Raw genomic sequence first — 57171 nt, forward strand, 5'->3', positions numbered from 1 at the left:
CGCAGTTTCGTATGCTTTCATTAATCCAGTTAAAGCTGCAGTTCCTGAAACTTTAAAAGGTGCAGTAATTTGAATTTCTGCATCTTTTACACCTGCTGTAATCAAAGCGTTAGTGTACATTGCATCTGTTACCCAGTTAATGTTCTTTGATCGTACAATAAGACCAGATCCTGGTTTTGTGTATGTAATCATAGAAGAAGAAATTGCTCTCGTACCAATTTGTGCTTTTGGAACAATGCCTTCTAGAAATTTATGTTCTTCCGCATTAGATACAGTAATAATTGTAGCATCTTTCGGTGCTTTCATTTCTTTTAACAGATCTTGTTTTTGTTGTTCAGATAAGTTCTCTCCTAATGTAACAATTGATTCTCCCTCGATGATGTCTGCAAACGAAGCTGTTGGCATCATAAATACCGTTACAGCTAATAGCAGAGCTAGTAATTTCGTTTTCACGAAAAATCGCTCCCTTTCTCTTTCTAAAATTTTCGGGCAACAAAGTTATTATAGTATATATTTCTTATTTGTCACCTAGCTTTTTCCACATTTCAAAAAAGAAGTATCTAGATTGTCGGATTCTTTTTGTTTCTAGTCATGAATGTGGTAATATAGTGCTGAGATAGTTGAAAGGAGACATATACGTATGAAAACTTTAGGATACATATTAATGGAAAACGGTGAAAAAATCGACTTGGAATTTTTCCCAGAAGAAGCACCGAAAACAGTAGAAAACTTTAAAAAATTAGCAGAGCAAGGATTTTATGACGGTGTTACATTCCACCGTGTTATTCCTGGCTTCGTAAGCCAAGGTGGAGACCCAACAGGTACAGGTGCAGGTGGCCCAGGTTACTCTATTCCATGTGAAACTGATGGAAACCCTCATAGACACCTTGTAGGATCACTTTCTATGGCTCACGCTGGCCGTAACACAGGCGGTAGCCAATTCTTTATCGTTCATGAGCCACAGCCGCATTTAGATGGTGTTCATACTGTATTCGGTAAAGCAACAAGCGGTATTGAAACAGTATTAAAAATGCGTCAAGGCGATGTAATGAAAGAAGTTAAAGTTTGGGAAGAATAAGGTAAGGAAAAAGAGAGCTTTTGCTCTCTTTTTTATTTTTAATGAGATTGAGTACTACTTCTACAGCTCATCATACAAGTAGTATTGTTGCTAAAATATATTGCTTGTGAGAACAAACCTTTAACCAATTACATAGAATACATTACATTATATGTTTCAATAAATATTTTTTGTTATATTAATTTTGCTAGAATTGTGCTGCTTTAGAGTAACTATAAATGAAGTGCTGTTGAATGATATGTTTCTTTCCATTCCATATAAAATTTTCTTTTTTTAACTCTATTTATTAAAGGAATAGTGCTGAAACATAGATTTGACTTTCTTCTTTTCGCTTTGTATGATTATCAAGTTGTTTTAGACTCTTCTCACTCTGTTGAAAATATTGTAAAATGAATGTGATATGAAAAGAGTGATTGAGGGGATTACTAGTTTGTAACTTTTGTAAGAAGGGATAAGGGTTATGTTAATTCGTTTTAAAAAAAGTTATGAAAAAATTGCAATGGGGCTTCTTTCGTTTATGCCAACTGAAAAAGATGTGAAAACATTACAATTGACAATGAAAGAATATGAAGCAAAAGATGATTGGCAATTGTATTTGTGGAAAGAAAATGAAGATTTTGTTGGAATAATGGGGATTGTAAAAAAAGAGAATCAAGTATTAGAAATTCAGCATTTGAGTGTGAACCCGTCTCACCGTCATGTGGGGATTGGGACGAAGATGGTTCAAGAGTTAAAGAGTAAATTTCTTGAGTTTACAATTTGCGGAAATGAGCAAACAGCAAGTTTTTGCGAAAAATGTAAAGGGCTAGAACAAAATATACATTCGTGAAAGCAGAGATAAGTAGTTTATTATCTCTGCTTTCTTTTTTGTAATTGTTCGTTTCGTTCAGTAATGACCTCTGTGCGATCACGCAAAGTGTGCTTGTTTATAATATATTCACCTGGGATAGCATTCAAGTCTTTCCAAGAGAGGTTTTGTTTTTGACATAACTCTATGCACTGCTTCTCTAACGATGAATCTGATAAGGGTAAAAATAAAGGTACAAAACGTTCTTTTTTATGGATAGATTGCAATCTTTCATTGAGCAAGGAAAGAAGTTGTACTTGATTAATTCCTAAACGTTGTAAAGGCACACCGCTTTTTTCTAAAATTGTAATTGCGCTTTTCATCATTTTTGTAGAACCATTCCAATTAGCACGTCTTTGGTGGTATAAAGAAACTGCAATTTGAATGAGACCAACTAAGTAATGATCACGATTACCTCTTGGTTTTGTCTTCCAATACTCTTCTAGTATTTCGTGGCATTCAAAATAGTCATAATCTCCATGGAAATGAATTAAAAATTGTATGTATTCGGTAGGATACATGTTTTCTCGCTCCTATCTAACGGTTATACATATAAGTGTATCATAGAAATATGAACAATAAACGACTAGGAGGTTTCCCCCTAGCCGTTATTGTTCATATTAGCAGAAGCAAGCTGCTCCTACAATAATTAGTAAAATAAACAGTACAACAAGTAATGCGAACCCACCGCTAAAACCACAATCAACGTGACCCATAGTTTTTTGACCTCCTACATTGTTCTTACTACACTGTTATCATATGAAGTGGTGGGCATGATGACATAGGCATCGGTCTATTTTTAATTAAATTTCTTAAAAAGGTTGGATAGAACATGAGTATGCTCTATACTTATGTTGTTATAGAAAAAATGTGGTGGGATGCTTTGTGCAATATAATTTTAAAGTAGAGGCTTTTGAAGGGCCGTTAGATCTATTGTTACATTTAATACATCGTTATGAAATTGATATATATAATATTCCTGTAGCAGATATTACAGAGCAATATTTATCTTATGTGCATACGATGAAAGAACTTCAATTAGATGTTGCAAGTGAGTATTTAGTAATGGCTGCAACGTTATTACAAATTAAAAGTAAGATGTTGTTGCCGAAACATGAAGAAGATGTACTTGATAACGGTGATGATTTTATAGATGATCCTCGTCAAGAATTGATGGAGAGGTTAATTGAATATAAGAAATATAAGCAAGTTGCTACTGAGTTAAAAGAAAGAGAACAAGAAAGAGCACAGCTATATACACGTCCACCAATTGACTTTACATCGTTGCAACAAGAAGAGGAGACAAGCTTACCTCTTGATGTTACGTTATATGATATGCTAGCAGCATTTCAAAAATTAATGCGCCGTAAAAAGGCAAAAAAACCTGTAACAACACGTATTACTCGTCAAGAAATACCAATTGAACAGCGAATGACTGATATTTTAAAACAGTTAAAAATAAAGGGTGGTCGCCAAAGTTTTTATGATTTGTTTGTTGATGATGAACGTGAAATAATGGTTGTAACATTTTTAGCAGTTCTGGAACTTATGAAAAACCAACAAATCATAATTGAGCAAGAACATAATTTTGATGAAATTTTCGTATCAAGCTCTAATAAATCTGCATAGAGCCAGTATGTGAAAATGGGATAGCAACATTTTATCTCATGCTATGTTTTAATGTATCGTTTGGAACAAGAGAAAAAATATTGAACCGAACGCATTAATTGTGATTCGGTTTTTTGATGTGTATTTTTATGAGAAAATAGAAGGAAGGAGCTCGTGAAATGGATAGGAAAGAACAAAAGTCAATTATTGAAGGCCTTTTATTTGTTTCTGGTGATGAAGGGATTTATCCAGAACAAATAGCGAAAGTTCTTGAAATTGAAATGAATGAAGCAATTAATATTTTAGAAGAAATGCAACAAGAATGTGAAGGTGCAAACCGTGGTTTGCAAATTGTACAGTATGCAAAAGTATATCGTTTTGCTACAAAGAAAGAACATGCTTCATATTATCAAAAATTAATAGATACACCAACAGCTGCTTCACTCTCACAAGCTGCCCTCGAAACGTTAGCGATTGTTGCATATCGCCAACCAATCACAAGGACTGAAATGGAAGAGATTAGAGGAGTTAAAACTGATAAGGCGTTACAAACGTTGGTTTCACATTTACTTATAAAAGAAATGGGAAGAGCAGAAGGACCAGGGCGTCCTATTTTATACGGAACAACAAAAGAATTTTTAGACACATTTGGATTGAAAACATTAGATGATTTACCACCGCTTTCTGAAGAGAATGAACAAATGAATGAAGCAGATTTATTCTTCGGTTCCTTACAAGAGATATCGAAATAAAAGCTTAGCATTTTGCTAAGCTTTTTTTGTATATCAATTATTTACAGTGCCATACTAAATGAAAAAAGGAGACGAGTTATGAGAGGTATGCGGATTATTTTATTATTAGTTTCTGTTTTATTATGTTTTTCTTTAAATAGCGCATCAGCTAAAAGGTATATGATGTCCATTCATACTACGTCTCCTTTACATATGCATCGGCAACATCTTAGTAAAATGAAAGTGAGCTTTTTAAAAGTGGGGCAAGGTGACGCAACACTTATTATAATGCCAAATGGACAAACAATGTTAATTGATGGAGGACCTTATGAAGCAGGAGAGGTTATTATTCAGAAATTAATTGAGAAAGGGATTAATCATTTAGATGTAATTGTCAGTACGCATCCCGATATGGATCATATAGGGGGGTTAATTCCAATTGTAGAGCAAATGCCGGTATCGCTTATATTAGATAGCGGAAAAACATATAGTTCTCTTACTTATCATACGTATCGGAATAATATAAAAAAAAGAGGGATACCTTTCGTTTCAGTAAAGGAAGGACAATATATACCGCTGGATCCACATGTTTCTATACAAGTATTAAACAACGGGAAATCAAAAGATGAAAATAATGAATCCTCAATTGTTTTAAAGGTGCGATATGGAAAAGCGGATTTTTTATTAATGGGTGACGCGGATGTACGGACAGAACATGAAATATTAAAACAATTTGATGTCCATGCAGATGTGTTAAAAGTGGGGCATCATGGCTCATATACTTCAACAAGTGAAACGTTTATAAAAAAAGTGGAACCGCAGTTTGCTATTCTATCGTACGGGAGTAATAATCCGTATGGACATCCTCACCAAAGTGTAGTGAAACGCTTAAAAAGGCACGGTATAATGGTATATAGAACGAATAAACGTACAGTAGAAATGGAAACAGATGGTGAACATATTATGTTAGAATCTAGCGGATTAATGCCATTGTTGAAGTGATTTCTATATTAGGGGGCGATACTGTCCCTTTTTGGAAAAATGAATAATATATATTATAATTATAAGAGACGTAAGAAATTTCCTTTTCTGTTGAATAAAAAGGAAATTTCATTAGAATGTATAGACAACTACTCGTGCGTATATTAAGATGGAACTAGGCGAATAAGGTAATAATAACAAGTAGGTAATTCATGGGAAAGGATCGATGAAAATGAAAACGCAAATTGTCATCAATGCCAAAATTTACACAGGTCAAGAAATAGTGGAAAACGGATTTATTCGTTACGCAGAAACCATTAAAGAAATTGGTTTGATGGCTCAATATGTACCACAAGAAAATGAAACTGTTTTTGATGCTACAGGGAAGATTATAATTCCAGGTATGATCGATGTTCATATTCATGGTGGATACGATATTGATGCGATGGATGCAAATAGCGATGGGTTAGTAACTCTAGGTAAAGAAATGTTAAAAGAAGGGGTTACAACTTACTTCCCAACAACAATGACACAAGCTCCAGAGGCAATTGAAGCAGCGTTAACTGCTGCGAAAGAAGCAAAAGAAAAAGGAGCGCATTTCGAATATATTCATTTAGAAGGACCTTATGTTTCAAAGAAACGTGCAGGTGCACAGCCACTTGAACATATCGTTCCTGCAAATATTGAGCAATTTAAACAATGGCAAGAAGCAAGTGGGAACTTAATTAAATTAGTAACATATGCACCAGAAGAAGAGGGAGCATTAGAGTTTGAACAATATCTTGCTGAAACTGGTGTAGTTGGCACAATGGGGCATACAGATGCAATTGATGCGCAACTAAAAAATAGAAAGATTACACATGCGACACATTTATACAATCAAATGCGTGGATTACATCACCGTGAACCAGGAGTTGTGGGTCATGTGTTATTAAATCCAGATGTAATGGTTGAAGTAATTACAGATGGTATTCATATTCACCCTGATATGGTGAAATTAGCATATAAGTTAAAAGGACCGAAAAAAGTAAGTGTTATTACTGACGCAATGCGTGCAAAAGGTCTTGAAGATGGATTATATGAGCTTGGCGGACAGCCAGTACATGTAAAAGATGGTAGTGCTCGATTAGAAGATGGAACGTTAGCTGGTAGTATTCTAAAAATGGATCAAGCTTTCCGAAATGTAATTGAATTTACAGGTTGTTCAATCGAAGATGCAGTACTTATGACATCAGTTAACCAAGCAGAAGAGTTTGGATTAAATAATAAAGGTGCATTAGCGGTAGGAAAAGATGCAGACTTTGTTGTGATGAATGAAGATTTACATGTATATGATACGGTTCGTTTAGGAATTCATATGAAGGAAGGGAAGTAATTAAATGAATATTCTTGTTGTAAAAACTCCAGAAGAATTAGCAGAAGCAGGTTATAAATTAATTGAAGAAGTTGTAAAAACAAAAGAAAATCCAACATTAGGAATGGCTACAGGAAGCTCTCCATTAGGTATTTATGCAGAAATGCGAAAAAATAAACTTGATACAAGCCGTGTAACCACTGTAAACTTAGATGAGTACGTAAATTTACCACATGAAGATAAAAACAGCTATCACTATTTCATGCAAGAACAGTTGTTTGATCATCTTCCATTTAAACAAACTTATGTACCAAACGGGATGGCAAGTGATTTAGAGGAAGAGTGCAAACGTTACGAGAGCATTCTAGCTGCTAACCCAGTTGACCTACAGATTCTTGGAATCGGTGAAAACGGTCACATCGGATTTAATGAGCCAGGAACACCGTTTAATTCTCCAACAAACATTGTTGAATTAACAGAATCTACACGCCAAGCAAACCTTCGATTCTTCGAAAAAGAAGAAGATGTGCCAACTCATGCGATTACAATGGGAATTGGAAGCATTATGAAAGCGAAACAAGTTCTACTTGTTGCTATGGGTTCTAAAAAGGCAGAAGCTGTTAAAGAATTATTGCAAGGTGAATATAGTGAAGAGTGTCCGGCTACAGTTTTACAACGTCATCCGAATGTAACCGTAATCGCTGATCAAGAAGCTCTATCTTTATGCAGTGAGGCGATTGCTGATGAACATCGACAAGTATTCACCATTTCCGATCTATTATCAGATTCAAGAGTGGGTGAAACAGCTAATTGAGGACGGCGAATGGAAGCCGGGAGATAAAATCCCATCTGAGAATGAACTTTGTGATAAGTTCGAAGTGAGTCGAATGACAATCAGACAGGCGATTAATAATTTAGTGGAACAAGGCTATTTATATCGGAAGCGTGGAATTGGAACATTTGTCCAACTTCCGAAAGTGGAACAAAAATTGCAAGGAATGACGGGATTCACAGAAGACATGATTTCTCGTGGGATGAACCCAAGTAGTCAATTACTTAGTTTCCGCCTAGTTCCAGCTACTGCTAAAATAGCAGACCGGTTGAGAATACAGGAGGGGGAATCGGTTTATGAAGTGAGGCGTATTCGCTTAGCTGATGATGAACCGATTGCTTTTGAGACGACATATTTGTCGCCAGCTCTTGTAAAAGATATTAACGAAGAGATATTGCAACAATCTTTATATGAACATTTAGAGAAAAAACTGGGCTTTAAACTTGTTAGCGCTACTCAGTCAATTGAAGCTTCCGTTGCGACGGAAAATGAAGCTGAACATCTGCATATTCCTAAAAAGGCGCCTGTACTTGTAATGCGTCAATGGTCATATTCAGAAGGTGAGATACCGCTAGAGTACGTGAAATGTATTTATCGTGGAGATCGTTATAAATTTATTACGAATATCGCACGTAACAAATAGTATATTTCAGTTTGTGAAGTACAGTGGAATTGAAAATGATTAACATGTAAAGAAATAAAAATACGACTCATCCTTATAAGGAATGAGTCGTATTTTTATTATGAGCAATTACGTGGTTAACAGCATCTTTGACGTGATTTACTACATAGTGAGCGTGTTTTTTTACTGCATCATCTGCTTGCGACATAGCAAAACTGTGAGGAGTTAAAGAAAACATAGGAATGTCATTATAAGAATCCCCTATACAAGCAATTTCCTCAGGTTTTATTTGAAACTCATTTAATAAAACAGAAATGGCAGAGCCTTTACTAACATTCGGTGGCATTACATCTAAACATTGTTCTGCTGAGATGAAAGTACTAACTTTCCCGTGGAATTTTTCATCAATTTTTTTCTGAAGGAGTTGTAAGCTCTCCTTTGTTCCACCGACAGAAATTTTATTTGGGAAAATTGTATCATCAATCTTCTGTAGTAAGTTTGGTTCTTCAACAGAAGTCATAGTTACTTGTTGTTCAAGTTCTTGAATGAAAGGTGTTTTCTCTTCAATGTAATAATTATGCTCATCACTTACATAACGGAAATAAGGATCTTCATTCGTCATAGCTAACAAATCGGGAAGTATGCTGGAATCAAAAGTTGCAGATAATAGTTGTTTATTTTCATGTGTATATACAAAAACACCATTTACACTAATGCGATGAAAATTTGTATTTACAGCTTTCATTAAGTCTGCAATTTCATTATCAAGTCTTCCGGAAGCGAAGCAAAGAATAACATTTTGCTCGGCAAGGCTGCGCAGTGCCGCAACATCTTGTTCGTCAATAAGACCTCCGTGTTGCATCATTGTACCATCGATATCACTTACAAACATTTTAATCATGCTGTTATCTCCTTTCTATGTACAGTTGCTCTTACATTATACGCATCATATATAAACATGTCTAAAAAATGAATTTTTATTAAATGGCAGATGTTTTACATTGACGACAAAGAAGAATATTCTGTAACATAAAAGTAGGCTATTTAAGTACGAGGGTGGTGTTATATGAGTAATTATCTAGAAATTAAAAAAGTTTTAAATAATAATGTCATCATTGCTAGCCATCCGGAACACGAGGAAGTAGTAGTGATTGGTAAAGGAATTGGATTTGGGAAAAAAGCGAAAGATGTATTGGAGCAAGAACAAATCGAAAAGATGTTTGTCTTAAAAAATGAACGTGATCGTGAACAATACAAATTATTAGTGCCGCATATTAGTGAAAAATTAATTGAATTGATGAACGATATTATGCTGTACATTCAAGGAAAAGCGAAATCTCCACTAAATGAACATATTCATATTGCGTTAACAGATCATATTTCATTTGCGATTAAAAGGTTAAAACAAGGACTTACAATTGATAACCCTTTTTTAGTTGAAACAAAAATGCTCTATCCAGAGGAATATGAAATTGCGGAAGGTGTTGTAGAACTTTTAAATTCTCGTTTGCAAATTACATTGCCTGAAGGAGAAATTGGTTTTATTGCACTGCACATTTACAGTTCGCTTACAAATTCTGATTTATCTTCAGTTAATCAAAACTCCCGTCTCATTGCACAACTTGTATCTTTAATTGAGACAAACTTACAAATTACATTAGATCAAGAGAGCATTCATTATTTACGTCTTATTCGTCATCTTCAATATGCTATTGAGAGGGTGAAAAAAGGAGAAAAAGTAGAGGAATCGCAAAGTTTTGCTGATTTATTAAAGGCGGAGTATCCAGTTTGCTATAACTTGGCTTGGAAGCTAGTTAAGGTCATGCAAAAAGAGTTGCAACTACCTGTATATGAAGCTGAAAGTATTTATTTAACGATGCACTTGCAACGCTTAGTAAAGGCAGAGCATGTGTAAAAAGTCATATATTTTTGTCTAAAATGAAAACGTTAAAAAAAATGATTGAATCGCTTACAATAGTTATGTATAATAACTATTGCAAAGTTATACAAATTTCGACAAACACATTAAGGTGAGTAACGAAAACGTTTGCCTTAATTATAGTGAACTTATACGTAAACCTATTTTTGACACGTGTTACTGATTCGATCAGGCATGAGTGGAGAAAAGTAAGGAATGTAAGCTAGAGAAAGGGATATACTACCCTTTGTATAGCTATCGTTCTATCTTTTTTTCCTCATGTCTTTTTGGCGTTTGTCGGAAGGTATCAATATAGATAAGAGAGGAAGGGTTTCCATGTTTAAGAATATCTTTGGTGTTCTTCAAAAAGTCGGAAAAGCGTTAATGCTTCCAGTAGCGATTTTACCGGCGGCAGGTATTTTACTTGGATTTGGTAATGCATTTCAAAATCCACAGTTAACAAATGTTATTCCTGCTTTAAAAGCAGATTGGTTCGTAATGGTTGCAAAAATTATGGAACAATCTGGTGATATTATTTTCGCTAACCTTGCATTATTATTCGCAGTTGGGGTAGCAATTGGTTTAGCTGGTGGAGACGGAGTAGCTGGTTTAGCAGCATTCGTCGGCTACTTAATTATGAACAAAACGATGAGTGTGTTCTTAGAAGTAGATAAGCTAGTGAAAGTAACAAGTTCTGGAGCAGACCCAGTAAAAATTGGATTTGCAGATCCAGCGTATGCAAACGTATTAGGTATTCCAACGCTACAAACAGGGGTATTTGGTGGTATTATCGTCGGTATAGTAGCGGCATATTGCTATAATAAATACTTCAACATTGAATTACCATCATACTTAGGTTTCTTTGCAGGTAAGCGTTTCGTACCGATCGCAACTGCAACATTCTCTTTAATAGTAGGTATTATCATGTGCTTCGTTTGGCCATACATTCAAGGTGGCTTAAACACGTTCTCACATCAAATGATTGATGCAAATAGAACAATCGCAGCATTTATATTCGGTTTAATTGAACGTTCATTAATTCCATTTGGATTACATCACATTTTCTATTCACCGTTCTGGTTCGAATTCGGTCAGTATACAAATGCAGCTGGCGAATTAATCCGTGGTGACCAAAAAATCTTTATGGCACAGTTAAAAGACGGTGTAGAATTAACAGCAGGTACATTTACAACTGGTAAGTATCCGTTCATGATGTTCGGTCTTCCAGCAGCAGCTTTAGCAATGTACCATGAAGCACGTCCAGAAAATAAAAAATTAGCAGCAGGTATTTTAGGTTCTGCAGCATTAACATCTTTCTTAACAGGTATTACAGAGCCACTTGAATTTTCATTCTTATTCGTAGCGCCAGTATTATTCGGAATTCACGCTGTATTTGCTGGTCTATCATTTATGACAATGCAAATTTTAGGTGTTAAAATTGGTATGACATTCTCTGGTGGTTTAATTGACTTCCTATTATTCGGTGTACTACCAGGCCGTACAGCATGGTGGTGGGTAATTATTGTTGGTCTTGTACTAGCAGTTATTTACTACTTCGGATTCCGCTTTGCAATTCGTAAATGGAATCTAAAAACACCTGGTCGTGAAGTGGCAAATGCAAATGACGGCGCAGGAAAAGCAGAAGCAGGCGAACTTCCTCGTGAAGTATTAGTAGCACTTGGTGGTAAAGAAAACATTGCTTCTTTAGATGCTTGTATTACTCGTTTACGTGTTCAAGTTAACGAACAAAAGAATGTAAACAAAGACCGCTTAAAAGAACTTGGAGCAGCTGGTGTACTTGAAGTTGGAAATAACATTCAAGCTATTTTCGGACCGAAATCTGACACATTAAAATCACAAATTCATGATATTATGTCAGGTCGTACACCTCATGTTGAAAAAGAAGAACCTGTAAAAGTGGAAGAAACTCCTCAAAAAGTTGATGAAAATGAAACAATTGTATCACCAATCGAAGGGAAAATCTTACCAATTACAGAAGTGCCTGACCAAGTATTCTCAGGAAAAATGATGGGAGACGGATTTGCAATTGAGCCAACTGAAGGAACAGTAGTTTCTCCAGTGAACGGTGAGATTGTCAATGTATTCCCTACCAAACATGCGATTGGTATTCAATCTGAAGGCGGAAAAGAAATTTTAATTCACTTCGGTATTGATACTGTAAAATTAAATGGTGAAGGTTTTGAAGCGCTTGTAGCACAAGGCGACAAGGTGAAACAAGGCCAACCATTATTAAAAGTAGATCTTGCATTTGTAAAAGAAAATGCACCATCTATCATTACACCAATTGTCTTTACAAACTTACAACAAGGGCAACAAGTCGAATTGAAAAAAGATGGAAATGTTAAGAAGGGCGAAACCGCTATTATTGACATTCAGTAGGAATTTGACGCAAAATGTTTATAATTATAATAGGCGATGTGGTTGACCGAACATCGCCTATTATATACAATAGATGATGTAGTACTCACGTCTATACAACTAAAAAATACTGTAATTTAAAGGAGATAAATTATCATGGAAAAAATCTTTAAAGTAACTAGCGACTCAGGAATTCATGCTCGTCCAGCAACTCTACTTGTAAACACTGCAAGCAAATTCGGTTCTGACATTAACTTAGAGTATAACGGAAAGAACGTTAACTTAAAATCAATCATGGGCGTTATGTCTTTAGGCATTCAACAAAACGCAGAAATTAAAATCACTGCAAATGGTGATGATGCAGCTCAAGCACTAGCAGCTATCGAAGAAACTATGAAAAACGAAGGATTAGGAGAATAATGACTCTTAACATTCAAGGGATCGCTGCATCAAGTGGGATTGCTATTGCAAAGGCTTTCAGACTTGAAAATCCTGAATTTAACATCGAAAAGAAATCAATTACAAACGAAGCTGCAGAAATTGCACGCTTAGACGCTGCGCTTGAGAAAGCAAAAACTGAATTAGAAGCTATTAAGGACCACGCATTTGCTGAGCTAGGTGCTGACAAAGCTGCGATCTTTGAAGCACATTTATTAGTGTTAAATGATCCAGAACTAGTAAACCCAGTAAAAGATAAAGTAAATAGCGAAAAAGTAAATGCTGAATTTGCAATGGATGAAGTTGCATCAATGTTTATTTCTATGTTTGAAAACATGGATAACGAATATATGAAAGAACGTGCTGCGGACATTCGTGACGTAACAAAACGCATTCTTGCACATTTACTAGGAATTAACTTCTCAAATCCTGGTACAATTTCTGAAGAGGTAATCATCATTGCTGAAGATTTAACACCATCTGATACAGCTCAATTAAACCGTAAGTATGCAAAAGGTTTCACTACTGATATCGGTGGACGTACATCTCACTCTGCAATTATGGCTCGTTCTATGGAAATTCCAGCTGTTGTTGGTACGAAAGTTGTTATGGAGAAAATCCAAAACGGCGATATCGTTATCATTGACGGTTTAGATGGAGAAGTAATTGTAAACCCATCAGAAGAAACTCTTCGTTCGTTTGAAGAAAAGAAAGCGAAATTTGAAGAGCAAAAAGCTGAATGGGCTAAATTAAAAGACCAAGCTACTGTAACAAGTGACGGACATCACGTTGAGCTTGTTGCAAATATCGGAACACCAAATGATGTACAAGGTATTATCGATAATGGCGGAGAAGGCGTTGGCTTATACCGTACAGAATTCTTATACATGGGCCGTGACAATCTTCCAACAGAAGAAGAGCAGTTCGAAGCGTATAAAGCAGTTCTTGAAGGTGTAAAAGAAGGTCAACCAGTCGTTGTTCGTACACTTGACATCGGTGGAGATAAAGAGCTTCCATACTTACATTTACCAAAAGAAATGAACCCATTCTTAGGATACCGTGCAATTCGCTTATGTCTTGATGAGCAAGATGTGTTCCGTACACAACTTCGTGCATTACTTCGTGCTAGCGTATACGGTAACTTAAAAATTATGTTCCCAATGATTGCAACTCTTGATGAGTTCCGTCAAGCGAAAGCGATTTTATTAGAAGAGAAAGCGAAACTTGTAGAAGCGGGTACAACTGTTTCTGATTCTATTGAAGTTGGTATGATGGTTGAAATCCCAGCTTCAGCAGTATTAGCAGATCAATTCGCGAAAGAAGTTGACTTCTTCTCTATCGGAACAAATGATTTAATCCAATACACAATGGCTGCAGACCGTATGAACGAACAAGTATCATACTTATACCAACCATATAACCCATCTATTTTACGTCTTGTAAAAATGGTTATCGATGCTGCTCATAAAGAAGGCAAATGGGCTGGTATGTGTGGTGAGATGGCGGGCGATTCACTTGCTATCCCATTATTATTAGGATTAGGTTTAGATGAGTTCAGTATGAGTGCAACATCTATTCTTCCTGCAAGAACACAGCTAAGCAAGTTGTCAAAAGCAGAAATGGAAACATTAGCAGAAAAAGCATTAATGATGTCAACTGCTGAAGAAGTTGTTGAACTAGTTAAAAGCATATAATTAATAAAAAAACCTGAGTCGATTTGAAATCGGTCTCAGGTTTTTTCTATGAGAAAAGTAAACCTTATTTGCTTACTATCGAGGATAAGAGACAGAATTAGATAGCGATTGCAACGATATCAGTTGGGCATACACGTAAAATACCAGTAAAAGTATTTCGATTTTGATTGTTCTTATCGTCTTTATTGTTATCTTTGTTGTCTTTGTTATTACGAGCTAAAGCAGAGAAAAGAGCAACACCGTTAGCGAAACCTTCAAAAATAACATTGTTGAATGTGCCGTTACCTCTAATGCTTAAAAGAGAAAGTTCTGTTCCAACTGAAATGTTAGCAAGTACGTTACATACAGCTGGTTGTTGTGGTCTAACCTCTCTCTCTCTCTCTTTCTCGCGATGGTCGCGCTCTCTTTCATGATGATGACATTCTCTAAAGTTATCACAGCATCCAAATGATCCAAACATAATCCTCATCACCCCCTTCACACTTATAATCTATGTAAGTTCGGTAGTTAGTGACTGGACAGAGAGTGGAATTTTTTCTAGGGGATTTTCTCATTTTAAATGACTAGCTGGGTGTTTAGTATGGAATGATGTTTAAAATAGGGGGAATATAACAAAAAAATGTAAAAACCACCGAAATAAATGAAATGGGTAGCCTTTACACTTTTTTACTTTTATATAAAACGATGATATATACAGGAAGAGCTAGGAGTAGTGGTACAATGGATCGTGCAGTATGTTTTTCTGATTCTAATTGGAATGCTTCTTCTTTTGGAAATTGTAAAATGGAGATGTTTGCGGCATCACCAATAAAATATAGAAGCAGTACAGTTACTATGTAACATAAAAGTGCGATAAAGCTTCCGTATGAACTCAATGAAAATCCCTCTCTTGTTATCTATTTGTTATCATTGTATCACAATTGTAACAAAAATACACGGGTATATTTCAACACCTTAACAAAATTCGACACGAAACGTCACGTTTATTTATGAGAAGGGAATAGAATATACTTTTCCATAAGTATAAATGTCGAATGATTTGTAGTAATATTACAAAAGTATGACAGGGAATAAAAAAACGAAGGCAATGTAGTTGCCTTCGTTTTTTATTATTTTGCCCACTCGCTCACTTGCTCTACGCTCATGCGAGGTGCAGGGTGGCCTTTTAAAGTTGATTCACCAATTGTAATAAGCATAATTGGAACGTAACGAGATGAAACGTTAAATTCGTCTGTCAGTGCTTGTGGATTGAAGCCACCAATAGCACAAGTATCCCAACCAGTTGCTTTAGCTGCAAGCATAAGTTGCATTGCTGCTAAAGATGCATTTGAAAAGGCAGCATCTCTTGGGAATTGTTCACGAGCATATGCAGATTCAATATTTTTAGCTAAGCGTTCTTTTGCTTCTTCTTTCATAAATCCTTGTTCTACAATTGGACCATATACTGGCTCAACATTTTTATAAGCTTCTAAATCACCTAAAATAGCGACTACTGCAGAAGCATCAAGAATTTGTTGTTGGTTATAAGCTATTGGATGTAATCGTTTTTGTACATCTTCACCTTGAAAAACAAGGAATTTCCAGTGTTGTAAGTTCCAAGCGGAAGGTGCTTGTGCTGCTGCTTTTAAAATCTCATGTAATTCTGTAGATGAGATTTCTTTATTTGGGTTGAATGCACGTGTAGATGTGCGTTCATATAGAACGTTAAAAAAGTTGTCGTTTGTCATAATATATCCTCCAAATTGTATATAAAATTATCGGGAAAACGTAATGTATATTACTTACATTTTGTAAGTTATCGAATTTAAGAATATAATATCTTTATTTTAATTGTCAAGTTTTAAGAAATAAGCTAGGGCATTCATACAAACGATATAATTCCTATAATCATACACTAAAAAAGGAATTTATAGAGTGAAAAGGGAAGATAACATTCTCAATTAGCTTGTTAATATGTATTTCTCACAAATTAAAGTTTATTGGAGAACAGTCTTTTAAAAATATTTGTGAGGAATTCAGTAGAACAAGATATATGAAGTGAGTGAAGACTAGTGATGAACATACTACATTTTTTATTAGAGAATACGGTTTTCCAAAATGTGTTACAAGATCTGCAGTTAAATGTCCTTTATATAGAAAATGGATGTAAACATCAACAAACGATAGAAAATATCCATCCAAAATGTATGTTTATAGCAAATAGTTTTGAAGAGGGCGAACTATTATTTCAAAGAACGAAACCGCACATTATAATTATGTATGTAACAGATTATTCTCAAATAAAATATATAAAGAATATGTATACCTCGCAAAGTACATTCATTGTCATTTGGGATCAACAAATAACAAAAGAATTTACAGATGTACTTGCATTAGGAATACGTAATATTGTAATAGCCCCTGTAACTCCGCAAGCAGTGTTAGAAGAAGTGAATAAGAGTTTGTATCAACTTTCTTTGGTAAGGCAAGTTAGTTTACAACAGGAACTGCTTCAAACGATGTTTGATTTTCAAAATGATCTATTATTTATAGTAGAAGATGATGAAATTGTTGATTGTAATACAAATTTTTTAACGTTTTTCGGATATGAAAATTTGTTTGCCTATCGCGAGCAACATTTAGTATTTGCTGAACATTTTATTAGAGAAAATGGATACTACTCGACGACGCATGATATAACATGGCTAGACGATACTTTATCAAGCGGTAGAAGAATTAAGATGTCAAATTATGAAGGGGCAGTATCTACTTTTCTATTACGTGCGACACCATTGCCAGAAGATTTATCAAGATTTATTGTAAAGTGCACGGAAATTACAGAATTAGATGAAATCTATCAAGAACAAGAAAGACTTGCTATGATAGATTCATTGACAGAGATTTATAATCGTTTAAAGTTTCAACAAATACTAGAGGTAGAATGGGAAAAGGTAATACGTAATGATGAGAAAATAGCAATTATTTTATTTGATATAGATAATTTTAAAACAGTTAATGACACATATGGTCATGATTTTGGCGATTTGGCATTAATACAACTTGCAGAGCTTATGAAATCTAAAGTGGAGCAGCAACATGTATTTGCAAGATGGGGAGGGGAAGAATTCATTATATTAGTGACAAATACAGTAGAAAAGGAAGCATTTCAAGTTGCGGAATCATTACGATTCTTCATTGAAACAAAGCAATTCACTGGAATTTCGAAGTTAACAGCTAGCTTTGGAGTTGCGTTATATGAACAAGGAACTACAAGAGAAGAATTAATGCAACGAGCGGATATTGCATTATATGAAGCGAAAAAAAATGGAAAGAATCAAGTATGTGTGTATAGAAAAGAAAAAATGTGATTTTTCGCAACAAATTGTTGCGATTTTTTTTTATTGTTTGATAATAGAATAGGGGGACAATTTTTAGCGAAGGAATTATGGAGGATCAATATGATAAAAAAAGTAATGGTGGTGGCTTCACTGTCTGCTATAGTTGGCGGCGGAGTATACTATTTTCTTGTTAGCCCCAATATAAAGGAAAACACTGTATTAACAACTAAAGTGAATCCTACTATTGAATCGGAAGTACAAGGGAATATAGAAGAAAAAGAAGAGCAACAAATTGATTATGCTAGCATATCTCAAAAATTAGATCAATATTTAGTCGGAAAGCAATTCAATGGAACAGTTTTGGTAACAGATAAAGAGCATGTTATATTGAATAAAGGATATGGGTATGCTGATGTTCAAAATAAAATAGAAAATACGCCTCAAACAAAATATCGTATCGGTTCTATTACGAAAACAGTCGTTGCCACATCTATTTTACAGCTGCAAGAACAAGGGAAATTGAATATTCAAGATAATGTAAATAAATATATTCCTTCATTTCCGGAGAATAAAAATATTACGCTATATCATTTATTAACGCATACCTCTGGTTTACCTGAACACGCAAAAGGCAATATTAATGCGGCTTCCCGCTTACAATTAATTAATTGGATTGGACGTCAAAATTTAGAATTTCCTGCAGGAACAGGTTGGAGATATACAGATTATAATTATATGGTGCTTGCTTATATAATAGAACATATATCGAAAAAACCTTTAGGAGATTACATAAAAGAAAACATATTTGTAAAAGCAGATATGCATGAATCCGGTATGGGAAATATGGTACCTGGAGATAAAAATTTTACAAAGGGTTATGTGAAAAAAGATCAAGAGCTTGTACCAGCGCAGAAGTTAGGCATGGATTGGCTATATGGTTGTGGTGAGATGTATACGACAGTTGGAGATATGAAGAAATTAGACGAAGCAATTATAAATGGAAAACTTCTTTCTGAACAAAGTATACAAGCAATGTTTTCACCTTCAGCAGAACGGAAATATGCATTTAGTTTTTATATATATCCAGATTATTTTCATAATCATGGTGTATTATCTGGTTGGAACACTTTCAATAATTTTAATAAAGAAAAAGGAACTTTTGTTATTTTATTTTCAAATGTGAAAAATAGTATGGATGATGACTTTAATAAAGAGTTCCGAAAGATGGTAAATGATTTATTAGAACAAAGGGGATGAGAAAATGGAACATAAAACTTTATCAATAGGTTTCATTGGGATTGGCGTAATGGGAAAAAGTATGGTTTATCACTTAATGCAAGATGGTCATAAAGTATATGTATATAATAGAACGAAAGCAAAAACAGATTCTTTAGTGCAAGATGGTGCAAATTGGTGTAATACGCCAAAAGAGTTAGTGAAGCAAGTTGATATTGTAATGACAATGGTTGGATATCCACATGATGTAGAAGAAGTGTATTTTGGTATAGAAGGAATTATAGAACATGCAAAAGAAGGTACGATAGCAATTGACTTTACGACATCTACACCTACTTTAGCAAAACGGATTAATGAAGTTGCAAAAAGCAAAAATATATATACGTTAGATGCACCTGTCTCAGGAGGAGATGTTGGTGCGAAAGAGGCAAAACTCGCAATTATGGTAGGTGGGGAGAAAGAAATATATGATAGATGCTTACCTTTACTTAAAAAGTTAGGAACAAACATTCAATTACAAGGACCAGCTGGGAGTGGACAACATACAAAAATGTGCAATCAAATTGCGATTGCTTCCAATATGATTGGAGTATGTGAAGCTGTTGCTTACGCGAAGAAGGCTGGACTGAATCCAGATAAAGTGTTAGAGAGTATTTCAACAGGGGCAGCAGGTAGCTGGTCATTAAGTAATTTAGCTCCTCGAATGTTAAAAGGAGACTTTGAGCCAGGATTTTATGTAAAGCATTTTATGAAAGATATGAAAATTGCTTTAGAGGAAGCAGAAAAATTACAATTACCAGTCCCAGGCTTAAGTTTGGCGAAAGAATTGTATGAAGAGTTAATTAAGGATGGCGAAGAAAATAGTGGAACACAAGTACTATATAAAAAATATATAAGGGGGTAAACGAGGTGGACCTTCAAAAGTTTGATGAGATGATTGATACTGTACAGCGAGCTACTTGTATGCAAATTAATGAAAAACAAAAAGAAGCTTTTAAACAAAAATATGATTTTGAACCAGAATTTGAATATGGAAGAGATGAGAAGGGACATTATGTAATTCGAACCTCAAAAAAGATGTTAGAAGAAATGGAGTTTTATTTGGCATTGAAATATGATCGTGATGGAGTGGATCTTTATATGCAAGCTGAGATTGATGGTATATTTCATGTATCTATTAGCTATGGTGAAGATGCCCTACATCTACAAGAATTGTTTCAATTTCTAGAAGAAAATAAATAAAAGTCCTCATTTGAGGACTTTTATTTATTTAGTCATCTTTAATTTTTATAATTATAAGTTAGAAGCGCGGCGGCATCGTTCAACCGGGAACGGGATAATTTGTGCGATGTGATTAGGACCAAATTGTTTTGTACGAGCATGGCGTATTATATAAAAAGCACACAGAATTGAAACAGGAATAGCGCCGAATAAACCAAATAATAAAGCGCTTACACAAGATGCGACAAATCCTAAAACACCAATTTCTAACTCTTCCATAATAGCTCCTAAAATAACAGGAAATGCTCCACATGTAACTCCAAGTATAAGTGCGATAAGTAAGCTCATGATTATCCCCCTCTGTTTGCGATATTATTTTCCTTCTTAGTTAATTGTAGTATATCACACATAAAACAGAATTTTCAGAAAAAATTCAATAAATGTTCAAAAAATGTTCGAAAAATGCACTTGAAAAATCAAGGTGTTAAATTTGTGATGAAATGGTACTTTCAAGTAAATAAAAAATCAGGCTTATTTCAAAATGAAATAAGCCTGTTCCATAGGAGGATGTATATATGTAGAGTGAATAAAAGTTTGGAAAAGGGGGTCCAAGTCCTTTTATTCAACTAACTACCTTAATAGATTGGAACCCAGCCTTCAGTTGTCACAAAAATACGAATAGCTACAACTTGGCGATCATCTTGCAAGGTAAAATAATGTCTTGCATTTTCAGGAACAGATATTAAATCGCCTGGCTCAAGTTCAACATCAAAGAATTTCCCATCTTTACCTTCAATAGCGAAAATGCCATGACCACTGACGATAAAGCGAACTTCGTCATCTGTATGATGGTGTTCCTTTTGGAAATTAATTAATAATTCGTCAAGGTTAGGGGTGCTATTTGAAAGTGAAATTACATCATGTGCTTTATAACCACGGCGTGCTGAAACATCAGCGATTTCTTTTGAAAAAATAGCTAATATTTCAGCTTTGTTTTCATCTGTTAACGAATAATTTTCATTTAAATGAGTAGGAAGTTTAGAAATATTCCATTTCTCATATAAAACGCCTTCCTCTTGTAGAAATTTAGATACTTCCACTTCATTTTCAATACGAGTATTTACTTCATGAATACGAATTTGCGCCATTAGAAACGCCTCCTTGAATTGATAATAGTTTTATATGAAATTGGAATAAAAACTCATAAGCTTCTAATCTCTTCTTTGCATCAAAGCTATCTCGGCCCCATACGGTAATACCGTGGTTACGGATTAATACTGCACCCGAATCTCCTTGTATATGCTTTCGGAAGTTTTCTCCAAGTGTTGGGATATGGGCATGGTTTTCGATAATAGGAATGTGAATGGTTGCACCTTCTTCCCAAATATCGAGAGCTTTAATAATTTCTTGATTTTGAAGGGTGACTGCATCACTATATAAATTTGTGATGACATTATTATCGGTTGTATGAACATGAAGTACGCAACCGGCATTCGTATTGTTATAAATGTGTGTATGCAATATTGTTTCTGCTGAAGGGCGTAATTCAGTCTCTAAAACGGGAACTCCTACATGATCTACTAATAGAAAATCATCTGGAGTGGTTTTTGTTTTATCTTTACCGCTTGCCGTAATAAGAAAAGTAAGTGGTTCATGACTAACCTTTATAGAAATATTACCACTTGTTGCTGGGAACCAATTTCGTGTTGTTAACTCTTTTTTTATCTCGCTTAAGTCATACCATTGACGAAAAAGTTGTTTCATGCCTTCACCTCCAACAAAAGTTTTAATTCAGCTTGCACATCTTGAAATGTTTCAAACGGTGTATAAGCAATATGATTTTCTTCACACTTTGTAATAAGAAAATCGCGAGCGAATACTTTATCAGCTTGTTTCGCGGCTTGTAAATCAGTAATAGAATCTCCAATTACAATATGAAAGTCATCTGTATCACTTAATTTACGGATTAATGATGATTTACATAATCCGCAATGATTTTGACAATGATCATCACAAGAATGAGGCCATTTAACTGTAATAAACTCTGCTGAAAAGTCTGTTTCATTACAATAAATTTGCTCTTTTGGAATGATTCCTTGTAAGAGTGGATAGACGAAGAAATCCATTCCACCTGATATCACGTAAAAAGAAATGTTATTTTCCTTTACGAATTGTATAAACTCATGAAAACCACTACGGATTTCAGCAGTTTCTATTAAAAATTGAATAATATCATCGTGCAGATTAGTAGGTATTAATTGAAATAATTGAGAAACACCTTCTTGAATGGATAGTTCTTGTGATAAAATTTTATTCTTTACTTCTTCGGCTTCTGGTGGTGCGAATTTTTCCATAATGGACATAATGTTATCATTATTTGTAATCGTGCCATCGAAATCACAAAATACTTGAATACTCATAATTTCACCTCATAAGAGGGATTTCCCCATATTTGTAGTGCACTATGCAAATTTATGTCGTCTACTTCATGGAGTGGTTTATTTTGCAAAGTAGCATCAATTGCAGTACGGAAAGCTTTACCGCCGCCTTGCGCTCCATTTGGATGTCCGTGTATCCCGCCGCCAGCATTAATAACAACATCTTTACCGAAATCTCGTACAATAAAGGGAACGAAACCAGGATGAATACCAGCAGACGGAACAGAAAAGCTCTTCTTGAAAGATGCATCGTCTTCAGTTAAATATTTTGAGATAGCAAGAGCCTCCTCTTTTTCTAGCGCAACACTTCCGTATGGAGATGGGAATAATGAAAAGTCAGCCCCAGCATAACGTAGTAGCTTTCCAAGTAATAATGGAGATGAAACTCCATATAACTTGGATGCTGAATAAGCACCACTTACAGCAGGATGTGCCATAATAGGAACTGGGATTTCATCATCTTCTGCAAGTGATTGTAGTACATCTAGTCCGTAAGCAAATACGTTAAATAATAGAATATCAGCTCCAGCTTGCACTGCACGTTTAGCATTTTCTTTTAAATCAAAAGTTCGTCCTGTTAAATTTACGGCATATAACGTTTTATGTCCGTATGTTTCATATACGGATTGTAAAACTTCTTTTCCAGATACAATGCGTTTCGTAAGTGGTGTTAATGCATTTTCAAATAATATTTCATCATCTTTTACTATATCTACACCACCAATTGCTTGATCGCGTAATTGCGTTTTTAAATACCCAATGTTTCGTCCAATCATTCCTTTAAAAATACTCATTAAAAGGGGACGATCATGCACTTGTAAAAGATTTCGAATACCATCTATCCCGAATTTTGGACCAGGAAAATGTTTTTTTAACTCGTCTGAAAAAGTTAAGTCAATTAGTTTTACTTCGCCATCAAGTGATAGCTTTCCAAATGTAGTCGTTAAAATCGCTGGTAAATCTGGACTGAAGTTTAATAGCGGATATTCGATTTTAATAATTCCGCGTTTTACTTTTTTACGTAAATACGAATTGGTATGTTCATGTTCAGCTAATTCCTCAACATGAATGACGTTGCCTTTATGCTGCTTTAATTGTTCTTGCAATAAGTGTGGCAAATGAGTCCAAGAGCCAATTGTTAAACCGAGTGCAATTTGCTCAGCTTTTTTTTCTAAGTTATGTGAATCATCATGGATTAAATACGTCGCTATAATTCCGCTCATTGTTATAACCTCCTAGTTAAATAAAAAAACCTCTCAGCTAAGGAGAGGTTTTTTTACAACCAGCTCCTTATCTGTCAGCGTAATGCTGCGAGAATTAGCACCGTGTCTACAATTGTAGATCGGTTGCCGGGTTTCGTCGGGCTCGTCCCTCCACCTGCTCTTGATAAGAAGTATTTAGAAATGTTTAAATTTTTAAGATAACTGAATTTTGTCAGATATTTTTCGTGTTGTCAATTACTTTTTGAAAAAATTTAATTTATCAATTCGATTAATGGCTTCTCGTAATCTATCTTCTGTATGCAAGAGACCAACACGGACATACCCTTCGCCATGCTCACCAAATCCGACACCAGGAGCAACTGCGACATGTGCTTTTTCTAGTAAAATATCAGAAAATTGCTCAGAGGTGTATCCTTTTGGAACGGGAAGCCATGCAAAGAACGATCCTGTTGGAATGTCTACATTCCAACCAATTGAGTGACAGGCTGAAATAAGAGCGTTTCTTCGAGATTCGTAACTATTTACAAGGTCTATTACACAAGACTGTGAACTTAATAGCGCTTCTCGAGCGGCATCTTGAACTGCACCGAATATACTAACATACATATGATCTTGTAATAGGTTAATTGTTTCAATCACACTTTCATTCCCTACAGCAAAAGCGATGCGCCAGCCAGCCATATTGAAAGTTTTTGATAATGTGTAAATTTCAATTCCTATATCTTTCGCACCATCTGCTTGCAAGAAACTAACAGGTTTTTGACCATCAAATCCGATAGCGCCATAAGCAAAATCGTGAACAACTAATATATTATGTTTATTAGCAAAGTGAATGGTTTCATCAAAAAAATCTTTTGATGCAGTAGCACCGGTAGGATTATTTGGATAGTTTAAAAACATTAATTTTGCACGCTCTGCAATAGAGGCATCAATGTTCGTATAATCTGGTAAAAAGTTATTTTCTGCAATAAGTGGCATTCTTTCAAAGTGTGCTTTTGCTAAAGCAACCCCTGATAAATAATCTGGATAACCTGGATCCGGAACGAGAATCGTATCACCAGGATTTGTAAAACAAATCGGTAATTCTACTAGTCCAGCCTTCCCACCAAACAAAATAGCAACTTCAGTTTTTGGGTTTAATTCGACGCCATATTCACGTTTATAGAATGTAGCCACGGCTTCCTTTAAGCTTTCATGTCCGCGAAATGGCGGATATTTATGATGAATGGTCTTTTCGGCAGCATCTTGTAAAGCTTTTACGATATGCTGCGGTGTTGGTTGATCTGGATTACCTTGACCTAGATTAATAACATCGTGACCAGCTGCAACGACTTTGTTAACTTTTGCAACAAGTGAAGCGAAAAATTGTGTTGGCAATGATGTTACTATCTCAGAAGGTTGAAATAATTTCATACTTTCCACCTCTTTTGAAAGTTGTTACAATTCTAGTGACAAATGATATAATCTTTCCAGTATTTTGTAAAGAGAAAAATAAGAATGGGGCTGAAAAAATGAAAGTCGCATGTATTCAAATGGATATTGTTTTTGGAGATGTAGAAAAAAATATTGAGAATGCTAAAAATAAAATAAGTGAAGCTATGAAGGAAAGGCCAGATGTTATCGTCTTACCAGAACTATGGACAACAGGATATGATTTAACGAGACTTTCTGAAATTGCAGATAGGGATGGAGTGGAAACGAAAGAAAAGTTAATAGAATGGGCGAAGCGATATGATGTACATATTGTTGGTGGGTCCATAGCAAAGCAAACAGAGCAAGGCGTTACAAATACGATGTATGTTGTAAATAATGAAGGACAGTTAGTCAACGAATATAGTAAAGTACATTTATTTCAGCTTATGGATGAACATAAATATTTAATAGCTGGTAATGGTACGGGCGAATTTAAGCTAGATGATGTTGAATGCGCTGGAACAATTTGTTATGATATTCGTTTTCCAGAGTGGATGCGTGTTCATACTGCTAAAGGGGCAAAAGTATTATTTGTTGTAGCTGAATGGCCATTAGTTCGTTTAGCACATTGGCGTTTGCTATTGCAAGCAAGAGCAGTTGAAAATCAGTGTTATGTTGTTGCGTGTAATAGAGCAGGGAAGGATCCGAATAATGTGTTTGCAGGTCATTCTTTAATTGTGGATCCTTGGGGTGAAGTTGTAGTAGAGGCGAATGAAGAGGAATCAATTTTATTTGGAGAGCTTGAATTCGAGAAAATTAAAGAAGTACGTAAAGGAATTCCAGTTTTTGCGGATCGCCGTCCAGAATTATACAAATAAAATGTTGACAAGTGATTTTTATTCTTGGTATAGTCTTCAACATAAAGTTAAAAATTCAAAAAATTATACAACTCTTATCAAGAGCAGGTGGAGGGATTTGGCCCGATGAAGCCCAGCAACCGACCGTAATACCATTGTGAAATGGGGCGTTTATTACGCCAAAAGGCACGGTGCTAATTCCAGCAGAAAGTAAAACTTTCTGGCAGATAAGAGGGGAGAAGATAAACTTCAAACCTCTTTCTTAGTGGAAAGAGGTTTTTCTATGTTAGAAAAACCTCTGAATTTAAAAAGGGGGAGAAGAAGATGGGATATTATTCATTAACAGAAATAACAGCTGTACAATATGCGAAAGATCATGGCTATTTTGAAGAGAAGGCAAATGTCATTTGTCATGAAATTGGAGATGGAAACTTAAATTACGTGTTTAAATTAGATGATGGAGAGAAATCCATTATAATAAAACAAGCACTGCCTTATGCGAAAGTAGTTGGTGAAAGCTGGCCATTGTCTATAAAAAGAGCAACGATTGAAAGCAAGGCATTACAAATTTTTGCGCAGTATGTACCGGATTATGTTCCAGTAGTGTACAGTCATGACGAAGAGTTAGCGATAACGGTAATAGAAGACTTATCAAGACTAACAATTACAAGAAAAGGATTAATAGACGGAGAAGAATATCCGCTTTTATCCCAGCATATTGGTCGTTTTCTAGCACATGTTTTATTTTACACTTCAGATTTTGGTTTACAGTCAAAAGAGAAAAGGGTACTAGAAGGTACCTTTGTAAATCCGGACCTTTGTAAAATTACAGAGGAATTAGTGTTTACAGATCCGTTTGGACATTATGATACAAATGATTATGAGCCAGATTTACAGCTCGTGGTTGATGAACTTTGGAGTGATAAAACTTTAAAACTAAAAGTAGCACAATATAAATATAAGTTCTTAACAAGAAAAGAAACTCTTATTCATGGTGATTTACATACTGGTAGTATTTTTTCGTCACCTTCTGAAACGAAAGTGATTGATCCAGAATTTGCGACATATGGCCCATTTGGATTTGACATAGGTCAATTTATTGCAAATCTATTATTAAATGCTTTATCTAGAGAAGAAGAGAAAAGAAGTGTACTATTTTTCCATATAGAAAAGACGTGGAGTTATTTTGTAGAAACTTTTACAAAGTTATGGATTGGAGAAGGTGTAGAAGCATATACGAAAGAAAAACAATGGTTACCAATTATTTTGCAAAATATCTTTACTGATGCAGTTGGATTTGCCGGATGTGAACTGATTCGTAGAACAATTGGTTTAGCTCATGTAGCAGATTTAGATGAAATAGAAAATAAAGAAACAAGAATTCAAGCTAAGAAACAAGCGCTATCCTTAGGTAAAGAACTAATAAAATATGAATCTAAAAGTGCTGATATTCAACTGTTTCGAACATTATTTCAACAGACAGTTTCAGGGGGCGTAAAAGCGTGAGTACAATTGTTACTGTTCCGAGATCTGTAAGCTGGAAAGGTGATGCAATTGCGGTATTAAATCAAACGAAATTGCCGCATAGCACAGAATACAAAACATTGACGACTATTGAAGAGGTTTGGAAAAGCATCGTAATGTTAGAAGTACGAGGAGCGCCTGCAATTGGAATTGTAGCTGCATTTGGCTTGGCGCTTGCATCAAAAAAATATAACATTGTACATATTGAAGAATTTCAAAAGAAGTTTAATAGAGATTGTAATTATTTAGGAACGTCACGCCCGACAGCAGTAAATTTATTTTGGGCAATTGATCGTATGAGAGAATCTATTCGAGAGATTACTACAATAAAAGAAGCACAAAAAACATTAGAAGAAGAAGCGCTTCGCATTCAGCAGGAAGATGAAGAGGTGTGCCGAAATATTGGGGAATATGCGTTAACATGTTTTAAAGATGGCGATAATATTTTAACAATCTGTAACGCTGGAAGTATCGCAACTGCCAGATATGGAACTGCATTAGCTCCCTTTTATATTGGAAAAGAGAAAGGTGTGCGTTTACATGCATATGCGTGTGAAACGAGACCAGTTTTACAAGGTGGTCGCTTAACGACCTGGGAATTGAAGCAAGCAAATATTAATGTGACCCTTATTACAGATAATACTGCAGCTCATGCTATTCAAACGAAAGAAATAAATGCAATTATTGTAGGGGCGGATCGAATTGTCGCAAATGGAGATACGGCAAATAAAATAGGGACAATGAATTTAGCTATTTTAGCAAAGCACTTTGATATCCCATTTTATGTTGCTGCGCCACTGTCAACATTTGATGTTACGAAAGAAACTGGAGCCGAAATAATTATTGAAGAAAGAGATGAAACAGAAGTTACGAAAATCTTTGGAAAACAAGTAGCACCAATTGGAACGAATGTTTATAACCCTGCATTTGACGTAACACCGAACGAATTAATTACAGGAATTATTACTGAGAAAGGTATTATAAGCGGGGATTATAAACGAGAAATTGCATCATTATTTGAAAAACAGGCTAATACATAATAGCTTGTTTTTTTATGCCTAAATGCATTGTTTTCTCTTACTTATATAATGAAAGGAGGAGAAGAGGATGGAAGAGTGGATCAAGATGATAGGTAATGTAGGGTTTCCAATTGTTGTAACATTATATTTACTCCACCGTATTGAAAGTAAATTAGAGGGGGTAATTGTTGCAATTGAGAAGCTCCCGCGGCAATTACTAAAGTACGAAGATCCTCGCGATAAAAAATAAAGTTTGCTCTTCTTGAGCAAACTTTATTTTTTATTGAGCAGTATAGCCACCATCGATAACGACAGCTTGACCAGTAATACCTTTAGCTTTTTCACTCGCTAAAAACATAGCATAATCAGCGATTTCTTGTACTTGTAATAAGCGCTTTTGTGGGACGAGTGGATAAATAACATCTTCTAAAACATTTTCAAGTGGTACATTTCGTGTAGTAGCTAAGTCTTGTAGTTGATTACGTACAAGAGGGGTATCGACATAACCAGGGCAAAGGGCATTAACAGTAATACCATGCGTAGCACCTTCTAAAGCGGCAACTTTTGTTAATCCAATTACGCCATGTTTTGCACTATTGTAGGCAGCTTTTCCAGCAAACCCGACAAGGCCGTTAATAGAAGCGACATTAATAATACGACCATATTTTTGTTGTTTCATAATCGGAAAGGCATGCTTAATTGCGATAAACGGAGCAATTTGCATAATTTGAATTAGTAGCTCAAACTTTTCCGTTGGAAAGTCTTCAATGGGTGAAACGTGTTGCATTCCTGCGTTGTTAATTAATATATCTAATGAACCGAAATGACTAACTGTTTGAGAAATTGATGCTGTAATTTCCTCTTCAGATGTAACGTCACATTTTAAACCGATAGCTTGAAAACCTTCACTTTGTAATTGCTCAGCAGCTTCTTTCGCACGTTCTTCAAGACGATCAGTAATCACAACTTTTGCACCTTCTTTTGCAAAAGCACTTCCCATTTCATATCCAATACCACTCGCAGCACCTGTTAAAAAGACAACTCGATTTGTAACCATGATGAAAAACATCCCTTCATAATAAAGTTTTCATAGTGCTCTATTTAGAGAAGCTATAATGAAATTCCTGCAAACATTTGGAAAAAATATCGTTAGCTATCTTGTTTTGCAAAATAGTCTTTGCTATACTATTTTGTAAAGCAAGATACTTACGCTTATCTATCTTGTAAAACAAGATAGTAGGAGGATTTGAATTATGTCGACAAGTCAAATGCTGAAAGGGATCTTAGAAGGATGCTTACTTGCTATTATTTCTGAAGGCGAAATATACGGTTATGAAATGAGTGAGAAGCTAGCAAAGTATGGTTTTACAATGGCGAGTGAGGGAAGTATTTATCCGTTATTAATACGAATGCAAAAAGAAGGACTAATAACAAGCGTAATGAAGGAATCTCCATCTGGTCCAAAGAGAAAATATTACACATTAACAGAAAAAGGCGAGGAAGCACTTGATGAATTTATGGATCGCTGGGAAGCGATGCAAAGTAGTGTAGAACGTCTACTTGAAGGGAAGGGAAGGAGAAAATAATGTTATCAAGTGAAGCACGAAAGTTTTTGTTAGATATGAGATTATTTTTGACGGCAAAGAGTGTGAAAGAAAGTGATATTGAAAACTTTTTAGAAGACGCAGAACTTCATTTAATAGAAGGTGAGAGTGAGGGGAAGAGTGTAGAAGATATTTTCGGAAGCTCACCGAAAGAATATGCAAATGAACTTGTAAAAGTGATGGAAAGAGATAGACAGGAAACGTGGAAGCAAATTGGTTTTACAGTAATGAATATCGTATCTTTTTGGATTATTGCTTCTATCTTAATAGTGAATAATGGAATGTTACAGATTTCACTTATTCAGTGTATCGGTTACAGTTTTTCATTGATTTTAGTTGTTATAGGTCCTAATTTTCTGCTTCGCAAAATGACCTTCGTCACAAGCTTTACAAAAACATGGTTTTCCATGTGGTCTTTAGTTATGATTGCTCCATTGTTTTTATTAGGAGCTGTTACGATATTAGATGTGATATATCCTACAAAAATGCTCACATTCACCGAAGTCCAAAGTTATATATTAGCTGGTGGGATTTTTATCATAACAGTAGCGATAAATATATATTTTGAAGGATGGTTTAAAAACTTATATTTAATCATTCCACTTTCTATTATGTTACTGTTTAAAACATTTACATCTGAAGATCTCATGCCAATGCTATTTCAAATTATATGTTTATACGGAAGTTTGTTTATTTTAATTTTCCTTGAAATTATGATGAAGACGAATAGAAGAGAAATGGTTAAATAAGGGGGTGATAAAAGTGCTATCGAATGAAGGGCAAAAGTTTTTAGATGATACTCAAGGGTATTTACGAACAAAGGGCATTAGAGAAGCTGATATTCTTTTCTTTATAGAAGATGCGGAAGTTCATTTAATAGAAGGAGAAAAGAGAGGGAAGAGTGTAAATGATATATTCGGTCATGCTCCAAAAGAGTATGCAAATCAACTTGCCAAAGAGATGGAAGTTGATAAAAAAGGGAATTATAAATTATTGCTTTATTTCATTATAAATTTATTAGCATTCACGATGATGAAGAGTGTATTTTTTAGTGAAGTCGACCATCGTTTGTCTTATTCTTTAATTGAATTAATCGGATATCCAATTATGATTTTTGTAGGAATTAGTGTATTAATATGGGGCATGAGAACAGCCTCATTTAAGCGTAAAAGAACTGAATTTTTAATTATGTATATAAGTGGTGCGATATGGTTTTTATCAATTTTCAGTATTGCATTATTAAATAATTTTTATGGTACAACATTTATTAAATTTACTGCGACAGAAAGCTTCATTCTTGTTGGAATAGTAGTTCTATTTGCAGCTATTGTAAATATTAAATTTGGTGGTTGGTTTACTTTGGCGTATTTACTAGTTCCAATTGCATTGGAATATGTATTCGTAATGATAGATTTATCAAGTATTATTGGAATGTATGTACAACAAATAATTCTTTTCATTGTTATTTATATGCTTTTGAAAATTCATATAAAATTAGAAAAAGGAAAGTATACGAATAAAAAGAGAGACAGTATTATTTATAGGTAAATTGAGTAGTAGTTTTCTAAGGTTAACCTAACAATAACTCTTTTATAAAAAGGATATATGTTGACTATTTTATTAATATATTAGATTACACATCAGGATATATTCTGTTTTTCGGTTTAATAGGAAAGCGGCTGCTCTGGATATACCAAAAATTATTTCCAAAGAAATATTATATAGGGATTTTTAGAGGGATTACATTTACATTTAGTTGTCTATTTTTATTTCTAGCAGCCGGGATTTGGTTTGTTGATTGGAACAAGTTGTTTTAAACAGTAACATGAGGGTTACTGTTTTTTTCTTTGTAGTAAAGAGCTTTGTAAAGAGAGCGCTTTTTGTTCTGTTGTTAATAAGGAATGAATATGAACGTTTTCTGGACGAGGGACTATCGGATACATAAGATTTGTTGGAGAAGGGTGGTGCTCCGAGCCGGTTGGAGAATGAGGATCTGCATGAGTAAGTTTTCCATGAATACGTCTTGTAAATAAAATATGACCGATTTCGTGAGCGAGCGTATATATATTTTTCATAGGGGCAGCCGAATTTGTTAAAACGATATAGCCAGTAAGTTGCTGTTGTTTTGCTAAAGAATAAGCGCAGGCAATTACTGCTGTTTCTTTGAAATAATCACTGCCAATATAACAAATATAAAGGTCGCATTCAGGAGCTTCATTTACACATGTTTGGAAAAAGGATGCCAACTTTTCTTGACTTTGAATGGAATTTTTATAACTGATTTCACGGTCAAAAAAACGGAAAAGTTCATTTAATACAATTACTTCTTGAATTTGAAATGTAATGGGGTGCCAAATTGATTCTGCAACAGCTAAATCTTTTGCGATGCGGTCATCAGAAATATCGGCACCGGGAGTAATACAAATACATATATTGACGTATGGATCCATAAGGAACACCTCAAATGAAAAAAGTTCTTCCTATAATATATGTGGGAAAAAGATGTCATGTATGGATAAACGCCTTCTTTATTGAATATATAGATGACAAGTCGAAAAAATTTCATAGTTCTATAACATTGTGTGGTCGTCTTTTTGATATAGTAAAGGAAAGGGGGAGAATATATGTATACATTAAAAATCGTTTCAGACAGAGAAGCACTTTATCAATTTGCGAGTTATGTAAGAGTTGTACAAGGGGTTGAAGATGTATATGTAGAGGTGGGAGAACCTTTATATGAACATCCTTTAATGAAGTTTTATGTACATATTAAGCTGAAAGAAACATATGAGCAGCATAAAGCGTTACAGGAAATAGCAAGATTAGTAGAATTGGGCCGTTTTACATATGTCCATTATCGTAATGATGAAATTGAGGAAGCTTTTGAAGCTGTAAAATATGAAAGTTTTAAGAAATAAAGGTGAAAAAATGGAGGCGAAAGCTTCCTTTTTTTCTTTAAAATTACATGAACAAAAAGAGAGAAATTTTGTTATGATAAGGGAGGTTAGGGAAAGGGGAATTTACATATGGGGTATATTGAAGAGTTACGAAAAGTCGTTGGTACAAGACCGCTTATTCTCGTAGGATCAGCAATCATTATATTAAATGATAATCAAGAAGTATTGCTTCAATATCGTTCAGATACATATGATTGGGGTGTACCTGGCGGGGCGATGGAACTGGGTGAAACGACAGAAGAAACGGCACGTAGAGAGTTATTTGAGGAAACGGGGTTAACTGCAAAAATAATGCAATTTCTTGGTGTTCTATCAGGAAAAGAAGTATATTTCCGTTATCCGAATGGCGATGAAATTTTCAATGTCATTCATCTGTATCAGGCACATCATGTGAGCGGGGAATTAAAGCTCGATCATGAAGGGTTGAAACTTCAATATTTTCCAGTAGATAAGTTGCCAAAATTGAATGAAACGACAGAGAAAATTTTACAAAAGTTTTTATATGCACTGACAGAATAGAAGGTTAATTCCTTCTATTTTTATTATATTAAATATTTTGATTTTTTAGTATGTTTATAGTATGATAGTTGTAGATATACATCTTATGGAATTTCACCTAAAAACTGACTAGGGTACATAAGAGAGGGGCAAGTACAAAATGCATAATGTTGTTATTACAGCTGCAGTTCGTTCGCCAATTGGAACTTTTGGAGGAGCGCTAAAAAATGTAACGCCAGTAGAATTAGCTGTTCCTGTACTTCAGGAAGCTGTAAAACGAGGCGGGGTAGAACCACATGAAGTTGATGAAGTAATTTTAGGTCATTGTATTCAAAGAACTGATGAAGCAAATACGGCGAGAACAGCTGCATTAGCGGCAGGATTTCCTGACACAGTTACGGGATATACAATCCAACGTCAATGTTCTTCAGGTATGCAAGCAATTATGTCAGCTGCAATGCAAATCCAATTAGGTGTAAGTGATGTTGTTGTTGCAGGTGGAGTAGAAGCGATGAGTTCGAGCCCTTATGCATTGAAACAGCACCGCTGGGGACAACGTCTACAGCACGGAGAAATTCGTGATACGGTGTGGGAAGTGTTAGAAGATCCGATTCACCATATTATGATGGGTGAAACAGCGGAAAATTTAGTTGAACAATATGAAATTACAAGAGAGGAACAAGATGAAGTTGCTCTTCGCAGTCATACATTGGCACTGAAGGCAATCGAGTCTGGACACTTTGACGATCAAATTGTTCCTATTACAATAAAAGAACGTAGAAAAGAAGTAGTATTTTCGAAGGATGAGCATCCACGTGCAGATATTACAGCGGAAAAATTAGCAGGGTTAAAACCAGCATTCCGTAAAGATGGGTCTGTAACTGCAGGTAATGCATCTGGCCTGAATGACGGAAGTGCAGTTCTAGTATTAATGAGCGAAGAAAAAGCAAAAGAAAAAGGCTTACAACCGTTAGCTAGAATTGTTGGATATTCAGTAGCTGGAGTAGACCCGAAAATTATGGGTATTGGACCAGCACCAGCAATTCGTAAAGGTTTAGAAAAAGTGGATTGGTCATTAGAAGATGCAGATTTACTTGAAATTAATGAAGCTTTCGCGGCTCAATATTTAGCTGTAGAGAAAGAGTTAGGTTTAGACCGTGAAAAAGTGAACGTAAACGGTAGTGGCGTAGGACTTGGGCATCCAATTGGTTGTACAGGGGCTCGTATTACGGTAAGTTTAATTCACGAATTAAAAAGACGTGGGTTAGAAAAAGGAATTGCCTCTTTATGCGTCGGTGGCGGTATCGGGGTTGCCTTATTTATAGAAGCACTATAAAAAAGAAGCAGCTATTGCTGCTTCTTTTTTTATGACTCAAATAGATGATGAAATAATCGATCACGATTTTCAAAGAAAAGTTTCGTTGTTTGGTAATGCTCGGTTTCTTCTAATGTGGATTCGTGAATCCCCTCTTGTGTTAAAGAGTATATAGTAGATTCAGGGTAAGCCATTAAAATAGGAGAATGCGTCGCAATAACAAATTGTGAACCTTGTTCCGCTAGTTCATGCATTCGAATGAGCATGGAAAGTTGTCTCATTGGTGATAGAGCGGCCTCAGGCTCATCTAAAATGTATAAACCTTGTCCTGAAAAACGATTCATAAATAAGGAAAAGAATGATTCACCGTGTGATTGTTTGTGAAGTGAGACACCACCATATGAATCAATAACTGGATTTCCGCGTGCTTCTGGATCAGCATCCATTTCATCAATATAAGAAGCAACGTTATAAAAAGATTCAGCGCGAAGAAAGAAACCGTCGTTTGGTGTATTGAAACTTTTTGAAATTCGAAGGTATTCATGTAAAGATGAATGTGAATCGTTTGTGCTAAAGCGGAAATTTTTCGTTCCACCTTCTGCATTAAAACCTAACGCAATTGCAATTCCTTCAAGTAATGTTGATTTACCCGTTCCGTTTTCTCCAATAATGAATGTTACATTTGGATGGAAAGCTAGTGATTGTAATGTTCGGATAGCGGGTAAGCAGTAAGGATATGCGGAAAAACTAGGGATATTTTCTTTTTTTAATGTGACATTTTGTAAAAAGGGTACGTCAATCAATATATAAACCTCAATTCATAACGGATTTTAATTCTAAAAAAGCAGCAAATACAAGTGTTAATGACACCTGAATCCCTTCCTTATTTTCTGAATATTTTATGTGGATTATATCATTTAAACTATCATATTCCAATGTGAAAATAAATATTGCATGAAGATCCATTCTCTCGTTATGATATATGGTATTCTACTGAAAATGTGAGAAGGAGTTAAAGTATGCCGTTTACATTTGCACATCCAGCAGCAGTTCTTCCTTTTGCGAAAAAGCATTCTAAATATATGTCAGTAACGGCTCTTATATTAGGTAGTATGGCGCCTGACTTTGAATATTTTTTACACTTTAGACCGTATGGTGTTATTGGGCATACGTGGCTTGGGTTCTTATATTTAAATTTACCGCTTGTATTTCTAATCGCATACATATATCATTACATTTTAAAAAAGCCGTTTATAACGCATTTGCCTAAACCGTTTGCTGGTTATTATTCATATGCAATAGATGAGAGGTGGGGGCTACATACCTGGAAAGAATTCTTTGTATTTTGCTATTCTGCATTATTCGGTATGCTCACGCATGTCGTTTGGGATGCATTTACTCATAATACAGGCTATTTCGTTATGAAAATAGCATTGTTACAAATTGAATTACACAGTATTCCATTGTATAAATATATGCAACATGGGAGTACATGTGTTGGCTTATTATTGCTATTATACGTACTATGGAAGTATAAAGATGAAACAGGGAAAGATATGATTGTAGCTTTAGAAAAAAGAAAGTATTGGGTTTCGATAATCATTGTGACAGCTTTTATATTTATCGTGCATGCGTTCCTAGACCCCTATTTTCATATTTTCCAAATTGGAGGTATAATAGTATCTGGACTGACAAGTTCATTTTGTGGAATTGTCATTGTTTCTATAGTTTACAAAGCAAGGGACTAATTTTATATTCATGAATGATAGCGTTAGGAGAAATGAAATGATGAAAGCATGGAAAAGTATTTTTGTTTTATGTAGTTTTCTTCTTATGTTAAGTGGTTGCTTCCATCAAGAAGAAAAGAAAGCTGAACCGAAGAAGAAAGAATCTATTCCTGAAACGAAAGAATATGGTGGGCGTGAGCTGAAAAAAGTAGGACAAAAAGTGAAAGAAACAGGATGGGGTACTTTCAAGTTAGAGCAGATGCATTCTGTGAATCAAACATTTGAAGTAGCGCCAATGAAAATTCACGTACAAGATGTGAAAGTAATCTCTTTATCACAAATGAGTGAAAAGGCAAAAAATACATTGAAAGTATACACGGCACTAACTCCTGAAGAAGTAAAACGTAGATTAGGGGATAAAGTAAGCCAAGAAGATGCAGAATTATATGCATCGCTAAGTGGAACAGAGATTAGTAATACAATTCGTTACGTTGAGATTACATATAAAGTGGAGAATAGCGGAAATAAAAATATGCAATTTTTCTCTATGAATGATGTTATGATTAATGGTAAGCAACATTTTAAAGTAGCCACTCAAAACTTTTTATATGACGAAGATACGTTAGTTGGTACAAAAAATGTATCAAGAGAAGACTATAAGCCTGGTGAAATAAGAGATGGTATTATTGGTTTAATACTTGACGATGGAAAAGACAAGGTAAAGGATATTCAGTTTACAACTGATGATTTACTTGCAGGAGATTCAGAAACACAAGATGTTGTAAAAGAGCCACAAACGTTTAACATCTCACTAAAATAATGTAAGACAAAACAGTCAGCATACAAATATTATGCTGACTGTTTTTTTATTTCTTTTATGTATGAATCTACATTTTGAAAAGGCACCTTAATTTTAAACGCATCTTTTTGTTCATTAAATTGCTTTTCATTGTAGGGACCGAAACGTTTATTGTGCTTTACATCAATAATCCAATAATGTTCACTTTTTTTATTTGCAATTGCTGCGTCAGGGTTATTTGGATCTGATTTTTCCTCAGTTTGTTTTGCAATAATGTATTTATCATCCCAAGCAATGTCTGTAATTTTTGCAGGGATGTATTGTGTGGCATATACAGCATCTTGCGAGGGGAAAAGTTCAAATGCATTTCCAGAAGTACGTATGAGTTCGTATTCATCGTTAACCGTATAAGTTAAGTGACTTGTGTTTCCTGCACAACCAGTTAATAGGAAGGCGACGAATAGGATTATCCATTTTTTCAATATGGGAACCTCCTTTATAATGCTATTGTAACAAATTGTACAAGAAAAGTAAGAGAAACGCTAGTTTACAATGTTTTTTAGAAGTGGTACGATGAGACGGGTAAAGAAGGATATGAAGGAGTCGACATAAAATGAAGTTAAAGATGCATCGTCCAGCGCTTGTAATGAATCGCATAGGTGCTTCCCTAATTGACATGTTTTTAATCTCGGTTATGTATGGTGCAGTAGTAGCTATTATGACCGGAAACTATAGTGCTATGTTTAAGCGCTTTAATATAAGCTTAGGTGATTTTAGATATGATTTCGCAGTAGTTTTCATATTAATGGCGATATATTTTATTGTATTACCCTTTATTTGGAACGGTGTTACACTTGGCAAAAAGGTAACGAGAATAAAATTAATTTCATTGAAGAGTGAAAAGCTAACGTTGCAAACATTAATTATAAGATTTTTTGTAGTGTTATTACCGAACGTATTGCTATTAGGAATTCCATTAATATGTAACGTATATATGATGTTGTTCCGCAAAGACAATTGCGGTTTTCAGGACTTAATTACAAAGACGAAAATAATAAGTCTTGTATAATAAAATAAAAAAAGACCCTTTTATATATAAAAGGGTCTTTTTTTATTTTATAAGTATATTGTGAATATTTACAGTAAGGAAAAGCTAAAATGTGTCATTTCTATTTATAATAGATTGAAAATTAAGATAATGGTATAATGATTAAAAATAATATCTTTATCTCACCATTTGGGGCTGATTAAAGTTTTACTTTATATAATAAGGGGGAAGTTGAGATGACAGGAGGTAGCATAATTTTTTGGGGCATTCTTATTTTTATCGGTCTAGTTCTTGATCAGCGTAAGAGTAAGAAAAAAGAAGGATAAAAAGTAAACGTTTACAAATCGAATGGCAATTTTTCTTGCTTGCAGAATAATCTCATAAAGGAGTATACTGAATGACGGTAAGACTTATAGAAGGGGTAATGAAAATGAAGCTTGCAGGAAAAGTTGCTATCGTAACTGGCGGTGGCATCGGTATTGGACGTAATACAGCTCTTTTGTTGGCTAAACAAGGCGCAAAAGTTATTGTAACGGACATTGATCAAGAGAGTGGACAAGCAACAGTGGAGGAAATTACGAATCTAGGCGGAGAAGCCCTTTTTGTATTCTATGATATGGAAAAGCAAGGAGATTGGCAACGCGTTATTAGCATTACTTTGAATGCATTCAGTCGCATTGACATGCTTTTTCAAAATGCTGGTTTATATAAAATAGATTCTATTTTTTCTCGCCAACAAGAGAACGATTCCAATGTACTTTGTATTAATGACGTTTGGATAGAGATAAAACAATTAACGTCATCTTTTATGAAACAGCAAGAAGAAGTGGTGCTTAGTGATTTACCGATTTTCGGTATTATTGGCACGAAAGGACAATCATTTCATACAGTAGAAGCCCTAGTATAATAATGAAAACCGCCCTCAATATATGTGGACGGTTTTTTATATGTGTATAGTAAAGATAAATTTTTTAGCGAATACGTTGTTCAGTTTGGTTATCAAAGAAATGCGCTTTATTCATATCAAATGCTAATTTAATTTGGTCACCAGGTGAAAACGTATGTCTTGCATCTACACGTGCCGCAAAATCTTGATTCCCAAGTTTCATATATAAAATGGATTCAGCACCTAATAACTCAGCGACTTCAATTTTTGTTGTGAAGGCAGTAGATTGTGAAGCTTCTAAAAATAGTAGTTCATCATGAATGTCCTCTGGACGAATACCTAAAACAATTTCCTTATTTACATAGCCTTGTTCACGTAGCATCTTCATTTTTCCTTCAGATACTTTAATTTTTATAGTATTGTCTATAACGAAATCGGTTTCAGTCAATTTACCACGGAAGAAGTTCATAGCTGGTGAGCCGATAAATCCACCCACGAAAATGTTTTCTGGTGTTTCATATACTTCTTTTGGAGTTCCAATTTGTTGGATTTTTCCATCCTTCATAACGACAAGACGCGAAGCCATAGTCATTGCTTCTGTTTGATCATGTGTTACATAAATTGTTGTTGTTCCAAGACGATGATGTAGCTTAGAAATTTCTGAGCGCATTGCAACACGGAGTTTAGCATCTAAGTTTGATAATGGTTCATCCATTAAGAAAACTTTTGCATCTCGAACGATTGCTCTACCTAAAGCAACACGTTGGCGCTGTCCACCTGATAATGCTTTCGGTTTTCTATCTAAATATTGTTCAAGTCCTAAAATTTTTGCTGCATCTTTCACACGACGATCGATTTCATCTTTTGGTATTTTTCGAAGTTTTAATCCAAATGCCATATTATCATATACACTCATATGTGGATAAAGAGCGTAGTTTTGGAATACCATAGCGATATCTCGATCTTTTGGAGGAACATCATTCATTAGTTTACCATCAATTGAAAACTCGCCTTTTGAAATATCTTCAAGTCCAGCTACCATTCGTAATGTTGTAGATTTTCCGCATCCAGAAGGACCGACAAATACAATAAATTCTTTATCTTGAATGTGTAAATTAAAATCAGTTACAGCTGTTACGTTATTATCATATATTTTATAAATGTTTTCTAATTTAAGTTCTGCCATGGTATTTCCCCCTAGAAATAATTATGCAAACGTTTTCTTTGAGTTCATTATAAACGAATAGATTCAAAAAATAAATAAAAAAATAAAACGTTTTCATTTATTGGAGATTTATTAGTGGTTTTCATATGTTTTCTTAGAAAAAGAACAATAAAAATTGTAAGCGCTATTTTAAATTGAGATAGAATCTGTTATCATTCATTAATGAAAACGTTTGCACCTTAAAAAAGAGAAAAATGAATGATGAATGAAATGGGGTAGCATAATGGAAAAACAATGGTGGAAAGAAAGTGTAGTATATCAAATTTATCCTCGTAGCTTTATGGATAGTAATGGTGATGGTATAGGAGATCTTCAAGGGATTATTTCAAAGCTAGATTACTTAAAAGAGTTAGGGATTGATGTGATTTGGTTATCACCAGTCTATGAATCTCCAAATGATGATAATGGTTATGATATAAGCGATTATTGTAAAATTATGAACGAGTTCGGAACAATGGAAGATTGGGATGAGCTATTACATGAAATGCATGAACGTAATATGAAATTGATGATGGATTTAGTTGTTAATCATACATCTGATGAACATAATTGGTTTATTGAATCACGTAAATCAAAAGATAATAAATATAGAGATTACTATATATGGCGCCCTGGAAAAGAAGGAAAAGAACCGAACAACTGGGGAGCTGCTTTTAGTGGATCTGCATGGCAGTATGATGAAATGACAGATGAATATTATTTACATCTGTTTTCTAAAAAACAGCCAGATTTAAATTGGGATAATGAAAAGGTAAGACAAGATGTTTATGAAATGATGAAGTTTTGGTTAGAAAAAGGAATTGATGGTTTCCGTATGGATGTTATTAATTTTATTTCTAAAGAAGAGGGATTACCAGCTGTTGAAACAGAAGCAGAGGGGTATGTTTCAGGTCATAAGCATTTTATGAACGGTCCAAACATTCATAAATATTTACATGAAATGAATGAGGAAGTATTATCGCATTATGATATTATGACGGTTGGTGAAATGCCTGGTGTAACGACAGAAGAAGCGAAATTGTATACTGGAGAAGAACGAAAAGAATTGCAAATGGTATTCCAATTTGAACATATGGATTTAGATTCAGGAGAAGGTGGAAAGTGGGATGTAAAACCATGCTCACTTCTTACTTTAAAAGAGAATTTAACAAAGTGGCAAAAAGCATTAGAGCATACCGGATGGAATAGCCTTTATTGGAATAATCATGATCAGCCTCGCGTTGTATCTCGTTTTGGTAATGATGGAATGTATCGCATTGAATCAGCAAAAATGTTAGCGACAGTTCTTCATATGATGAAAGGAACGCCATATATTTATCAAGGAGAGGAAATCGGAATGACGAACGTCCGATTTGAGTCAATTGATGAATATCGAGATATTGAAACGTTAAATATGTATAAAGAAAAAGTGATAGACCATGGTGAAGATATAGAAAAAGTAATGGAATCTATTTATATAAAGGGTCGTGATAATGCTAGAACTCCGATGCAGTGGAATGATCAGAATCACGCTGGATTTACAAAAGGTGAACCTTGGATTACTGTAAATCCTAACTATAAAGAGATTAATGTGAAACAAGCAATCCAAGATGAAGGTTCAATTTTTTATTACTATAAGAAATTAATTGAACTACGCAAAAATAATGAAATAGTTGTGTATGGATCATATGATTTAATATTAGATAATGACCCTTCTATTTTTGCTTATGTAAGAACATATGGAGATGAAAAACTACTTGTTATTGCAAACTTTACTGCGGATGAAAGTGTATTTGAAATGCCTAAGGATATTAGTTATAGTGAATCAGAGTTATTTATACACAATTACGATGTAGAAATCGGATCAATAGATAACATTCCATTACGTCCGTATGAAGCGATAGTGTTCAAATTGAAATAAGAAAAAGCCTTATGCCACTTCAAACTTGGCATAAGGCTTTTTTGGATTACCATTTTAATATGGAGAATCCATATGGAGGAAGTGTAACTTGTAATACACTTGCTTCTGCTGAAAATTCTTCGTTTGTATAAATGTTAATTATTTTCTTACCAGTAACATGAAGAGGGAGTGAAACTGTAACTTCACTATTAGTAGGGTTTAAAACGAAAAAGATAGTTTCATCCTCATATGTTTTCGTATAAGAAATATAATTATGTTCATCATTTGCTTCGATGAATTGAAAAGTACCATGTCCTCCAAATGCTTTATGTTGTTTCCGTAATAAAATCAATGTTTGTATATGGGTAAATAATGCATGATCTTGTTCTTTAGTATCCCAAATCATACATTTACGGCAATCAGGGTCCATGCCGCCATCCATACCAATTTCATCTCCGTAATAAATACAAGGAGAGCCGATGAAAGAAAGATGGAATACATAGAGCAATTTCAACTTATTTTTATCTCCGTTGCATGTTGTTAAAATTCTTGGAGTATCATGGCTATCTAATAAATGAAAGGCTGCTTCATTTACATTCATAGAGTAGGAATGTAGAGATTCTGTAATTTGCTTCATGAATTCACTTGCTTTAATGGAATCGTTAGCAAAGTAAGAAAGTAGAGCGTTTGTAACAGGATAGCTCATGACAGCATCAAATTGATCGCCTTGTAGCCACGGAAGGGCATCGTGCCAAATTTCTCCCAAAATATATACTTCAGGATTTAGTGTCTTTATTTCAGTTCGGAATTCTCTCCAAAAGTTGTGATCGACTTCATTGGCGACATCAAGGCGCCAGCCATCTATATTGAATTCTCGTACCCAATAACGTCCTACTTCAAGTAAGTATTCTTTTACATCTGGATGAGCTGTATTTAATTTAGGCATATACGGTGTAAAGGCGAAAGTATCATAATTTGGAAGTGGTTCGGTTATAATCGGAAATTCATGAATGTGGAACCACTCTTTATATGCGGACTTCTCACCATTCTCTAGTACGTCTTGAAATTTCTCGAAAAAGTATCCACTATGATTAAACACAGCATCGAGCATTACTTTTATACCGTGCTTATGACATTCTTCAACGAGCTCTTTAAAAGTTTCTTTCGTCCCAAATTGTGGGTCAATTTCCATATAGTCAATTGTGTCATATTTATGGTTTGAATGAGCTTTGAAAATAGGTGTGAAATATATTCCGGAAATGCCAAGCTTAACAAGGTAATCAAGGTTTTGAATAACACCAGAAAAATCTCCGCCGAAAAAATTAGTTGGAGTTGGATTCGCACTTCCCCAAGGAAGGGTGTTTTCTGGATTCAGCGTACTATCGCCATTAGCGAATCGCTCAGGGAAAATCTGATACCAAATGGTGTCTTTAATCCAAGATGGTGCTTTGAATACATCATCTGCATGAATAAATGGAAAACAGAAAAAGTTACCAACATCATCATTTGGAATGCTAGAAAAGAATCCTCGCTCTGCATAAATAAGAGTGTCTGTTTCAGATTTTAATTCAAACCCATAACGTAAGCGCTTAAATTTTGGTTCGATTGAAATGGACCAATAATCAAATAATGCAGTAGAACCCGTTTTTTTCATGGGTGTACTTGCTGATATCCATTTCCCGTCTTTCCATTCGTAAGGATCACCGTAAATAAGATCGGCGCTTTGAATATCATCTCTCTTAGTACGTACTCGGATGTGAATTGTTTGTTCATCATAAGCGTATGCATAATTATCTTTCGGCCTATGATAAATAGCTTCTTTAAACATATAGAAAATCCCCCTTCAATATCTCTATACATAGTATTCCCTTAAGTGTAATAATAAAGCCTATATTGCAAACGATTGCCTTTCTCGTAGCTTTAATATTGCTTATAAGAGTAGTATTCATTTCATATAAAGTCAATGTATAAAGAGTATAATGACATAATTTTTAAATTAATATTTGCAAAATGAATAAAAGAATGTATAATGATAGACAAATAGCGCAAACGTTTTCATAGACTTGAGATATTGTTTGCGCTTCAATTAAACTATTAAATGCAAACGTTTTCAGTTACTGAGGTACATAGACAATTTAGGGAGGTTTTTGGGATGAAGAAAGCATTATCATTATTAACGGTTTCGGCATTATCTATTGGTATGTTATCTGCATGTGGACCGAAAGATTCAGGGAAAAAAGAGGAAAGTAAAGCGAAAAAAGACTATGATCTTCTTGTTTGGGAAGATGATAAAAAAGGTGTTGGTTTAGAACCAGCAGTGAAAAGCTTTGAGGAAAAATATAAAGTAAAAGTAAAAGTTGTTGAAATGCAAATGACAGATCAAGTGAAGAAGTTACGCCTTGATGGGCCAGCGGGGACTGGACCAGATGTTGTAACATTGCCACACGATCAAATCGGAAATGCAGTAACAGAAGGTTTACTTTCTGAAGTGAAAGCAGATGATGCTGTAAAGAGTAAATTTACTAATTCATCAATAGAAGCACAGACATATAATGGAAAATTATATGGTTTACCAAAAGCAATTGAGACACCAGTCTTTATTTACAATAAAAAACTAATGCCAAAAGCGCCAGAAACGATGGACGAGCTGTTTAACTTCTCAAAAGAGTTTACGAAAGATGGCAAGTACGGATTTTTAGCATTAGGAGATAATTTCTACTTTGCTAATGCATTCATGGCAGGTATGGGCGGTTATGTATTTGGTGAAAAAGATGGAAAGCCAAATGCAAGTGATGTTGGATTAAATACTAGCGGAGCAGTACAAGGTGCTGAATATCTTCAAAAATGGTACAAGGAAAAATTATTCCCAAAAGGTATTATCGGTGAATCAGGTGGGCCTGCTGCTGATGGACTATTCAATGAAGGAAAAGCAGCTTCTATCATGAATGGCCCATGGGCGTTCCAAGCAATGGAAAAGAACGGGATTGATTATGGCGTTGCTCCAATGCCGAAATTACCAAATGGTCAACCAATGAAAACGTTTGTTGGGGTTAAAGGATGGCATGTAACAAGTTTCTCTAAACAAAATGATTTAGCTACAAAATTCACTGAGTGGGTAACAAATGAAGAAAACGCAAAAATTCGATTTGAGAAAACAAAAGAAATTCCTCCAGTAAAATCAGTAATGGAAGATCCAATTATTAAAGATAACGAAGCTGCAAAAGCAGTTGCAACGCAATCTGAAAATGGAATTCCAATGCCAAACATTCCAGAAATGCAAGAAGTTTGGAAACCAGCTGGAGATGCGCTTCAATTAGTTGTTACAGATAAAGAGGCACCAAAAGCGGCGCTTGATAGTGCAGTGAAACAAATTAAAGGTAATATTGAGGCAAATCATAACAAGAAAAAATAAGGTGAAATTCGTGCCTCGAATATGAGAGGCACGAATTCTCTCCCTTCCATGTAGGAAGAAAAAAGGGGGAAGGAACATGCAAACATCTATGGAACCAGCAAATGGGTTAAACCATTCAAAGCATAGAAAAATGGCAACCATGTTATCAATCATTCCAGGCGTGGGCCAAATGTATAATAAACAATTTGTAAAAGGTCTTATTTTTCTAGTATTAACAGGTTCATTTATTGTAGCCTTTGCTGATTTATTAAATATGGGATTATGGGGTATTGTAACGCTTGGTACAGAAGTTCCGCGTGACCATTCTGTCTTTCTATTAGTAGAAGGAATCTTGGCCCTTATCGTTATCGCTTTTGGGCTCGGCATATATGCATTTAACTTATACGATGCATACCAAAATGGAAAGAAACGTGATATCGGAACACCGTTAAATTCTGTAAAAGAGCAATACCGTAATTTGTTAGATCAAGGTTTTCCTTATTTAATGGTTTCACCAGGTTTTCTACTACTTATCTTTGTGGTCGTATTTCCAATCATCTTCGTAATTTTAATTGGATTTACAAACTATGATTTATATCATTCTCCTCCAGCTAAATTAGTAGATTGGGTGGGCTTTAAAAACTTTATTGATATTTTCACTTTACCGATGTGGAGAGAGACATTTGTAAGTGTATTCTCTTGGACTGTCATTTGGACATTCGTTGCAACAACATTACAAGTTGCACTTGGTATTTTCTTAGCGATTATCGTAAATCAGCCCGGTATTAAAGGAAAGGCGATTATTCGAACAATCTTCATTTTACCGTGGGCGGTTCCAGCATTCGTATCTATTCTTGTTTTCTCTGGTATGTTTAATGAAACATTCGGAGCGATTAACAATCAAGTATTAGCTTTATTCGGAATTGAAAAGATTGCTTGGATGACAGATCCATTTTGGGCGAAGATTGCTTTAATTATGATTCAAACGTGGCTTGGGTTCCCGTTTATCTTTGCGATGACAACAGGTATACTGCAATCGATTCCGGGAGAATTATATGAAGCGGCTACAGTAGATGGAGCGACAGCTTGGCAACAGTTTCGCAAAATTACATTGCCACTTGTGTTATATGCAACAGCACCAATATTAATTACGCAATATACGTTTAACTTTAATAACTTTAGTATCATCTATCTATTTAACGGTGGAGGTCCTGCTGTAGCTGGACAAGACGCAGGTGGAACGGATATTTTAATTTCATGGATTTATAAGTTAACGATGACTTCAGCGCAGTATGGAAAAGCAGCAGCTCTTACAATGATATTATCGTTAATCGTTATTACAGTTGCGTTATGGCAATTTAAGAGAACAAAATCATTCCAAGAAGAGGATATGATGTAAATGAATATTAAAAGACAGAAGATGTTACGTCTCTCATTAAGTTATTTAGTTATTTTCGTAATGTGTGCCATCATTTTCTATCCGTTATTATGGATTATTGGCTCATCGTTTAATCCGGGTGATAGTTTATCTGGATCAAGTATTATTCCACAAAATGCAACGTTAGATCATTATCGTAAGTTATTAGATCTAGAGAATAGTAATTACTTACTATGGTATAAAAACACATTAAAAGTAAGTGTTTTAACGATGATTTTCTCAGTGTTAGCAATTAGCTTTACTGCTTATGCATTTTCGAGATATCGTTTTGTTGGAAGAAAAAATGGTTTATTAACATTTTTAATTCTGCAAATGATTCCAAACTTTGCAGCGTTAATTGCTTTATACGTATTAGCTCAATTAACAGGATTAATTGATACACACCTTGCATTAATTTTAATTTATGTAGGCGGGGCTATTCCGATGAATACATGGCTTATGAAAGGGTATTTTGATACGATTCCGAAAGAACTAGATGAATCAGCTCGAATGGATGGAGCAGGGCATTTTCGTATTTTTTGGCAAATCATTATGCCACTTGCAAAGCCAATCGTAGCGGTTGTAGCGTTATTTACTTTCATTGGTCCATTTACAGATTTCATTTTAGCGAGTATTATTTTGCGAACACCAGAAAATTATACTTTAGCAGTTGGATTATATGAAATGGTTGCGAAGAAATTCGGTAATGAATTTACAACGTTTGCAGCGGGTTCTGTGTTAATTGCGATCCCAATTTCAATTTTATTCCTATCACTACAAAAATACTTTATTTCTGGTTTAACAGCTGGAGGTACAAAAGGATGAAAAATGGGACATTACGTCCCATTTTTCTTTTCATCTCCCTATAAATAAGTTTATAGGGAGATGAAAAGAGATTTGACATCACATGTGAAAAGAAGTGAAATAAATAGTATATTATAGTATAGGAAAAAATAGCTATATCCCTTACAATACATGAAGAGGGAGAATAGGATTAGTTTTGCAAGATATAAGAAATGAAAGTTTATGACTTGCAATGAGTGCGAGATAAAATATATGAAAAATGGCAGAGAAATGAGAGGAGGGGGATTTTTATGACAGTTACAATTAAAGATGTGGCGAAGCAAGCGAATGTTGCACCATCAACAGTTTCTCGTGTAATTGCTGATAATCCAAGTATAAGTGAAAAGACAAAGCGCCGTGTTAGGAAAGTGATGAGTGAATTAGGGTATCATCCCAATTTAAATGCGAGAAATCTTGCGAACCAAACGACGAAAACACTTGGTCTTGTTATGCCAAGTTCTGCAAGTAAAGCTTTTCAAAATCCATTTTTCCCAGAAGTTATAAGAGGGATTAGTTCATTTGCACACGTAGAAGGTTATGCGCTTTACATGTCGACAGGTGAAACGGAAGAAGAAATTTTTAATGGTGTCGTAAAGATGGTACAAGGACGCCAAATTGGTGGCATTATTCTTTTATATTCAAGGGAGAATGATCGGATTATTCAATATTTACATGAACAAAATTTCCCGTTTGTTTTAATAGGAAAACCATATGATCGAAAAGATGAAATTACATATGTAGATAATGACAATTATACAGCTGCAAGAGAAGTGGCAGAATATTTAATTTCATTAGGGCATAAACAAATCGCGTTCATTGGTGGTGGATCAGATTTACTTGTAACGAGAGATCGTTTAGCTGGTATGAGTGATGCCTTGAAATTAGCAGACATTGTATTACCAAAAGAATATATTTTACATTTTGATTTTTCGAGGGAAAGTGGTCAACAAGCTGTTGAGGAATTAATGGGACTGCAGCAACCGCCAACGGCAATTATGGCAACGGATGACTTAATTGGACTTGGTGTGTTAAGTGCTCTTTCTAAAAAAGGATTTGTTGTACCGAAAGATGTTTCTATTGTAAGCTTTAATAATGCTTTATTATCGGAAATTGCGAGCCCTCCACTTTCGACAGTTGATGTGAATATTTATCAGCTAGGATATGAGGCGGCAAAAGCTTTAGTTGATAAAGTAGAGAATGCAGAATCCACTGCAAAGTGTATCATTATTCCTCATAAATTACTAAAACGTCAAACTTGTGATCATTATGCATAAAAAAGCTAAGAGTTTAACTCTTAGCTTTTTTCATTAGAAAGGCTTCTAATCGGTCGCAGCCTTCTTTTAAAGTTTCGATACTATACGCATAGGACAAGCGAAGGTAGCCTTCACCGTATTCAGAGAATGCTGTTCCAGGAACTACAGCTAGTCCCGCTTCTTTGACAAGATCAAGTGCAAAATCAAATGATGAAGATGTCAAATGACCAACATATGGGAATAAGTAAAATGCACCTGTTGGCTTTTCAACTGTTAATCCCATTTGAGTGAGTCTATTATATACGTAATCACGGCGTTTTTTATATTGGTGGCGCATCATTTTTGGTGCGTCTTTAGCTGCTGTTAATGCTTCAATTGCAGCGTATTGAGCGATTGAAGTAGCACACGTTACATTGTATTGATGAACTTTTAATATGTGTCCTGCTAAATAGCTTGGTGCAAATAAAAGTCCAACACGCCAGCCAGTCATAGAATGTGATTTAGATAAACCGTTAATGACAATTGTCTTTTCACGCATTTCTGGGAAATGAGCGATAGATGTATGCTTTTGTTCATATACAAGCTCGCTATAAATTTCATCTGAAAGGACGAAAATATTTTTATCTTTTAAAACATCTACAATATCTTTTAGCTCTTCTGTTGATAAAGTTACACCAGTTGGATTAGAAGGATACGGTAGTACGATACATCTTGTTTTTTCTGTAATAGCATTTTTAAGTGCTTCAGCTGTTAAACGAAATCCAGTTTCACGAACATCTACAAAAACAGGCGTTGCACCGCATAATCGAATAATGGGTTCGTAACCTGGATAAATAGGAGCAGGTAAAATTACTTCTGTTCCTGGCTCTAAAATCGTTCGGAATGCAACATCAATTGCTTCGCTAGCACCGATTGTAACGATGGTTTCGTTTTCAGGTGAGTAATGTAAATCGTAGTTATCTTTTACGAAGTTACAAGCTGCCTTACGTAATTCTAGTAAACCAGCGTTATGTGTATAGCTTGTATAGTTTTCTGTAATAGCCCGTTTTGCCGCTTCTTTCACGAGAGAAGGTGTAGGGAAATCGGGTTGTCCAATTGTTAAAGAAATCAAATTATCATAGTTTTGAATCATGTTAGAGAATTGACGGATTCCAGAAATTTGGATATCCTTCACTCTAGGGTTAATGAATTGTTCCATTGTATCTCCCTTTCTTCCGTTTGAAAATTAAGTTCATTTTATCATATTTTCTATGATTACGCTTTGTATATGTTATTTAGAAAGAGAGAGAAAAGAGAAAAAAAGCCGCTATAAGCGACTTTTTAATATCCGTATTCCCAATCTATTTCATCTTCATTCCAGAGTACAGAGGATACCTTGCCAAGGTGAACGACTGATTGGTTCACAGCACATGTGCAGTTTTCTTCTCCCGCTTTATGCTGTAACTCTTCATATACTGATTTTTCAACATTTTCTAGAACAACCAAATTTTCTTCTTTTAAAACAAGCGTAGTACCCGCCATATTTATCTTCCTCCTACTAAAGTAATGATCACTTATTTGTAAACATAGATAGTATGGATTATATGCTGTATTTTGCTATAGTTGTCCGTCTAAAAAAGTATTTTTATATTTTCTTTGTAATCCGTATTCATTGTATACTGCACGAAGGAAATTTGGTACAGGGTTTACAATCATTTCGAAAATCTGTAACAATTATTATGAGTTGTTAACAAAGAATTAACAAATATGTTAAGAAAAATCAAAATTTTAAAACAAATGCACCTATAAAATGATATAATCATATCAAAATACATATAGGGGATGAGAGGTTATGGAGCTTATCCGTGATTTATTGATTCAAATTGCCATCATAATTTTGCCACTATTTTTATATGAAGCGATTCGTTTAAATCGCTATCAAGAAATGCCTCCGAAGCCAAATCGTTACTTTATTATGTTTTTATCTAGCGTTACGCTCGTTCTCTCCATGACATACTCTATTTGTTTTGGCAATGTGTGTGGGTATAACTTTCACCCCATTCCAATTGTCAGTGGTTTTTTATATGGTGGGATTGTTGGTTTAATCCCAGCGGTTATTTTTGTTGCATATGAATGGTTACTAAAGGGAATGAGCTTTCTTCCAGTTTTAGAAGTAATATTTTTATTGATAGTTCCGCTATTTTTATCAAAGAAATGGTCTCTTTTTTCAAGGGATAAGAAATTAATTTTAGCATTTATGATTTCATCATTTTATGTGCTTGTTTCTTTAGTATTAGGCATGATTAATGTTCTTTTGGAAACAGGATTTACACCGTATATTTCGCAAATATATAGCGGATTTATATTTGCCTCGCTTATCATGGTCATGACAATGGTATTCCAGGTGTATTTAACTGAATATTTAAATGAAAATGCATTGCTACGTACAGAGATGCAAAAATCAGAAAAGCTTAATATTGTAAGTGAGTTAGCAGCAAGTGTGGCACATGAAGTTCGAAATCCACTAACTGTTGTTCGTGGATTTATCCAATTGCTAGAAAGTACGGAAGATGTGAAGAATAAGGATTATATGCGTCTCGTGTTAGCTGAATTGGATCGGGCGGAACAAATTATTTCAGATTACTTAAATTTAGCAAGGCCGCAAATTGAGAAAAAAGAACACATTTGTTTATCAGCCCAATTAATAGAAATGACCACTCTTATGTCGTCATTTGCAGCGATGCAAGGTGTATATTTACAAGTTGAAATTTCAGAAAGTCTTTATACGATTGGTGATAAGACAAAATTGAAGCAAGCTATTATGAATGTTGTTAAAAATGGTATTGAAGCAATTCAAGGAAATAAAGGATATTTAAAAGTAACAGCTATTCAAAAAGATGAAACAATCATAATAAGAGTTAAAGATAGTGGTGTTGGTATGACGAAAGAACAGTTAGCAAGGCTTGGGCAACCATATTATTCTTTAAAAGAAAAAGGGACAGGATTAGGACTTATGGTAACATTTAGTATTTTACAAGCGCATAATGGTACATTGGAATATAAGAGTGAAAGTGGAAAAGGCACTGAAGCAATTATTATATTACCAGCTGTACAAAATAAGGAATAAAAGTTACCGATGAAAGGTAACTTTTTATTTTATATTGTTTATTCATTTGTTTTTTCTTGTTTTGCTCGGCTAAATAAACTTTTAAATGATTGAAAGAAGCTTTGCTCTTTTGAGGCAGCAACCATTCTTTTTGTTTCTTGAATTTCTCGAATAACTTGCATAAGCTGTGCATCACGGTTACTGTCTTTATTATAAATTTGACTAACAAGTTTATTCATTTTTTCTTCCTGTTTGGATTCTCGTTTATACATATGATTCATTAATAAGTCCATCTTTTCTTTTTGCAGTGCATCTGTTTGAGCGGCGTGATCGACTAACTCTTGAAGCATTTTTTCTTGAGAGCCTTCTTTTACATAAACTTGTTGCATCAATTCGTCTAGTTTCTCATCCTTTAAACGATTTTGTGTAATTAAAGTAGAATTTTGATGAATAATTGCCTCATTTAATTGAGCTAGCATTTCAAGTTTTAACATGAACTCCTCAAAGTTACGCCCATCTTCTTTTTCTTTCGTTTGTATCTCTTGCTTATCTTGTATAACTGGTACAGGTGGGGCCTCTTTTTCTTTTAAAATAATCGGTATCGTTTCTGAAATATCTTCTTGTAATGTAGCAGCTCTTTCGTGTATAGATTTCAATAATTTTAAATCATCAAGTTTATAAATACGAGCATCAGCTGTTTTGGAAATCATATAACCATGTTCCTCTAACAGTTGACTATATTTGCGAACTATATGTTTTGGGATGCCTGTTTTATTCGTGACATCTTTCGTTTTATAGGTAGCTTCCATCATATTTCCTCCCCAAAAAGTATCGTATATATCATTTCAATCTTTTATGAGGACTTCCTTTGAAAAAGAATGTCGGAAGGCTATTAGTTTTCTACAGCATTAGTGAAAAAATGAAAATTTTTGGCGGAATGGCAAGGAATAACTAAAATAATGTCTGAAAACATATACAGGAGAAGTTTGTTATAATAACGGAGGAAAAGAAACTGGTAGAAACATGGAGGTATACATGAAGCAATTAAAAGGTATTATCATTTCAATTATCGCAATTCTGTCTATTTTAGTAGCAGTTTATGAAGTACTTGTGCCAGAGGAAACAAGTGTAAAGAAAACGAATACGTATGATCAAGTGTTAGAATTTCCGAAAGAACGTTATCCAGAGACAGGAAAACATATTACGGATGCTATAAAAGAAGGGCATTCAGAAGTTTGTACAATCGATCGTGGTGGTGCTGCAGATAGAAGGAAATTGTCGTTAGCACCATATCCATCAAAAAAAGGGTATGATCGTGATGAATGGCCAATGGCGATGTGCAAGGAAGGCGGAAAAGGAGCACATATTGAATATATAAGTCCGGCGGATAACCGTGGAGCAGGCTCTTGGGTAGGGAATAAGTTAGATAAATACCCAGATGGTACGCGAGTAAAATTTGAAGTGAAGTAGTAGTTGTATATTTCATAATGAAGGAGAAGGGGAACTATGGAGTTAACGATTTCTTATTCGCAATTAATGTTGATGAACTATGACGGTGAGCAGCCTTATGTAGATTGGACTGATGAAGATTTTGAAAGAGGTTATGCTAAGGCAGAGGGAACTGTTATTTTTGAAGCACTTTCTGATTATACTTGTGAAGTGAAAGTGACCCCAGGGAAACATATTGAAAAAGAAGAAGTAGTTAGAACGATTACGGTTCCTTTTACAGTTGAAAATGAAAGTATCGTTATAACGAGTATTCTTTCTAATAAATTTCAAATACCTATTCCAAATGGTGAGTATACAGTTGTATTACAAGCAATTCCTCTTGAAGAGCCAACGGATGATGAATTATATAAAATACAATATGAATTCTTTTTTGAAAGTAAAGAATAAAAAATGGGTTATCCTGAGAAAAGGATAACCCATTTTTGTTATGCGTTTGTTTTTAAAAGGGAACGAGCATCTTTCGCTGCTTGCACCATATGTTCTAAAGCTGGAATAACTTCTTCTGTTCTTCTCGTTTTTAAACCACAATCAGGATTAATCCAGAAATATTTAGGATCACATACTTCTAAAGATTGTTCTACGATTTTATACATTTCATCTTTACTCGGTACACGTGGGCTATGAATATCATATACACCTAGGCCGATGCCTTTTTCATATGTTGTATGTTTTAATGTATCAATAAATTCTCCGTGACTTCTTGATGTTTCAATAGAAATTACATCTGCATCTAATGCGCGAATCGCGTCAACAATATCTTCGAAGTTACTGTAACACATATGAGTATGAATTTGTGTTTCATTTGCTACAGAAGAAGTTGCTAAAAGGAAGGATTGTACTGCCCATGTAATATAAGCATCCCAATCTTTTTCTTTTAGTGGCATTCCTTCACGAAGTGCGGGCTCATCGACTTGGATTACTCTAATTCCGGAAGATTCAAGTAGTTCAATTTCGTGACGAAGAGCTAGTGCAATTTGATACGAAACTTCTTTTCTTGGAATATCATTTCGAACGAAGGACCAATTTAAAATTGTAACAGGTCCGGTTAACATTCCTTTTACAACTTTCTCTGTTAAGCTTTGTGCATAAACTGTTTCCTTAATAGTCATGCCGTTAATAAAGGCTACATCACCATAAATAACAGGTGGTTTTACGCAGCGGGAACCGTATGATTGTACCCAACCGTTTTTAGTGAATGAGAAACCAGCAAGACGCTCACCAAAATATTCGACCATGTCAGTTCTTTCAAATTCACCATGTACAAGGACATCAAGCCCAATTTCTTCTTGGTAACGAATCCATTTTTCTGTCTCTTTTTCAATAAATTGTTCATATTGTTCATTTGAAATAACACCGTTACGCCATTCTTTTCGCGTTTGACGAACTTCAGTCGTTTGCGGGAAGCTACCAATAGTCGTTGTTGGTAATAGCGGTAACTCTAGAGCAACTTGTTGTAATTCGTATCGTTTTTCAAATGGAAGAGGACGTGAAAAATCTTCTTCTTTTAGTGCTGTTCGTGCTGCTTTGACATCTTCTCGGTTACGTGCAGCAGATGAACGAATTGTATGATGTACGTTTCGATATGTTTCCAGCTCATTACTAATGCTTTCTGTACCTTGAGTGAGAGCGGAATGAATAAGAACTAACTCTTCTAATTTTTGATTTGCAAATGCTAACGCATCAAACAGCTCAGTCGATAAGTGAGTTTCTTCTGTTTTATCGATTGGTGTATGCAATAAGCTACAAGAAGGCTGAACGATGATATCTTTCGTTTGGACTTGTTTTTGTAACGTTGTAAATAACTCAAGAACTTCATCAAGGTCAGCTCTCCAAATGTTACGGCCATCTATACAACCGACAGCTAAAGTTTTATCAGCTGGGAATCCATATTTTGAAATAGCATTTAGATTACCTTCTTTACCATGAATGAAATCTAATCCAATACCGGATACCGGGAATGTAATAATTTCTTCATAGTTTTCTTCTATGCTATCAAAATATGTTTGTAAAAGAAGAGTCGCATTTGGAACCTCTTTACGAATAGCTTCATAAATTTCTTTTGCTTGTTGAACTTCTTTTTTAGTTAAAGAAGCGAAAATCGGTTCATCAACTTGAATGGCTGGTGCACCAGCTGCATGTAGTTCTGAAAGCAGTTGTACGTAAGGTGCAACTAACTGTTTTAAAATGGTAGGAAATTGTTCTTGTGTATAGCCTTTAGCTAATTTTAAGAAAGTATATGGTCCTAAAATAACAGGCTTTCCATCTATTCCTAATTCTTGTTTTGCCTCTTCGTATAAGCGAAGTGGACGATTATCTTTTAAAGAGATTTGTAATCCCTCTTCATATTCAGGAACGATATAGTGATAGTTTGTGTTAAACCATTTTGTCATTTCGGAAGCTACGTGATCTTTAGAGCCACGCGCCATTGCGAAATATACATCAAGGTAAGATGTAAACTCAGAAAAACGTGATGGAATAAATCCTAGCATATAGGCAGTATCCAAAACGTGATCATAATATGTAAAGTCGCCAATTGGAATGAGTTCAATCCCTTTTTCTTGCTGTACTTTTACGTGTTGAAGGCGAATTTCTTTCATTGTTGTTAAAAATTGTTCTTCATCGATTTTATTGGACCAAAAAGCTTCCAATGTTTTTTTCCACTCTCGTTGTAGTCCGATACGTGGATAACCTAAGTTACTTGTTTGAATTGCCATTTTAAATTCCTCCCTAATTGAAAGTAAGCATTTCCGTTTACTAGGAAATACCTATAACAAAAAGTACAAAGACATAGAAAATAAGCCTTCCTTTTTGTTTTAACACCTCATCATCATCCGTGAATCTATCAGTGTTGTTAAAACAGGCAGGTCTCCTGACTTATGCTTCATATAATTTCTTTTACCTTCCCGTTTTCACAGTGGCACCAAAAAGAAATCTCAGCATTTACAGTGGCGGGACCGTGTTGGAGTTTCACCAAGCTTCCCTTTTAAACACGAAACAAAACTTTC

63 protein-coding genes and 3 riboswitches (1 of these 66 only partly in view) are annotated in these 57171 nt (G+C 34.8%); of the genes, 40 read left to right on the plus strand and 23 right to left on the minus strand.

Features of this window, described 5'->3' with window-relative positions; translation table 11 throughout:
- Window positions 1–453, minus strand: a 453-nt coding sequence (locus MR107_RS08095; protein WP_242292233.1) for a DUF1002 domain-containing protein, incomplete at its 3' end; no start/stop codon positions are given.
- Window positions 454–640: 187 nt separating this feature from the next.
- Between MR107_RS08095 and MR107_RS08100 the strand changes: the two genes are divergently transcribed.
- Both MR107_RS08100 and ribT read left to right on the plus strand, forming a co-directional pair.
- Window positions 641–1078, plus strand: coding sequence for a peptidylprolyl isomerase (locus tag MR107_RS08100; protein WP_000853782.1), 438 nt, complete (start codon window positions 641–643; stop codon window positions 1076–1078).
- 460 nt (window positions 1079–1538) lie between these two features.
- The gene (gene ribT / locus MR107_RS08105) at window positions 1539–1907 is read left to right on the plus strand and encodes a GNAT family N-acetyltransferase RibT (protein ID WP_000908401.1); all 369 of its coding nucleotides are present in this window, start codon (window positions 1539–1541) and stop codon (window positions 1905–1907) included.
- Window positions 1908–1927: 20 nt separating this feature from the next.
- On the opposite strand, the gene MR107_RS08110 is transcribed toward ribT, so the two are convergent.
- Together MR107_RS08110 and MR107_RS08115 are read right to left on the minus strand one after the other, a co-directional pair.
- Window positions 1928–2446: a DUF309 domain-containing protein gene (locus tag MR107_RS08110; protein WP_000283597.1), complete on the minus strand. Its 519-nt coding sequence runs from the start codon at window positions 2444–2446 to the stop codon at window positions 1928–1930.
- A gap of 99 nt (window positions 2447–2545) precedes the next feature.
- Window positions 2546–2641 carry a YjcZ family sporulation protein gene (locus MR107_RS08115; RefSeq protein ID WP_000510194.1) on the minus strand — a complete coding sequence of 32 codons (96 nt, stop codon included), beginning with the start codon at window positions 2639–2641 and terminating at the stop codon, window positions 2546–2548.
- 169 nt (window positions 2642–2810) lie between these two features.
- Here MR107_RS08115 and scpA point away from each other — a divergent pair, with 169 nt between their 5' ends.
- The 6 genes from scpA to MR107_RS08150 all read left to right on the plus strand — a co-directional run bounded on the left by scpA (window position 2811) and on the right by MR107_RS08150 (window position 8074).
- Window positions 2811–3554 carry a segregation/condensation protein A gene (gene scpA / locus MR107_RS08120; RefSeq protein WP_001199753.1) on the plus strand — a complete coding sequence of 248 codons (744 nt, stop codon included), beginning with the start codon at window positions 2811–2813 and terminating at the stop codon, window positions 3552–3554.
- Between the two features lie 158 nt (window positions 3555–3712).
- Window positions 3713–4285, plus strand: a complete 573-nt coding sequence (gene scpB / locus MR107_RS08125; RefSeq protein ID WP_000375168.1) for a segregation/condensation protein ScpB — start codon at window positions 3713–3715, stop codon at window positions 4283–4285.
- Window positions 4286–4363: 78 nt separating this feature from the next.
- On the plus strand, window positions 4364–5266 hold the full coding sequence (locus tag MR107_RS08130) for a ComEC/Rec2 family competence protein (protein WP_001214826.1): 903 nt from the start codon (window positions 4364–4366) through the stop codon (window positions 5264–5266).
- 211 nt (window positions 5267–5477) lie between these two features.
- Complete coding sequence (gene nagA / locus MR107_RS08135; protein ID WP_002179749.1) at window positions 5478–6620, plus strand: N-acetylglucosamine-6-phosphate deacetylase; 1143 nt, start codon at window positions 5478–5480, stop codon at window positions 6618–6620.
- Window positions 6621–6624: 4 nt separating this feature from the next.
- A complete protein-coding gene (nagB, locus tag MR107_RS08140) occupies window positions 6625–7413 on the plus strand; it encodes a glucosamine-6-phosphate deaminase (protein ID WP_001024210.1) in 789 nt (262 codons plus the stop codon).
- Window positions 7343–8074 (plus strand): GntR family transcriptional regulator, encoded by a 732-nt coding sequence (locus MR107_RS08150; protein WP_014894892.1) that lies wholly within the window; start codon window positions 7343–7345, stop codon window positions 8072–8074. The genes nagB and MR107_RS08150 overlap by 71 nt, the downstream gene beginning before the upstream one ends.
- Before the next feature lie 73 nt (window positions 8075–8147).
- On the opposite strand, the gene MR107_RS08155 is transcribed toward MR107_RS08150, so the two are convergent.
- A complete protein-coding gene (locus MR107_RS08155; protein ID WP_000594243.1) occupies window positions 8148–8954 on the minus strand; it encodes a Cof-type HAD-IIB family hydrolase in 807 nt (268 codons plus the stop codon).
- A gap of 165 nt (window positions 8955–9119) precedes the next feature.
- Here MR107_RS08155 and glcT point away from each other — a divergent pair, with 165 nt between their 5' ends.
- The 4 genes from glcT to ptsP all read left to right on the plus strand — a co-directional run bounded on the left by glcT (window position 9120) and on the right by ptsP (window position 14482).
- Complete coding sequence (glcT, locus tag MR107_RS08160) at window positions 9120–9968, plus strand: glucose PTS transporter transcription antiterminator GlcT (protein ID WP_000073858.1); 849 nt, start codon at window positions 9120–9122, stop codon at window positions 9966–9968.
- A 339-nt stretch (window positions 9969–10307) separates the two neighbouring features.
- A complete protein-coding gene (gene ptsG, locus MR107_RS08165; RefSeq protein ID WP_000475799.1) occupies window positions 10308–12371 on the plus strand; it encodes a PTS glucose transporter subunit IIABC in 2064 nt (687 codons plus the stop codon).
- Window positions 12372–12506: 135 nt separating this feature from the next.
- Window positions 12507–12770: a phosphocarrier protein HPr gene (gene ptsH, locus MR107_RS08170; protein ID WP_000411080.1), complete on the plus strand. Its 264-nt coding sequence runs from the start codon at window positions 12507–12509 to the stop codon at window positions 12768–12770.
- Window positions 12770–14482, plus strand: a complete 1713-nt coding sequence (gene ptsP, locus MR107_RS08175; RefSeq protein WP_242292234.1) for a phosphoenolpyruvate--protein phosphotransferase — start codon at window positions 12770–12772, stop codon at window positions 14480–14482. Before ptsH ends, ptsP begins: the two co-directional genes overlap by 1 nt.
- A gap of 97 nt (window positions 14483–14579) precedes the next feature.
- On the opposite strand, the gene MR107_RS08180 is transcribed toward ptsP, so the two are convergent.
- From MR107_RS08180 to MR107_RS08190, 3 genes are all read right to left on the minus strand, one after another.
- Window positions 14580–14942, minus strand: coding sequence for a DUF3915 domain-containing protein (locus MR107_RS08180; RefSeq protein ID WP_006928123.1), 363 nt, complete (start codon window positions 14940–14942; stop codon window positions 14580–14582).
- A 196-nt stretch (window positions 14943–15138) separates the two neighbouring features.
- The gene (locus MR107_RS08185) at window positions 15139–15357 is read right to left on the minus strand and encodes a hypothetical protein (RefSeq protein ID WP_000100485.1); all 219 of its coding nucleotides are present in this window, start codon (window positions 15355–15357) and stop codon (window positions 15139–15141) included.
- Window positions 15358–15591: 234 nt separating this feature from the next.
- A complete protein-coding gene (locus MR107_RS08190) occupies window positions 15592–16209 on the minus strand; it encodes a nitroreductase family protein (RefSeq protein ID WP_000180387.1) in 618 nt (205 codons plus the stop codon).
- 327 nt (window positions 16210–16536) lie between these two features.
- On the opposite strand from MR107_RS08190, the gene MR107_RS08195 reads away from it, so the two are divergent.
- The 4 genes from MR107_RS08195 to MR107_RS08210 all read left to right on the plus strand — a co-directional run bounded on the left by MR107_RS08195 (window position 16537) and on the right by MR107_RS08210 (window position 20277).
- Window positions 16537–17829: a GGDEF domain-containing protein gene (locus tag MR107_RS08195; protein WP_001023185.1), complete on the plus strand. Its 1293-nt coding sequence runs from the start codon at window positions 16537–16539 to the stop codon at window positions 17827–17829.
- A gap of 90 nt (window positions 17830–17919) precedes the next feature.
- Window positions 17920–19056: a serine hydrolase gene (locus MR107_RS08200; protein ID WP_000592910.1), complete on the plus strand. Its 1137-nt coding sequence runs from the start codon at window positions 17920–17922 to the stop codon at window positions 19054–19056.
- A 4-nt stretch (window positions 19057–19060) separates the two neighbouring features.
- Complete coding sequence (locus MR107_RS08205; protein ID WP_048655581.1) at window positions 19061–19939, plus strand: NAD(P)-dependent oxidoreductase; 879 nt, start codon at window positions 19061–19063, stop codon at window positions 19937–19939.
- A gap of 5 nt (window positions 19940–19944) precedes the next feature.
- Window positions 19945–20277, plus strand: coding sequence for a DUF3909 family protein (locus MR107_RS08210; protein WP_086386168.1), 333 nt, complete (start codon window positions 19945–19947; stop codon window positions 20275–20277).
- Window positions 20278–20328: 51 nt separating this feature from the next.
- On the opposite strand, the gene MR107_RS08215 is transcribed toward MR107_RS08210, so the two are convergent.
- The 6 genes from MR107_RS08215 to MR107_RS08240 all read right to left on the minus strand — a co-directional run bounded on the left by MR107_RS08215 (window position 20329) and on the right by MR107_RS08240 (window position 25330).
- Window positions 20329–20604, minus strand: a complete 276-nt coding sequence (locus tag MR107_RS08215) for a hypothetical protein (protein WP_000054659.1) — start codon at window positions 20602–20604, stop codon at window positions 20329–20331.
- A 287-nt stretch (window positions 20605–20891) separates the two neighbouring features.
- Complete coding sequence (locus MR107_RS08220) at window positions 20892–21404, minus strand: 1,2-dihydroxy-3-keto-5-methylthiopentene dioxygenase (protein WP_000057313.1); 513 nt, start codon at window positions 21402–21404, stop codon at window positions 20892–20894.
- Window positions 21382–22020, minus strand: a complete 639-nt coding sequence (locus MR107_RS08225) for a methylthioribulose 1-phosphate dehydratase (protein ID WP_000811341.1) — start codon at window positions 22018–22020, stop codon at window positions 21382–21384. Before MR107_RS08225 ends, MR107_RS08220 begins: the two co-directional genes overlap by 23 nt.
- Window positions 22017–22676 (minus strand): 2-hydroxy-3-keto-5-methylthiopentenyl-1-phosphate phosphatase, encoded by a 660-nt coding sequence (locus MR107_RS08230; protein WP_000027461.1) that lies wholly within the window; start codon window positions 22674–22676, stop codon window positions 22017–22019. The genes MR107_RS08225 and MR107_RS08230 overlap by 4 nt, the downstream gene beginning before the upstream one ends.
- Entirely contained in the window at window positions 22673–23917 is a 1245-nt protein-coding gene (gene mtnW / locus MR107_RS08235) for a 2,3-diketo-5-methylthiopentyl-1-phosphate enolase (protein ID WP_000014181.1), read from the minus strand. The genes MR107_RS08230 and mtnW overlap by 4 nt, the downstream gene beginning before the upstream one ends.
- A gap of 64 nt (window positions 23918–23981) precedes the next feature.
- Window positions 23982–24087: riboswitch (SAM riboswitch) on the minus strand.
- Window positions 24088–24151: 64 nt separating this feature from the next.
- Window positions 24152–25330 carry a pyridoxal phosphate-dependent aminotransferase gene (locus tag MR107_RS08240; RefSeq protein ID WP_000765510.1) on the minus strand — a complete coding sequence of 393 codons (1179 nt, stop codon included), beginning with the start codon at window positions 25328–25330 and terminating at the stop codon, window positions 24152–24154.
- Window positions 25331–25344: 14 nt separating this feature from the next.
- On the opposite strand from MR107_RS08240, the gene MR107_RS08245 reads away from it, so the two are divergent.
- The 4 genes from MR107_RS08245 to MR107_RS08260 all read left to right on the plus strand — a co-directional run bounded on the left by MR107_RS08245 (window position 25345) and on the right by MR107_RS08260 (window position 28980).
- Window positions 25345–26208, plus strand: coding sequence for a carbon-nitrogen family hydrolase (locus MR107_RS08245; RefSeq protein WP_002204714.1), 864 nt, complete (start codon window positions 25345–25347; stop codon window positions 26206–26208).
- Between the two features lie 71 nt (window positions 26209–26279).
- A riboswitch (SAM riboswitch) is annotated at window positions 26280–26421 on the plus strand.
- Between the two features lie 90 nt (window positions 26422–26511).
- On the plus strand, window positions 26512–27693 hold the full coding sequence (gene mtnK, locus MR107_RS08250; protein WP_242292235.1) for an S-methyl-5-thioribose kinase: 1182 nt from the start codon (window positions 26512–26514) through the stop codon (window positions 27691–27693).
- Window positions 27690–28751, plus strand: a complete 1062-nt coding sequence (mtnA, locus tag MR107_RS08255; protein ID WP_226368675.1) for an S-methyl-5-thioribose-1-phosphate isomerase — start codon at window positions 27690–27692, stop codon at window positions 28749–28751. The genes mtnK and mtnA overlap by 4 nt, the downstream gene beginning before the upstream one ends.
- Before the next feature lie 67 nt (window positions 28752–28818).
- Entirely contained in the window at window positions 28819–28980 is a 162-nt protein-coding gene (locus MR107_RS08260; RefSeq protein WP_000393336.1) for a YvrJ family protein, read from the plus strand.
- Window positions 28981–29010: 30 nt separating this feature from the next.
- Here the strand turns inward: MR107_RS08260 and MR107_RS08265 are convergent, their stop codons facing one another.
- The gene (locus MR107_RS08265) at window positions 29011–29787 is read right to left on the minus strand and encodes a 3-hydroxybutyrate dehydrogenase (RefSeq protein ID WP_000258450.1); all 777 of its coding nucleotides are present in this window, start codon (window positions 29785–29787) and stop codon (window positions 29011–29013) included.
- A gap of 196 nt (window positions 29788–29983) precedes the next feature.
- Between MR107_RS08265 and MR107_RS08270 the strand changes: the two genes are divergently transcribed.
- From MR107_RS08270 to MR107_RS08285, 4 genes are read left to right on the plus strand one after another with little or no spacing between them, the layout of a single operon-like run.
- A complete protein-coding gene (locus MR107_RS08270; RefSeq protein ID WP_000107977.1) occupies window positions 29984–30316 on the plus strand; it encodes a PadR family transcriptional regulator in 333 nt (110 codons plus the stop codon).
- Window positions 30316–31083 (plus strand): DUF1129 domain-containing protein, encoded by a 768-nt coding sequence (locus MR107_RS08275; RefSeq protein ID WP_071729755.1) that lies wholly within the window; start codon window positions 30316–30318, stop codon window positions 31081–31083. Before MR107_RS08270 ends, MR107_RS08275 begins: the two co-directional genes overlap by 1 nt.
- 13 nt (window positions 31084–31096) lie before the next feature.
- On the plus strand, window positions 31097–31882 hold the full coding sequence (locus tag MR107_RS08280) for a DUF1129 domain-containing protein (RefSeq protein ID WP_090977141.1): 786 nt from the start codon (window positions 31097–31099) through the stop codon (window positions 31880–31882).
- 44 nt (window positions 31883–31926) lie between these two features.
- Window positions 31927–32151 carry a DNA-binding protein gene (locus MR107_RS08285; protein ID WP_369812837.1) on the plus strand — a complete coding sequence of 75 codons (225 nt, stop codon included), beginning with the start codon at window positions 31927–31929 and terminating at the stop codon, window positions 32149–32151.
- Window positions 32152–32166: 15 nt separating this feature from the next.
- Here the strand turns inward: MR107_RS08285 and MR107_RS08290 are convergent, their stop codons facing one another.
- Window positions 32167–32784, minus strand: coding sequence for an ImmA/IrrE family metallo-endopeptidase (locus MR107_RS08290; protein ID WP_000371606.1), 618 nt, complete (start codon window positions 32782–32784; stop codon window positions 32167–32169).
- A 174-nt stretch (window positions 32785–32958) separates the two neighbouring features.
- On the opposite strand from MR107_RS08290, the gene MR107_RS08295 reads away from it, so the two are divergent.
- The 3 genes from MR107_RS08295 (at window position 32959) to MR107_RS08305 (ending at window position 35125) form a co-directional block, all read left to right on the plus strand.
- Window positions 32959–33252 carry a DUF3928 family protein gene (locus tag MR107_RS08295; RefSeq protein WP_000288330.1) on the plus strand — a complete coding sequence of 98 codons (294 nt, stop codon included), beginning with the start codon at window positions 32959–32961 and terminating at the stop codon, window positions 33250–33252.
- 108 nt (window positions 33253–33360) lie between these two features.
- Window positions 33361–33810 carry an NUDIX hydrolase gene (locus MR107_RS08300; protein ID WP_000540529.1) on the plus strand — a complete coding sequence of 150 codons (450 nt, stop codon included), beginning with the start codon at window positions 33361–33363 and terminating at the stop codon, window positions 33808–33810.
- A 139-nt stretch (window positions 33811–33949) separates the two neighbouring features.
- A complete protein-coding gene (locus MR107_RS08305) occupies window positions 33950–35125 on the plus strand; it encodes an acetyl-CoA C-acetyltransferase (protein WP_000552075.1) in 1176 nt (391 codons plus the stop codon).
- A gap of 29 nt (window positions 35126–35154) precedes the next feature.
- Here the strand turns inward: MR107_RS08305 and MR107_RS08310 are convergent, their stop codons facing one another.
- Window positions 35155–35907 carry an AAA family ATPase gene (locus tag MR107_RS08310; RefSeq protein ID WP_088114594.1) on the minus strand — a complete coding sequence of 251 codons (753 nt, stop codon included), beginning with the start codon at window positions 35905–35907 and terminating at the stop codon, window positions 35155–35157.
- Window positions 35908–36123: 216 nt separating this feature from the next.
- Between MR107_RS08310 and MR107_RS08315 the strand changes: the two genes are divergently transcribed.
- Both MR107_RS08315 and MR107_RS08320 read left to right on the plus strand, forming a co-directional pair.
- Window positions 36124–36852 carry a DUF4184 family protein gene (locus MR107_RS08315; protein WP_242292236.1) on the plus strand — a complete coding sequence of 243 codons (729 nt, stop codon included), beginning with the start codon at window positions 36124–36126 and terminating at the stop codon, window positions 36850–36852.
- Window positions 36853–36889: 37 nt separating this feature from the next.
- Complete coding sequence (locus tag MR107_RS08320) at window positions 36890–37651, plus strand: hypothetical protein (RefSeq protein WP_000973899.1); 762 nt, start codon at window positions 36890–36892, stop codon at window positions 37649–37651.
- 29 nt (window positions 37652–37680) lie between these two features.
- Here the strand turns inward: MR107_RS08320 and MR107_RS08325 are convergent, their stop codons facing one another.
- Window positions 37681–38112 carry a DUF3997 domain-containing protein gene (locus MR107_RS08325; protein WP_000758789.1) on the minus strand — a complete coding sequence of 144 codons (432 nt, stop codon included), beginning with the start codon at window positions 38110–38112 and terminating at the stop codon, window positions 37681–37683.
- A 131-nt stretch (window positions 38113–38243) separates the two neighbouring features.
- On the opposite strand from MR107_RS08325, the gene MR107_RS08330 reads away from it, so the two are divergent.
- From MR107_RS08330 to MR107_RS08340, 3 genes are all read left to right on the plus strand, one after another.
- Window positions 38244–38699: an RDD family protein gene (locus tag MR107_RS08330; protein WP_000769080.1), complete on the plus strand. Its 456-nt coding sequence runs from the start codon at window positions 38244–38246 to the stop codon at window positions 38697–38699.
- Window positions 38700–38914: 215 nt separating this feature from the next.
- Entirely contained in the window at window positions 38915–39004 is a 90-nt protein-coding gene (locus tag MR107_RS08335; RefSeq protein WP_000145638.1) for a hypothetical protein, read from the plus strand.
- A 71-nt stretch (window positions 39005–39075) separates the two neighbouring features.
- The gene (locus tag MR107_RS08340) at window positions 39076–39585 is read left to right on the plus strand and encodes an SDR family NAD(P)-dependent oxidoreductase (RefSeq protein ID WP_000218413.1); all 510 of its coding nucleotides are present in this window, start codon (window positions 39076–39078) and stop codon (window positions 39583–39585) included.
- A gap of 64 nt (window positions 39586–39649) precedes the next feature.
- On the opposite strand, the gene MR107_RS08345 is transcribed toward MR107_RS08340, so the two are convergent.
- Window positions 39650–40750, minus strand: coding sequence for an ABC transporter ATP-binding protein (locus tag MR107_RS08345; RefSeq protein ID WP_000818931.1), 1101 nt, complete (start codon window positions 40748–40750; stop codon window positions 39650–39652).
- Window positions 40751–41012: 262 nt separating this feature from the next.
- Here MR107_RS08345 and malL point away from each other — a divergent pair, with 262 nt between their 5' ends.
- Window positions 41013–42689, plus strand: coding sequence for an oligo-1,6-glucosidase (gene malL, locus MR107_RS08350; RefSeq protein WP_086403785.1), 1677 nt, complete (start codon window positions 41013–41015; stop codon window positions 42687–42689).
- Window positions 42690–42735: 46 nt separating this feature from the next.
- Here malL and MR107_RS08355 read toward each other — a convergent pair whose 3' ends face one another.
- The gene (locus MR107_RS08355) at window positions 42736–44496 is read right to left on the minus strand and encodes an alpha-glycosidase (protein ID WP_000471782.1); all 1761 of its coding nucleotides are present in this window, start codon (window positions 44494–44496) and stop codon (window positions 42736–42738) included.
- Window positions 44497–44820: 324 nt separating this feature from the next.
- On the opposite strand from MR107_RS08355, the gene MR107_RS08360 reads away from it, so the two are divergent.
- The 4 genes from MR107_RS08360 to malR all read left to right on the plus strand — a co-directional run bounded on the left by MR107_RS08360 (window position 44821) and on the right by malR (window position 49593).
- Window positions 44821–46080, plus strand: a complete 1260-nt coding sequence (locus MR107_RS08360; RefSeq protein ID WP_242292237.1) for an extracellular solute-binding protein — start codon at window positions 44821–44823, stop codon at window positions 46078–46080.
- 76 nt (window positions 46081–46156) lie between these two features.
- Entirely contained in the window at window positions 46157–47458 is a 1302-nt protein-coding gene (gene malC, locus MR107_RS08365; protein WP_001194993.1) for a maltosaccharide ABC transporter permease MalC, read from the plus strand.
- Entirely contained in the window at window positions 47459–48301 is an 843-nt protein-coding gene (gene malD, locus MR107_RS08370) for a maltosaccharide ABC transporter permease MalD (RefSeq protein WP_001022608.1), read from the plus strand. It begins immediately after the preceding gene.
- Window positions 48302–48570: 269 nt separating this feature from the next.
- On the plus strand, window positions 48571–49593 hold the full coding sequence (gene malR / locus MR107_RS08375; protein WP_000219053.1) for a maltose operon transcriptional repressor MalR: 1023 nt from the start codon (window positions 48571–48573) through the stop codon (window positions 49591–49593).
- Window positions 49594–49606: 13 nt separating this feature from the next.
- Here malR and MR107_RS08380 read toward each other — a convergent pair whose 3' ends face one another.
- On the minus strand, window positions 49607–50770 hold the full coding sequence (locus tag MR107_RS08380) for an aminotransferase A (RefSeq protein WP_000434582.1): 1164 nt from the start codon (window positions 50768–50770) through the stop codon (window positions 49607–49609).
- Between the two features lie 122 nt (window positions 50771–50892).
- Window positions 50893–51093 (minus strand): hypothetical protein, encoded by a 201-nt coding sequence (locus MR107_RS08385; RefSeq protein WP_153580617.1) that lies wholly within the window; start codon window positions 51091–51093, stop codon window positions 50893–50895.
- 310 nt (window positions 51094–51403) lie between these two features.
- On the opposite strand from MR107_RS08385, the gene kinB reads away from it, so the two are divergent.
- Window positions 51404–52678 carry a sporulation sensor histidine kinase KinB gene (gene kinB / locus MR107_RS08390; RefSeq protein ID WP_000420369.1) on the plus strand — a complete coding sequence of 425 codons (1275 nt, stop codon included), beginning with the start codon at window positions 51404–51406 and terminating at the stop codon, window positions 52676–52678.
- A 38-nt stretch (window positions 52679–52716) separates the two neighbouring features.
- On the opposite strand, the gene MR107_RS08395 is transcribed toward kinB, so the two are convergent.
- Window positions 52717–53466: a DUF3967 domain-containing protein gene (locus MR107_RS08395; RefSeq protein ID WP_000388471.1), complete on the minus strand. Its 750-nt coding sequence runs from the start codon at window positions 53464–53466 to the stop codon at window positions 52717–52719.
- A gap of 226 nt (window positions 53467–53692) precedes the next feature.
- On the opposite strand from MR107_RS08395, the gene nucA reads away from it, so the two are divergent.
- Entirely contained in the window at window positions 53693–54127 is a 435-nt protein-coding gene (gene nucA, locus MR107_RS08400) for a DNA-entry nuclease (protein WP_000811494.1), read from the plus strand.
- A 36-nt stretch (window positions 54128–54163) separates the two neighbouring features.
- Window positions 54164–54553, plus strand: coding sequence for a competence protein ComJ (gene comJ / locus MR107_RS08405; protein ID WP_063548529.1), 390 nt, complete (start codon window positions 54164–54166; stop codon window positions 54551–54553).
- A gap of 38 nt (window positions 54554–54591) precedes the next feature.
- On the opposite strand, the gene metE is transcribed toward comJ, so the two are convergent.
- Complete coding sequence (gene metE / locus MR107_RS08410) at window positions 54592–56880, minus strand: 5-methyltetrahydropteroyltriglutamate--homocysteine S-methyltransferase (protein WP_242292238.1); 2289 nt, start codon at window positions 56878–56880, stop codon at window positions 54592–54594.
- A 128-nt stretch (window positions 56881–57008) separates the two neighbouring features.
- Window positions 57009–57171: riboswitch (cobalamin riboswitch) on the minus strand (it continues 25 nt past the right edge of the window).

This window comes from Bacillus cereus group sp. BfR-BA-01441, from assembly GCF_022663075.1.
Taxonomy (GTDB): Bacteria; Bacillota; Bacilli; order Bacillales; family Bacillaceae_G; genus Bacillus_A; species Bacillus_A cereus.

Excerpts from the sequence above, each read along its gene's own strand:
- MR107_RS08100 (WP_000853782.1), top strand. The coding sequence starts at position 641 with ATGAAAACTTTAGGATACATATTAATGGAAAACGGTGAAAAAATCGAC.
- ribT (WP_000908401.1), top strand. The coding sequence starts at position 1,539 with ATGTTAATTCGTTTTAAAAAAAGTTATGAAAAAATTGCAATGGGGCTT.
- MR107_RS08110 (WP_000283597.1), bottom strand. The coding sequence starts at position 2,446 with ATGTATCCTACCGAATACATACAATTTTTAATTCATTTCCATGGAGAT.
- MR107_RS08115 (WP_000510194.1), bottom strand. The coding sequence starts at position 2,641 with ATGGGTCACGTTGATTGTGGTTTTAGCGGTGGGTTCGCATTACTTGTT.
- scpB (WP_000375168.1), top strand. The coding sequence starts at position 3,713 with ATGGATAGGAAAGAACAAAAGTCAATTATTGAAGGCCTTTTATTTGTT.
- MR107_RS08130 (WP_001214826.1), top strand. The coding sequence starts at position 4,364 with ATGAGAGGTATGCGGATTATTTTATTATTAGTTTCTGTTTTATTATGT.
- nagA (WP_002179749.1), top strand. The coding sequence starts at position 5,478 with ATGAAAACGCAAATTGTCATCAATGCCAAAATTTACACAGGTCAAGAA.
- nagB (WP_001024210.1), top strand. The coding sequence starts at position 6,625 with ATGAATATTCTTGTTGTAAAAACTCCAGAAGAATTAGCAGAAGCAGGT.
- MR107_RS08150 (WP_014894892.1), top strand. The coding sequence starts at position 7,343 with ATGAACATCGACAAGTATTCACCATTTCCGATCTATTATCAGATTCAA.
- MR107_RS08155 (WP_000594243.1), bottom strand. The coding sequence starts at position 8,954 with ATGATTAAAATGTTTGTAAGTGATATCGATGGTACAATGATGCAACAC.
- glcT (WP_000073858.1), top strand. The coding sequence starts at position 9,120 with ATGAGTAATTATCTAGAAATTAAAAAAGTTTTAAATAATAATGTCATC.
- ptsG (WP_000475799.1), top strand. The coding sequence starts at position 10,308 with ATGTTTAAGAATATCTTTGGTGTTCTTCAAAAAGTCGGAAAAGCGTTA.
- ptsH (WP_000411080.1), top strand. The coding sequence starts at position 12,507 with ATGGAAAAAATCTTTAAAGTAACTAGCGACTCAGGAATTCATGCTCGT.
- ptsP (WP_242292234.1), top strand. The coding sequence starts at position 12,770 with ATGACTCTTAACATTCAAGGGATCGCTGCATCAAGTGGGATTGCTATT.
- MR107_RS08180 (WP_006928123.1), bottom strand. The coding sequence starts at position 14,942 with ATGTTTGGATCATTTGGATGCTGTGATAACTTTAGAGAATGTCATCAT.
- MR107_RS08190 (WP_000180387.1), bottom strand. The coding sequence starts at position 16,209 with ATGACAAACGACAACTTTTTTAACGTTCTATATGAACGCACATCTACA.
- MR107_RS08195 (WP_001023185.1), top strand. The coding sequence starts at position 16,537 with ATGAACATACTACATTTTTTATTAGAGAATACGGTTTTCCAAAATGTG.
- MR107_RS08200 (WP_000592910.1), top strand. The coding sequence starts at position 17,920 with ATGATAAAAAAAGTAATGGTGGTGGCTTCACTGTCTGCTATAGTTGGC.
- MR107_RS08205 (WP_048655581.1), top strand. The coding sequence starts at position 19,061 with ATGGAACATAAAACTTTATCAATAGGTTTCATTGGGATTGGCGTAATG.
- MR107_RS08215 (WP_000054659.1), bottom strand. The coding sequence starts at position 20,604 with ATGAGCTTACTTATCGCACTTATACTTGGAGTTACATGTGGAGCATTT.
- MR107_RS08220 (WP_000057313.1), bottom strand. The coding sequence starts at position 21,404 with ATGGCGCAAATTCGTATTCATGAAGTAAATACTCGTATTGAAAATGAA.
- MR107_RS08225 (WP_000811341.1), bottom strand. The coding sequence starts at position 22,020 with ATGAAACAACTTTTTCGTCAATGGTATGACTTAAGCGAGATAAAAAAA.
- MR107_RS08230 (WP_000027461.1), bottom strand. The coding sequence starts at position 22,676 with ATGAGTATTCAAGTATTTTGTGATTTCGATGGCACGATTACAAATAAT.
- mtnW (WP_000014181.1), bottom strand. The coding sequence starts at position 23,917 with ATGAGCGGAATTATAGCGACGTATTTAATCCATGATGATTCACATAAC.
- MR107_RS08240 (WP_000765510.1), bottom strand. The coding sequence starts at position 25,330 with ATGAAATTATTTCAACCTTCTGAGATAGTAACATCATTGCCAACACAA.
- mtnK (WP_242292235.1), top strand. The coding sequence starts at position 26,512 with ATGGGATATTATTCATTAACAGAAATAACAGCTGTACAATATGCGAAA.
- MR107_RS08260 (WP_000393336.1), top strand. The coding sequence starts at position 28,819 with ATGGAAGAGTGGATCAAGATGATAGGTAATGTAGGGTTTCCAATTGTT.
- MR107_RS08265 (WP_000258450.1), bottom strand. The coding sequence starts at position 29,787 with ATGGTTACAAATCGAGTTGTCTTTTTAACAGGTGCTGCGAGTGGTATT.
- MR107_RS08270 (WP_000107977.1), top strand. The coding sequence starts at position 29,984 with ATGTCGACAAGTCAAATGCTGAAAGGGATCTTAGAAGGATGCTTACTT.
- MR107_RS08275 (WP_071729755.1), top strand. The coding sequence starts at position 30,316 with ATGTTATCAAGTGAAGCACGAAAGTTTTTGTTAGATATGAGATTATTT.
- MR107_RS08290 (WP_000371606.1), bottom strand. The coding sequence starts at position 32,784 with ATGGATCCATACGTCAATATATGTATTTGTATTACTCCCGGTGCCGAT.
- MR107_RS08295 (WP_000288330.1), top strand. The coding sequence starts at position 32,959 with ATGTATACATTAAAAATCGTTTCAGACAGAGAAGCACTTTATCAATTT.
- MR107_RS08300 (WP_000540529.1), top strand. The coding sequence starts at position 33,361 with ATGGGGTATATTGAAGAGTTACGAAAAGTCGTTGGTACAAGACCGCTT.
- MR107_RS08305 (WP_000552075.1), top strand. The coding sequence starts at position 33,950 with ATGCATAATGTTGTTATTACAGCTGCAGTTCGTTCGCCAATTGGAACT.
- MR107_RS08315 (WP_242292236.1), top strand. The coding sequence starts at position 36,124 with ATGCCGTTTACATTTGCACATCCAGCAGCAGTTCTTCCTTTTGCGAAA.
- MR107_RS08320 (WP_000973899.1), top strand. The coding sequence starts at position 36,890 with ATGATGAAAGCATGGAAAAGTATTTTTGTTTTATGTAGTTTTCTTCTT.
- MR107_RS08330 (WP_000769080.1), top strand. The coding sequence starts at position 38,244 with ATGAAGTTAAAGATGCATCGTCCAGCGCTTGTAATGAATCGCATAGGT.
- MR107_RS08335 (WP_000145638.1), top strand. The coding sequence starts at position 38,915 with ATGACAGGAGGTAGCATAATTTTTTGGGGCATTCTTATTTTTATCGGT.
- MR107_RS08340 (WP_000218413.1), top strand. The coding sequence starts at position 39,076 with ATGACGGTAAGACTTATAGAAGGGGTAATGAAAATGAAGCTTGCAGGA.
- MR107_RS08345 (WP_000818931.1), bottom strand. The coding sequence starts at position 40,750 with ATGGCAGAACTTAAATTAGAAAACATTTATAAAATATATGATAATAAC.
- malL (WP_086403785.1), top strand. The coding sequence starts at position 41,013 with ATGGAAAAACAATGGTGGAAAGAAAGTGTAGTATATCAAATTTATCCT.
- MR107_RS08355 (WP_000471782.1), bottom strand. The coding sequence starts at position 44,496 with ATGTTTAAAGAAGCTATTTATCATAGGCCGAAAGATAATTATGCATAC.
- MR107_RS08360 (WP_242292237.1), top strand. The coding sequence starts at position 44,821 with ATGAAGAAAGCATTATCATTATTAACGGTTTCGGCATTATCTATTGGT.
- malC (WP_001194993.1), top strand. The coding sequence starts at position 46,157 with ATGCAAACATCTATGGAACCAGCAAATGGGTTAAACCATTCAAAGCAT.
- malD (WP_001022608.1), top strand. The coding sequence starts at position 47,459 with ATGAATATTAAAAGACAGAAGATGTTACGTCTCTCATTAAGTTATTTA.
- malR (WP_000219053.1), top strand. The coding sequence starts at position 48,571 with ATGACAGTTACAATTAAAGATGTGGCGAAGCAAGCGAATGTTGCACCA.
- MR107_RS08380 (WP_000434582.1), bottom strand. The coding sequence starts at position 50,770 with ATGGAACAATTCATTAACCCTAGAGTGAAGGATATCCAAATTTCTGGA.
- MR107_RS08385 (WP_153580617.1), bottom strand. The coding sequence starts at position 51,093 with ATGGCGGGTACTACGCTTGTTTTAAAAGAAGAAAATTTGGTTGTTCTA.
- kinB (WP_000420369.1), top strand. The coding sequence starts at position 51,404 with ATGGAGCTTATCCGTGATTTATTGATTCAAATTGCCATCATAATTTTG.
- MR107_RS08395 (WP_000388471.1), bottom strand. The coding sequence starts at position 53,466 with ATGGAAGCTACCTATAAAACGAAAGATGTCACGAATAAAACAGGCATC.
- nucA (WP_000811494.1), top strand. The coding sequence starts at position 53,693 with ATGAAGCAATTAAAAGGTATTATCATTTCAATTATCGCAATTCTGTCT.
- comJ (WP_063548529.1), top strand. The coding sequence starts at position 54,164 with ATGGAGTTAACGATTTCTTATTCGCAATTAATGTTGATGAACTATGAC.
- metE (WP_242292238.1), bottom strand. The coding sequence starts at position 56,880 with ATGGCAATTCAAACAAGTAACTTAGGTTATCCACGTATCGGACTACAA.